The sequence below is a fragment of the Streptomyces sp. NPDC059037 genome, from assembly GCF_042740015.1.
Classification (GTDB): domain Bacteria; phylum Actinomycetota; class Actinomycetes; order Streptomycetales; family Streptomycetaceae; genus Streptomyces.
The window spans coordinates 1-43560 of the sequence record NZ_JBHYIG010000037.1 but is presented as its reverse complement, the minus strand read 5'-3'; the positions used below and the strand labels follow the sequence as shown (position 1 = coordinate 43560).

Annotated in this window: 40 protein-coding genes; 12 read left to right on the top strand and 28 right to left on the bottom strand. The window is 71.4% G+C overall.

The window, feature by feature from the left end:
• Positions 1 to 53: 53 nt before the first annotated feature.
• From der to aroH, 5 genes are all read right to left on the bottom strand, one after another.
• Positions 54 to 1523 carry a ribosome biogenesis GTPase Der gene (gene der / locus ACFWY6_RS11160; RefSeq protein WP_384687914.1) on the bottom strand — a complete coding sequence of 490 codons (1470 nt, stop codon included), beginning with the start codon at positions 1521 to 1523 and terminating at the stop codon, positions 54 to 56.
• Positions 1524 to 1602: 79 nt separating this feature from the next.
• Entirely contained in the window at positions 1603 to 2289 is a 687-nt protein-coding gene (locus ACFWY6_RS11155; protein WP_384687913.1) for a lysophospholipid acyltransferase family protein, read from the bottom strand.
• Positions 2247 to 2942, bottom strand: a complete 696-nt coding sequence (cmk, locus tag ACFWY6_RS11150; RefSeq protein WP_384687912.1) for a (d)CMP kinase — start codon at positions 2940 to 2942, stop codon at positions 2247 to 2249. The genes ACFWY6_RS11155 and cmk overlap by 43 nt, the downstream gene beginning before the upstream one ends.
• 89 nt (positions 2943 to 3031) lie before the next feature.
• The gene (locus ACFWY6_RS11145) at positions 3032 to 4117 is read right to left on the bottom strand and encodes a prephenate dehydrogenase (RefSeq protein ID WP_266868633.1); all 1086 of its coding nucleotides are present in this window, start codon (positions 4115 to 4117) and stop codon (positions 3032 to 3034) included.
• A complete protein-coding gene (gene aroH, locus ACFWY6_RS11140) occupies positions 4114 to 4476 on the bottom strand; it encodes a chorismate mutase (protein ID WP_135335566.1) in 363 nt (120 codons plus the stop codon). Before aroH ends, ACFWY6_RS11145 begins: the two co-directional genes overlap by 4 nt.
• A gap of 235 nt (positions 4477 to 4711) precedes the next feature.
• On the opposite strand from aroH, the gene ACFWY6_RS11135 reads away from it, so the two are divergent.
• The 4 genes from ACFWY6_RS11135 to ACFWY6_RS11120 are packed head-to-tail and all read left to right on the top strand — an operon-like array spanning position 4712 to position 7242.
• The gene (locus tag ACFWY6_RS11135) at positions 4712 to 5392 is read left to right on the top strand and encodes a hypothetical protein (RefSeq protein ID WP_384687911.1); all 681 of its coding nucleotides are present in this window, start codon (positions 4712 to 4714) and stop codon (positions 5390 to 5392) included.
• 44 nt (positions 5393 to 5436) lie between these two features.
• A complete protein-coding gene (locus tag ACFWY6_RS11130) occupies positions 5437 to 6030 on the top strand; it encodes a DUF6529 family protein (protein ID WP_361816111.1) in 594 nt (197 codons plus the stop codon).
• A complete protein-coding gene (locus ACFWY6_RS11125) occupies positions 6027 to 6491 on the top strand; it encodes a Rieske (2Fe-2S) protein (protein ID WP_384687910.1) in 465 nt (154 codons plus the stop codon). Before ACFWY6_RS11130 ends, ACFWY6_RS11125 begins: the two co-directional genes overlap by 4 nt.
• A 22-nt stretch (positions 6492 to 6513) precedes the next feature.
• Positions 6514 to 7242: a DNA polymerase beta superfamily protein gene (locus ACFWY6_RS11120; RefSeq protein WP_384687909.1), complete on the top strand. Its 729-nt coding sequence runs from the start codon at positions 6514 to 6516 to the stop codon at positions 7240 to 7242.
• On the opposite strand, the gene ACFWY6_RS11115 is transcribed toward ACFWY6_RS11120, so the two are convergent.
• From ACFWY6_RS11115 to ACFWY6_RS11065, 11 genes are all read right to left on the bottom strand, one after another.
• Positions 7239 to 8249, bottom strand: coding sequence for an ADP-ribosylglycohydrolase family protein (locus ACFWY6_RS11115; RefSeq protein ID WP_384687908.1), 1011 nt, complete (start codon positions 8247 to 8249; stop codon positions 7239 to 7241). The two genes, ACFWY6_RS11120 and ACFWY6_RS11115, sit on opposite strands and share 4 nt — an antisense overlap.
• Positions 8246 to 8995, bottom strand: coding sequence for an NUDIX domain-containing protein (locus tag ACFWY6_RS11110; RefSeq protein WP_384687907.1), 750 nt, complete (start codon positions 8993 to 8995; stop codon positions 8246 to 8248). Before ACFWY6_RS11110 ends, ACFWY6_RS11115 begins: the two co-directional genes overlap by 4 nt.
• 73 nt (positions 8996 to 9068) lie before the next feature.
• Complete coding sequence (locus ACFWY6_RS11105) at positions 9069 to 10193, bottom strand: pseudouridine synthase (RefSeq protein WP_361816096.1); 1125 nt, start codon at positions 10191 to 10193, stop codon at positions 9069 to 9071.
• A 10-nt stretch (positions 10194 to 10203) separates the two neighbouring features.
• On the bottom strand, positions 10204 to 10845 hold the full coding sequence (gene scpB / locus ACFWY6_RS11100; RefSeq protein ID WP_384687906.1) for an SMC-Scp complex subunit ScpB: 642 nt from the start codon (positions 10843 to 10845) through the stop codon (positions 10204 to 10206).
• Positions 10842 to 11852: a segregation and condensation protein A gene (locus ACFWY6_RS11095; RefSeq protein ID WP_384687905.1), complete on the bottom strand. Its 1011-nt coding sequence runs from the start codon at positions 11850 to 11852 to the stop codon at positions 10842 to 10844. The genes scpB and ACFWY6_RS11095 overlap by 4 nt, the downstream gene beginning before the upstream one ends.
• 17 nt (positions 11853 to 11869) lie before the next feature.
• Positions 11870 to 12427: a hypothetical protein gene (locus ACFWY6_RS11090; RefSeq protein ID WP_384687904.1), complete on the bottom strand. Its 558-nt coding sequence runs from the start codon at positions 12425 to 12427 to the stop codon at positions 11870 to 11872.
• Positions 12412 to 13554 carry a ParA family protein gene (locus ACFWY6_RS11085; RefSeq protein ID WP_135331483.1) on the bottom strand — a complete coding sequence of 381 codons (1143 nt, stop codon included), beginning with the start codon at positions 13552 to 13554 and terminating at the stop codon, positions 12412 to 12414. Before ACFWY6_RS11085 ends, ACFWY6_RS11090 begins: the two co-directional genes overlap by 16 nt.
• Positions 13555 to 13920: 366 nt before the next feature.
• Positions 13921 to 15045 (bottom strand): alanine dehydrogenase, encoded by a 1125-nt coding sequence (gene ald / locus ACFWY6_RS11080; protein ID WP_384687903.1) that lies wholly within the window; start codon positions 15043 to 15045, stop codon positions 13921 to 13923.
• A gap of 136 nt (positions 15046 to 15181) precedes the next feature.
• On the bottom strand, positions 15182 to 17272 hold the full coding sequence (locus ACFWY6_RS11075; RefSeq protein WP_384687902.1) for a tetratricopeptide repeat protein: 2091 nt from the start codon (positions 17270 to 17272) through the stop codon (positions 15182 to 15184).
• Between the two features lie 167 nt (positions 17273 to 17439).
• Positions 17440 to 18066, bottom strand: a complete 627-nt coding sequence (locus tag ACFWY6_RS11070; RefSeq protein ID WP_266868611.1) for an NUDIX hydrolase — start codon at positions 18064 to 18066, stop codon at positions 17440 to 17442.
• A gap of 88 nt (positions 18067 to 18154) precedes the next feature.
• A complete protein-coding gene (locus tag ACFWY6_RS11065; RefSeq protein WP_384687901.1) occupies positions 18155 to 19816 on the bottom strand; it encodes a CTP synthase in 1662 nt (553 codons plus the stop codon).
• Between the two features lie 414 nt (positions 19817 to 20230).
• Between ACFWY6_RS11065 and ACFWY6_RS11060 the strand changes: the two genes are divergently transcribed.
• Complete coding sequence (locus tag ACFWY6_RS11060) at positions 20231 to 22036, top strand: glycoside hydrolase family 15 protein (RefSeq protein WP_384687900.1); 1806 nt, start codon at positions 20231 to 20233, stop codon at positions 22034 to 22036.
• A gap of 295 nt (positions 22037 to 22331) precedes the next feature.
• Here the strand turns inward: ACFWY6_RS11060 and ACFWY6_RS11055 are convergent, their stop codons facing one another.
• Together ACFWY6_RS11055 and ACFWY6_RS11050 are read right to left on the bottom strand one after the other, a co-directional pair.
• Positions 22332 to 22979, bottom strand: a complete 648-nt coding sequence (locus tag ACFWY6_RS11055) for an FAD-dependent oxidoreductase (RefSeq protein ID WP_384687899.1) — start codon at positions 22977 to 22979, stop codon at positions 22332 to 22334.
• Positions 22980 to 23275: 296 nt separating this feature from the next.
• Positions 23276 to 24799 (bottom strand): APC family permease, encoded by a 1524-nt coding sequence (locus ACFWY6_RS11050; RefSeq protein WP_384687898.1) that lies wholly within the window; start codon positions 24797 to 24799, stop codon positions 23276 to 23278.
• Positions 24800 to 24958: 159 nt separating this feature from the next.
• Between ACFWY6_RS11050 and ACFWY6_RS11045 the strand changes: the two genes are divergently transcribed.
• Positions 24959 to 26602 (top strand): PucR family transcriptional regulator, encoded by a 1644-nt coding sequence (locus ACFWY6_RS11045; RefSeq protein WP_384687897.1) that lies wholly within the window; start codon positions 24959 to 24961, stop codon positions 26600 to 26602.
• Between the two features lie 47 nt (positions 26603 to 26649).
• Here the strand turns inward: ACFWY6_RS11045 and ACFWY6_RS11040 are convergent, their stop codons facing one another.
• The 3 genes from ACFWY6_RS11040 to recN all read right to left on the bottom strand — a co-directional run bounded on the left by ACFWY6_RS11040 (position 26650) and on the right by recN (position 30642).
• Complete coding sequence (locus tag ACFWY6_RS11040; RefSeq protein WP_384687896.1) at positions 26650 to 27786, bottom strand: glycosyltransferase family 4 protein; 1137 nt, start codon at positions 27784 to 27786, stop codon at positions 26650 to 26652.
• Positions 27787 to 28116: 330 nt separating this feature from the next.
• Positions 28117 to 28887: a hypothetical protein gene (locus ACFWY6_RS11035; RefSeq protein WP_384687895.1), complete on the bottom strand. Its 771-nt coding sequence runs from the start codon at positions 28885 to 28887 to the stop codon at positions 28117 to 28119.
• A 27-nt stretch (positions 28888 to 28914) separates the two neighbouring features.
• Complete coding sequence (gene recN / locus ACFWY6_RS11030; RefSeq protein ID WP_384687915.1) at positions 28915 to 30642, bottom strand: DNA repair protein RecN; 1728 nt, start codon at positions 30640 to 30642, stop codon at positions 28915 to 28917.
• A 224-nt stretch (positions 30643 to 30866) separates the two neighbouring features.
• Between recN and ACFWY6_RS11025 the strand changes: the two genes are divergently transcribed.
• On the top strand, positions 30867 to 32216 hold the full coding sequence (locus tag ACFWY6_RS11025; protein ID WP_384687894.1) for an FtsX-like permease family protein: 1350 nt from the start codon (positions 30867 to 30869) through the stop codon (positions 32214 to 32216).
• Positions 32217 to 32326: 110 nt separating this feature from the next.
• Here ACFWY6_RS11025 and ACFWY6_RS11020 read toward each other — a convergent pair whose 3' ends face one another.
• Genes ACFWY6_RS11020 through ACFWY6_RS11010 form a run of 3 tightly spaced genes read right to left on the bottom strand, consistent with a single transcriptional unit; the run spans position 32327 to position 34384 of the window.
• Positions 32327 to 33232, bottom strand: coding sequence for an NAD kinase (locus ACFWY6_RS11020; RefSeq protein ID WP_361816508.1), 906 nt, complete (start codon positions 33230 to 33232; stop codon positions 32327 to 32329).
• An 11-nt stretch (positions 33233 to 33243) separates the two neighbouring features.
• Entirely contained in the window at positions 33244 to 34059 is an 816-nt protein-coding gene (locus ACFWY6_RS11015; RefSeq protein WP_384687893.1) for a TlyA family RNA methyltransferase, read from the bottom strand.
• A gap of 7 nt (positions 34060 to 34066) precedes the next feature.
• Complete coding sequence (locus ACFWY6_RS11010) at positions 34067 to 34384, bottom strand: hypothetical protein (RefSeq protein WP_384687892.1); 318 nt, start codon at positions 34382 to 34384, stop codon at positions 34067 to 34069.
• Between the two features lie 42 nt (positions 34385 to 34426).
• Here ACFWY6_RS11010 and ACFWY6_RS11005 point away from each other — a divergent pair, with 42 nt between their 5' ends.
• Positions 34427 to 34774: an SCP2 sterol-binding domain-containing protein gene (locus ACFWY6_RS11005; RefSeq protein WP_384687891.1), complete on the top strand. Its 348-nt coding sequence runs from the start codon at positions 34427 to 34429 to the stop codon at positions 34772 to 34774.
• On the opposite strand, the gene ACFWY6_RS11000 is transcribed toward ACFWY6_RS11005, so the two are convergent.
• The 3 genes from ACFWY6_RS11000 to ACFWY6_RS10990 all read right to left on the bottom strand — a co-directional run bounded on the left by ACFWY6_RS11000 (position 34758) and on the right by ACFWY6_RS10990 (position 37835).
• On the bottom strand, positions 34758 to 35696 hold the full coding sequence (locus tag ACFWY6_RS11000) for an ABC transporter ATP-binding protein (protein ID WP_384687890.1): 939 nt from the start codon (positions 35694 to 35696) through the stop codon (positions 34758 to 34760). The two genes, ACFWY6_RS11005 and ACFWY6_RS11000, sit on opposite strands and share 17 nt — an antisense overlap.
• A gap of 70 nt (positions 35697 to 35766) precedes the next feature.
• Positions 35767 to 36795, bottom strand: a complete 1029-nt coding sequence (locus tag ACFWY6_RS10995; RefSeq protein ID WP_384687889.1) for a FecCD family ABC transporter permease — start codon at positions 36793 to 36795, stop codon at positions 35767 to 35769.
• Entirely contained in the window at positions 36792 to 37835 is a 1044-nt protein-coding gene (locus tag ACFWY6_RS10990; protein WP_384687888.1) for a FecCD family ABC transporter permease, read from the bottom strand. The genes ACFWY6_RS10995 and ACFWY6_RS10990 overlap by 4 nt, the downstream gene beginning before the upstream one ends.
• A gap of 53 nt (positions 37836 to 37888) precedes the next feature.
• Here ACFWY6_RS10990 and ACFWY6_RS10985 point away from each other — a divergent pair, with 53 nt between their 5' ends.
• The 3 genes from ACFWY6_RS10985 to ACFWY6_RS10975 are packed head-to-tail and all read left to right on the top strand — an operon-like array spanning position 37889 to position 40766.
• Positions 37889 to 38923, top strand: a complete 1035-nt coding sequence (locus tag ACFWY6_RS10985) for an ABC transporter substrate-binding protein (protein ID WP_384687887.1) — start codon at positions 37889 to 37891, stop codon at positions 38921 to 38923.
• Positions 38923 to 39933: an ABC transporter substrate-binding protein gene (locus ACFWY6_RS10980; protein WP_384687886.1), complete on the top strand. Its 1011-nt coding sequence runs from the start codon at positions 38923 to 38925 to the stop codon at positions 39931 to 39933. Before ACFWY6_RS10985 ends, ACFWY6_RS10980 begins: the two co-directional genes overlap by 1 nt.
• The gene (locus tag ACFWY6_RS10975) at positions 39933 to 40766 is read left to right on the top strand and encodes a siderophore-interacting protein (RefSeq protein ID WP_384687885.1); all 834 of its coding nucleotides are present in this window, start codon (positions 39933 to 39935) and stop codon (positions 40764 to 40766) included. Before ACFWY6_RS10980 ends, ACFWY6_RS10975 begins: the two co-directional genes overlap by 1 nt.
• A 295-nt stretch (positions 40767 to 41061) precedes the next feature.
• Here the strand turns inward: ACFWY6_RS10975 and ACFWY6_RS10970 are convergent, their stop codons facing one another.
• On the bottom strand, positions 41062 to 42090 hold the full coding sequence (locus ACFWY6_RS10970) for an HAD hydrolase-like protein (protein ID WP_384687884.1): 1029 nt from the start codon (positions 42088 to 42090) through the stop codon (positions 41062 to 41064).
• A 72-nt stretch (positions 42091 to 42162) separates the two neighbouring features.
• Between ACFWY6_RS10970 and ACFWY6_RS10965 the strand changes: the two genes are divergently transcribed.
• Positions 42163 to 43440: a DUF1015 domain-containing protein gene (locus ACFWY6_RS10965; protein WP_384687883.1), complete on the top strand. Its 1278-nt coding sequence runs from the start codon at positions 42163 to 42165 to the stop codon at positions 43438 to 43440.
• Positions 43441 to 43560 lie beyond the last annotated feature (120 nt).

Genomic DNA, 43560 nt, shown 5'->3' with positions numbered 1-43560 from the left:
CCTCAAAGAATCCGAAGAAGGCGGGGCCTCACCCGTTCGTCGCTGCGTGGCTGCTACTTCTTGCGGCCGCGCTTCTCGCGCACCCGCACCGAGATGTGGATCGGCGTGCCCTCGAAGCCGAACTCCTCGCGCAGCCTGCGCTCCACGAAGCGGCGGTAGCCGTGCTCGATGAAGCCGGAGGAGAAGAGGACGAAGCGCGGCGGCTTGGTGCCCGCCTGCGTGCCGAAGAGGATGCGGGGCTGCTTGCCGCCGCGCACCGGGTGCGGGTGGGAGGCCACCAGCTCGCCGAGGAAGGCGTTCAGACGGCCCGTCGGGACGCGCGTCTCCCAGCCTTCAAGGGCCGTCTCGATCGCGGGGACCAGCTTGTCCATGTGGCGGCCGGTCGTCGCCGACACATTCACCCGGGGCGCCCACGCGACCTGCTGGAACTCGGTCTCGATCTCCCGCTCCAGGTAGTAGCGGCGCTCCTCGTCGAGGGTGTCCCACTTGTTGTACGCGAGGACGATGGCGCGGCCCGCCTCGACGGCCATCGTCACGATGCGCTGGTCCTGGATGCTGATCGATTCGCTGGCGTCGATCAGGATGACCGCGACCTCCGCCTTCTCGACGGCGGCGGCGGTGCGCAGGGAGGCGTAGTAGTCGGCGCCCTGCTGCAGGTGGACGCGCTTGCGGATGCCCGCCGTGTCGACGAACTTCCAGACGATCCCGCCGAGTTCGATGAGCTCGTCGACCGGGTCGCGGGTGGTGCCCGCGAGCTCGTTGACGACCACGCGGTCCTCGTTCGCCACCTTGTTGAGCAGCGAGGACTTGCCGACGTTCGGGCGGCCGATGAGCGCGATGCGGCGCGGGCCGCCGATGGCGGCGCCGAAGGTCTGCTCGGGCGCCTCGGGCAGTGCGTCCAGGACGGCGTCCAGCATGTCGCCGGTGCCGCGGCCGTGCAGCGCGGAGACGGGGTACGGCTCGCCGAGGCCGAGGGACCACAGGGCGGTGGCGTCGGCCTCGCCGGACGGGCCGTCGACCTTGTTGGCGCACAGGACGACCGGCTTGCCCGCCTTGCGGAGCAGCCGGACGACGGCCTCGTCCGTGTCGGTGGCGCCGACGGTGGCGTCCACGACGAAGACGACCGCGTCGGCCGCCTCGATCGCGTACTCGGCCTGGGCGGCGACGGACGCGTCGATGCCGAGCACGTCCTGCTCCCAGCCGCCGGTGTCGACGAGCTTGAAGCGGCGGCCCGCCCACTCCGCCTCGTACGTCACACGGTCGCGGGTCACGCCGGGGCGGTCCTCGACGACGGCCTCGCGGCGGCCGATGATGCGGTTGACGAGGGTCGACTTGCCGACATTGGGGCGGCCGATGACGGCGAGGACGGGCAGCGGGCCGTGGCCCGCCGCCTCGATCGCGCCCTCGACGTCCTCGACGTCGAAGCCCTCTTCCGCGGCGAGCTCCATGAACTCCGCGTACTCGGCATCGCCAAGCGCACCGTGCTCGTGCTCCGAGCCATCGGGCTGGATCTGGTCGTTCATGAAGTCCGTACCTCGTCGTTCATCGTGGTGATCGGTGGACCGTCTCTCTCTGGCGACGGGCCACTACTGAAAGTCTCGCTCAGCGCCCGGTCAGGCGCCTGGCGTTCTCCAGGTGGGCGGTGAGCCGCTCCTGGATGCGCACGGTCGCCTCGTCCAGCGCCTTGCGCGTACGCCGTCCGCTGCCGTCGCCCGCTTCGAAGGGGTCCCCGAAGACGACGTCGACCCGGCTGCGCAGCGGTGGCAGCCCCTTTATCAACCGTCCGCGCTTCTCCGTGCTTCCCAGGACCGCGACGGGCACGATCGGCGCTCCGCTGCGTACGGCGAAGTAGGCGAGGCCCGCGCGCAGCGAGGCGAAGTCTCCCTCGCCCCGGGTGCCCTCGGGGAAGATCCCGAGGACGCCGCCGTCCTCCAGGACGCCGAGGGCGCGGGTGATCGCCGTGCGGTCGGCGATCTCACGGTCCACCTTCAGCTGCCCGATGCGGCGCAGGAAGGGGTCGAGGGGGCCGATGAACGCTTCCTTCTTGATGAGGAAGTGCGTGGGCCGCGGGGCCGTGCCCATCACCATCGGACCGTCGACGTTGTGCGAGTGGTTCACGGCCAGGATCGCCGGTCCTGCCGCGGGGACCTTCCAGGCGCCCAGGACGCGGGGCTTCCACAGCCCGTACATGAGGCCGACGCCGATACGGCGGCCGACCTCCGCACCGCGTTCCGATGGAGCCGCACTCACTTCGAGGCCCGCTTCTCCTCGACGAGGGTGACGACGCACTCGATGACCTGCTGGAGCGTGAGCTCGGTGGTGTCGACCTCGACGGCGTCGCCGGCCTTCGCCAGCGGGGACGTCTTGCGGCTGGAGTCGGCCGCGTCCCGCTTGATGAGGGCTTCCTGGGTCGCCTTGACGTCGGCGCCCTTGAGCTCGCCGGAGCGGCGGGCCGCGCGGGCCTCGGGCGAGGCCGTCAGGAAGATCTTCAGGTCGGCGTCGGGCAGGACGGTCGTACCGATGTCACGGCCCTCGACGACGATGCCCTTCTCGGCGGACGCGGCGATGGAGCGCTGCAGGTCCGTGATCCGGGCGCGGACCTCGGGCACGGCGCTGACGGCGCTGACCTTGGAGGTGACCTCAGTCGTGCGGATCGGGCCCGCGACGTCCGTGCCGTCGACCGTGATGGTCGGGGCGGACGGGTCGGTGCCGGAGATGATCTCGGGCTTCTGGGCGGCCGCGGCGATGGCGCCCGGGTCCGTCAGCTCGATGCCGTTGCTCACCATCCACCAGGTGATCGCGCGGTACTGGGCGCCGGTGTCCAGGTAGCTGAGGCCGAGCTGGGCGGCGACGGCCTTGGAGGTGCTCGACTTGCCCGTGCCGGAGGGTCCGTCGATGGCGACGATGACGGCAGCCTGGGTGGCGGTTTCGGCGGTTTCCACGGGGTGCGGGCACCTTTCTCAGGACGCGGGGCAAGGAGGCGGGGCGCAGACACGCCCCGCACAAGGTTACTGGCTCCCGCGAGCGCCTCTTACTGCCGGATGGCCCAGCCCCGTTCCCGCAGTGCCGCGCTCAGCACCGGCACCGCCTTCGGCTCCACCATCAGCTGGACCAGGCCCGCCTGCTGCCCGGTCGCGTGCTCGATGCGTACGTCCTCGATGTTGACCCCGGCGCGGTCCGCGTCGGCGAAGATCCGGGCCAGCTGGCCTGGCTGGTCGTCGATGAGCACGGCGACGATCTCGTACGTGGCCGGCGCCGCCCCGTGCTTGCCCGGCACCCGCACCTGCCCGGCGTTGCCACGCCGCAGCATGCCCTCGACTCCGGCCGCGCCGTCCCGCCGCTTGGACTCGTCCGCCGACTGCAGGGCGCGCAGCGCGGTCACCGTCTCGTCCAGGTCCGTGGCGACCGCCGCGAGGAGGTCGGCCACCGGGCCGGGATTCGCGGACAGGATGTCGATCCACATCCCCGGGTCGGACGCGGCGATGCGCGTGACGTCACGGATGCCCTGCCCGCACAGGCGCACCGCCGTCTCCTCGGCGTCCTCCAGGCGGGCGGCGACCATGCTGGACACGAGGTGCGGCATGTGCGAGACGAGCGCGACCGCGCGGTCGTGCGCCTCGGCGTCCATGACGACCGGCACCGCACGGCAGAGCGCGACCAGTTCGAGGGCGAGGTTGAGGACCTCGGTGTCGGTGTCCCGGGTCGGGGTCAGGACCCACGGCCGCCCCTCGAAGAGGTCGGCGGTGGCGGCCAGGGGGCCACTGCGCTCGCGGCCGGACATGGGGTGCGTACCGATGTACGGGGTGAGGTCGAGGCCGAGCGCCTCCAGCTCACGGCGCGGCCCGCCCTTGACGCTGGCCACGTCGAGGTAGCCGCGCGCGGCCCCGCGCCCCATGACGTCGGCCAGGGTCGCGGCGACATGCGCCGGCGGCACGGCGACGACGCACAGGTCGACGCGGCCCTCGGGCTCCTCGTCCGTGCCCGCGCCGAGCGCGGCCGCCGTGCGGGCCTGCCCGGGGTCGTGGTCGGCGAGGTGCACGGTCACTCCGCGCGAGACGAGCGCCAGCGCTGCGGAGGTGCCGATCAGGCCGGTGCCGATGACGAGGGCGGTTCTCACTGGGCGATGTCCTTGCGAAGGGTGGCAGCGGCGCCGAGGTAGACGTGCGTGATCTCGGAGCGGGGCTTGTCGGTCTCGATGTGCGCGAGGACCCGGACGACGCGGGGCATCGCGCCGTCGATCTCCAGTTCCTGCGCGCAGATCAGCGGGACGTCCACGATGCCCAGCTTGCGCGCGGCGGCGGCCGGGAAGTCGGAGTGCAGATCGGGCGTCGCCGTGAACCAGATGCTGATCAGGTCGTCCTGGGTCAGTCCGTTCCGCTCGAGGATGGCGGTGAGCAGCTCGCTGACCTGCTCGTCCATGTGGTCGGCCGCGTCCCGCTCCAGTTGGACGGCGCCCCGGACCGCTCGTACCGCCACAGTGCTGCTCCTCGCTCGTGTATCTACGACTTGCTGTGCTCACAAGGGTAGTCAGGGCCCCGGGGGACGAGTGCGCGGCGCCCGCCTGCCGAGACGGACGCCACGTGCCAATGTCGCCCTGATCGCCTTCTGTCGCCACTTGGAACGATCCGTGACGGTTCAGCCCTGGACGCAGGGGGCGCGGGTCCGCTTGCATGGAGGAGCCGGCACGGCCCACGCCTCGGGGGAGGCCCGTATGAAGCGCTCGGGACCGCTGTACACGCTTCTCGGGGGGCTGCTGCTCGCCCTGTTCATGCTGTCGCTCAACGCGACGACGGGGACGGGCAATTCGTCGTACGGAGAGGACTCACCCGGTGCCGCGTCACCGGCGCCCTCCAAGAGCGACCCCTCCAAGAGCCCGACCGACGATCCTTCGAAGGAGCCGTCGAAGAAACCGTCGAAGAAGCCGCCGGTCAAGGCCGAGTACGCGGGCCGTACGGACGACGACACCTCGGCCGTCTCCATCTCGATCCGTGACGGCAAGGCCATCGCGTACTTCTGCGACGGACGGAACACGGAGTCCTGGCTCAAGGGCAATGTCGAGGACGACGGCTCGATGCGGCTGACCGGCAAGCACGGCGCGAAGCTGGACGGCACCCTGCGCGACGACGACAAGGTCCGCGGCACGGTCGACATCGACAAGAAGACATGGGATTTCACCGCGGACCGGGCGAAGAAGCCTTCCGGCCTGTACCGCGCGACCACCGAGGTGCGCGGCGCCGAGGTCGACGGCGGCTGGATCGTGCTGCCCGACGGCAGCCAGGTCGGCATCCTCAAGCGCGACGGCAAGCCCGCGCCCGCCCCGCGCCTGGACCCGGAGACCGGCGCCGTGCCCTTCGACGGCGGGCGCCTCACCGCCCGCCCCGTCGTGCCCTGACCCGTCCGCACCCCGACCCCGCCGCGCCCGACCAGGGAGCCACCATGAGCGTCGATCCGAACGCCGCGACCCAGGGCGGCTTCGGCCCGCCCCCCGCGACGGGCGACCACCGCCGCCCGCACCCCGCCCGCTATCTCGTGCCCGCCCTGGTCGCCGCGGCGGTCGCGGTCGGCCTCGGTGTGTACGGCAAGACGCACGACCCGGAGGGCACGGCCTTCAACCTCGCCGGATTCAGCAGCACCAGCGCGGTCAAGGCCTGGCTGGGCACGACGGCGTTCGCCTTCGCGCTCGTCCAGGTCGCCTCGGCGTTCATGGTGTACGGCCGTCTCCCGGGCCCGTCCTGGTCGGCGGCGCTGCACCGCTGGTCGGGCCGGATCGCGTTCCTGGTGTCGGTGCCCGTGGCGGTGCACTGCCTCTACGCGCTCGGCTATCAGACGTACTCGACACGCGTGATGTGGCACTCGCTGCTCGGTTGCTTCTTCTTCGGCGCCTTCAGTGCCAAGATGCTGCTGCTCCGCTCGGAGAAGCTGCCCGGCTGGCTGCTTCCGGTGATCGGAGGCCTGGTCTTCACGGTCCTCACGGTGATCTGGCTGACGTCGGCGCTGTGGTTCTTCCGTACGTTCGGAGTGACGACATGAGCGGTACGCCCCCTACCCGGCGCACGGTCCTCGCCACCGGCGGCGCGGTCGCGCTGGCCGCCGGATGCAGCAAGTACGGCGACGAGGGCGCGGAGCCGGAGCAGCCGCCCGAGACCGAGTCCTCCGCCGCACCGTCCTCCTCCGGCGGCGAGAAGTCCCAGAAGCCGCCCGCGGCCGACGAGTTGGCCAAGACGTCGGACATCCCGGTCGGCGGAGGCAAGGTCTTCAAGGACGAGAAGGTCGTCGTGACACAGCCCGAGAAGGGCGACTTCAAGGGCTTCTCCGCGGTCTGCACGCACTCCGGCTGCACGGTCAGCGAGGTCACGGACGGCACGATCAACTGCGCGTGCCACGGCAGCAAGTACCGCGTGGCGGACGCCTCGGTGGCGGAAGGCCCCGCGCCACGCCCGCTCCCCGCGCAGAAGATCACGGTCACCGGAAATTCGATCACGCTCGGCTGACCGTCGCCCGTACGCTCACCCCATGCAGCGCCTGAGCGACCTGGACCTCGTGCGCGACCACACCGTCTACTCGTGCGTGATGGGTTCGCGCGCCTTCGGCCTGGCCACGGACGGCAGCGACACCGACCGCAGGGGCGTCTTCCTGGCGCCCACGCCGCTCTTCTGGCACTTCGAGAAGCCGCCGACGCATGCCGACGGACCAGCGGATGAGCAGTTCAGCTGGGAGCTTGAGCGCTTCTGCGAGCTCGCGCTGCGCGCCAACCCGAACATCCTGGAGTGCCTGCACTCCCCGCTCGTCGAGCACCTCACGGACACCGGCCGCGAACTCCTCGCACTGCGCGGGGCGTTCCTGTCCCGGCACGTCCACGCGAGCTTCGCGGGCTACGCGCTCGGCCAGCGCAAAAAGCTCGACGCGGACGTACGCCTGCACGGCGCGCCCCGCTCGAAGCACGCCATGCGCCCCCAGTACCGAAAGCCTGGGGGGGACCCCCGCCTGCGTCTCCTCACCAGCTGCCGCGACCTGCTGCGGACCGGCGACCTCGTCATCGACGTGGGCGAGCAGCGCGAACCCCTCCTCGCGGTCAAACGCGGCGAGGTCACCTGGGCGGACGTCGAGGCGTGGATGAACCGTCTTACGGCGGAGGCGGACGCGGCCGCCGCCCGCACGCCGCTGCCGCCGGAGCCGGACCGACGCAGGGTCGAGGACTTCCTGTTCCGGGTGCGCCGCGCGTCGGCGGCAGCTGCGGCTTAGGCCTCCCCGTCCCAGAGCGCCCCGAGTTCGAGCAGCTCCGTCCGGTACTCGATCCGCTCGGCCCACTCGGCGGGCCAGGCGTCCGCCCCGAGATGGGCGCCCGCGAAGGCACCGGCCAGGCAGGCGATGGAGTCGGAGTCCCCTGAGGTGCAGGCCGCCCTGCGCAGGGCGGTGAGGGGCTCGTCGGGGAACATCAGGAAGCAGAGCAGGCCGGTGGCGAGCGCCTCTTCGGCGATCCAGCCCGCGCCGGTGGCCAGGCAGGGGTCGGTCTCCGGGTTGGCGTCCTTGAGCGCCGCCGCGAGCCGTTCGAGTATCGCGAGGCACTCGTCCCAGCCGCGCGCGATGAAGTGCTCGGGGGTCGGGTCCTGGGAGCGGGTCCACAGGTCGCCGAGCCAGTCCTCGCTGTACCGGGTGCGGTTGTCGATGGCGTACGACCGGAGCAGGCCGACCAGGCCCATCGGTTCCGTGCCCGCGGCGAGCAGCTTCACCGCGTACGCCGTGAGATCGCTGGCCGCCAGGGCCGTGGGGTGGCCGTGGGTGAGCGCCGACTGGGTCTGTGCGGCGCCGGCCCGCATCTCCTCGCTCAGCCACGGCATGAGCCCGAGCGGCGCGACCCGCATATTGGCGCCGCAGCCCTTGGAGTGCAGCTGGCTGGCGTCCCGCCAGGGCCGCTGCTCGTCGGCGAGCAGCTCGCAGGCGGTGACGCAGGTGTTGCCGGGGGCGCGGTTGTTGTCCGGCGAGAAGTTCCAGGCGACGAACTCCCGGCGGGTGAGGTGCGCGAACCGCTCGGGCCCGCAGAGCCCTCGCGCGGACGCGGCCTTGAGCGCACGGCCCAGCGCGAGCGTCATCTGCGTGTCGTCCGTGACGAACGCGGGCTTCGGCAGCTCCATCTCCCGCCAGGGCCCGCACTTGGCGAGGATCGAGGGTACGTCGTTGAACTCGGTCGGGAACCCGAGCGCGTCCCCGAGGGCGAGCCCGATCAGGGATCCGGTGGCGGCGCGCTTCATGATGTCTTTCCTTCCGAGAGATCCGAGGCACTGGTCGAGGGGCGGAGAAGGGGCGGGTGCAGCTCGGTGGCGCCGCCCGCGCGGTAGAGGGCTGCGGGCTTTCCGCGCCCGCCGGTCAGGCGCGCGGCCCCGGGGATCGCTGCGACGAAGCCGGGCGTGCCGAGCACCTTGCGCCGGAAGTTGGCCGGGTCGAGCCCGACGCCCCACACCGTCTCGTAGACCTGCCGCAGCTCGCCGAGCGTGAACTCGGGCGGGCAGAAGGCCGTGGCGAGGCCGGTGTACTCCAACTTGGCGCGGACGCGGTCATGGGCGTCGGCGAGGATCCGCTCGTGATCGAAGGCGAGCGGCCCGTACGCGGAGCCGTAGGGCAGCCAGGCGGCTCGGGCGGCGTCGCTGCCGCCGCGCACCTCGGGCGGATCGGGCACGAGCGCCGCGAACGCCACCGAGACGACCCGCATCCGAGGGTCGCGGTCCGGTTCGCTGTAGGTGCGCAGCTGCTCCAGGTGGAGCCCGGCGGTGTCCGTGAGGCCGGTCTCCTCGGCGAGCTCACGGCCCGCCGCGGTCTCGGCCGACTCCTCGGGGAGCACGAACCCGCCGGGCAGCGCCCAGCGTCCCGCGTACGGCTCCTGGCCCCGCTCGATGAGCAGCACGTGCAGCAGGCCCGCGCGGACGGTGAACACGGCGAGGTCGACGGTGACGGCGAACGGCTCGAAGGCGTACTTGTCGTAGGTCCCGGACACAGGCATGCCCGCCCACCCCCTTAATAGTCATGAAGACTATAAAGAGAGTGGACGGGCAGTCACAACCCCTGAGCGCTGTCTACAGGTCGACTTCCTGCATCAGCATGCCGACCTCGGTGTTCGAGAGCCTGCGCAGCCACCCCGACTTCTGGTCGCCGAGGGTGATCGGCCCGAAGGCCACCCGCACCAGCTTGTCGACCGGGAACCCGGCCTCGGCCAGCATGCGCCGCACGATGTGCTTGCGGCCCTCGTGCAGGGTCACCTCGACCAGGTAGTTCTTGCCGGTCTGCTCGACGACGCGGAAGTGGTCCGCACGCGCGTACCCGTCCTCCAGCTCGATGCCGTCCTTGAGCTGCTTGCCCAGGTCGCGCGGGATCGGGCCGACGATGTGCGCGAGGTAGACCTTCTTCACGCCGTACTTCGGGTGCGTGAGGCGGTGCGCCAGCTCACCGTGGTTGGTGAGCAGGATGACGCCCTCGGTCTCGGTGTCGAGCCGACCCACGTGGAACAGCCGCGTCTCACGGTTGTTCGTGTAGTCACCCAGGCACTGGCGGCCTTCGCTGTCCTCCATGGTGGAGACGACGCCGGCGGGCTTGTTCAGGGCGAAGAACTGGTACGACTGGGTCGCCACCGTCAGGCCGTCGACCTTGATCTCGTCCTTCTCCGGGTCGACCCGCATGCCCTGCTCGAGCACGATCTCGCCGTTGACCTCGACACGGGCCTGCTCGACCAGCTCCTCACAGGCACGGCGCGAGCCGTAGCCCGCGCGGGCGAGGATCTTCTGCAGCCGCTCGCCCTCCTGCTCGGCGCCCGGGAAGGTCTTGGGCAGGTTGGTCTTCGGCTTGCCCGCGTACCGCTCGCGGTTGCGCTCCTCGGCCCGCGCGTCGTACTCACGGGAGGTGGCCGGAGCCCAACGACCCCGTGCGCTGCCCTGGCCCTGCTTGGGGCCGCCCTTGGCGCCGCCGCGCGCCGAGGCGCCACGGCCCGACTTCGGGCCGTCCTGCGTGCCGCCGGTGCCTACGTCGTAGCGCCGCTCCTCCGGACGCGGCTTCTTCGGACGGCCGCTGCCGCCCTGCTTGTCGTCGCGGCTGTTACCGGCACCCCGGTAATTGCCGCGGCCACCGCTGCTGCCTCGGCCGCCGCTGTTGCCACCACGGCTCCCGCCGTTGTTTCCGCTGCTGTTCCTGCCGCTGCTGCTTCGCATCAAATTTCCGTTAGTCGTCTGCGTCCTCGTAACCCGGCGCATCAGGAGCATCCGGGTCGAACGACGGGACACCTTCCTGCGTCTCGGCCTCGATCGCGTCCGCCTCGGGGAGGAAGGGCGCGAGCTCCGGGAGCTCGTCAAGGCCACGCAGGCCCATCCGCTCCAGAAAGTAGTTCGTCGTCCTGTACAGGATCGCACCTGTTTCGGGTTCCGCGCCCGCCTCGTCCACCAGACCCCTCTGGAGAAGGGTGCGCATCACGCCGTCACAGTTCACTCCGCGCACGGCGGAGACCCGGGAACGGCTGACCGGCTGGCGGTACGCGACGACCGCGAGGGTCTCCAGAGCCGCCTGGGTGAGCCGGGCCTGCTGCCCGTCGAGCACGAAGCGTTCGACCGCCGCCGCGTACTCGGGACGCGTGTAGAACCGCCAGCCGCCCGCCACGAGCCGCAGCTCGAAGCCCCGCTGCTGCACGGTGTACTCGTCGGCCAGCTCGCGCAGCGCGTCGGCGATCTGCCGCCGGGGCCGGTCGAGGACCTTGGCGAGGTGCTCCTCGGTGGCCGGTTCGTCGACGACCATGAGGACGGCCTCCAGGGCGGGCCGCAGCTCCAGATCGGCGACGGCGCCGGCCAGGTCTCCCGCGGGACTGCTCATGCGGTCTGCTCCTCGCTCGTCTCGCCCGGCAGCTCCGGGGCCCGGTCGAATTCGTCGGTCACCGCCGGCTGCCCGTCGCCGTCGCCGCCGGTCCACCGCACCATCAGCTCGCCCAGGGCGTCCTCCTGGTCCAGGGCCACGGCCTTCTCGCGGTACAGCTCGAGCAGCGCCAGGAAGCGGGCGACCACGGTGAGGGTGTCCCCCGCGTCCTCGACCAGCACCTGGAAGCTGACCTCGCCGCGCTCCCGCAGCCGGGCCACGACCACCCCCGCCTGCTCCTGCACGGAGACCAGCGGGGCATGGATGTGGTCGACGTACACCTGAGGCTTCGCCCGCGGCTGCATCGCCTTCACGGCGAGCCGGGCGAACCCCTCGGCGCCGATGCTGATGACGACCTCGGGCAGCAGCTCGGCATGGTGCGGCTCAAGCCCCACGGTCCGCGGGTAGCGCCGCGCCTCCTCCTCAAGACGCCCGCTGAAGATGTCCGCGATCTGTTTGTACGCGCGGTACTGAAGGAGCCGCGCGAAGAGCAGGTCCCGCGCTTCGAGCAGCGCGAGATCCGCCTCGTCCTCGACCTCGGCAGTGGGCAGCAGCCGGGCCGCCTTGAGGTCGAGCAGGGTCGCGGCGACCACCAGGAACTCGGTGGTCTGGTCGAGATCCCAGTCGGGTCCCATGGCCCGGATGTGCGCCATGAACTCGTCGGTCACCTTGGACAGCGCGACTTCGGTGACATCGAGCTTGTGCTTCGAGATGAGCTGAAGCAGCAGATCGAAGGGCCCTTCGAAGTTCGCGAGCCGAACCTTGAACCGCCCGTCGTCAGGCTCGGCCGGGGGCGCGTCCGAGTCGTCCCCGTTGTGGGCAGGCGTTCCGCACGGCGGAACGGGTGGGCACAACCCACCACGGTCCGCGGCTTCAGAACCGGCCTCAGGCGAAGAAGGCTCCGCTCCGGGGCCACGCCCCAGGGCACGGCGCCGGGCAGGCGGTGCGGAATCGTCGTTCAGGGGCATCGGCGGGAAGGCTACCCCTACCGCCCACGCAGCCGTCGTACGAGAATGCTCGCGTCCCCGCGGGACTCGAGATCGGCGAGGACGACAGCCACCGCCTCGCGGACGATCCGCCCGCGGTCGACCGCGAGACCGTGCTCGCCCCGGAGCACGAGCCGGGCGTGCTCAAGATCCATGAGCTCCTCGGCGGACACGTACACGGTGATCTTCTCGTCGTGCCGCTCACGCCCGCTCGGCCGCCGGTTGGCGGCACGGGCACGCCGCCGCGCCTGCGCGGTGGAGGCGGAGCCTGCGGACCGGCCGCCGCCCTTCTCGCCCTCGGCGGACGCCGTGCGGCTACGGGATTCCCCGGCCCCCGACTCCGCGTCGGCGGCGCCGTGTTCGGCGGACTCACCGCCGTCCGCGTCGCCCGCGCCCCCGGGGGAGTCACCGGCGGCGGTCTCGTCGCTCTCCCCCGCGGGCGCCGGCACCCGCGGCTCGCCATTGGTCTGGCGTCGCGGAGACGACGACTGCAGCGCCATCCCCCCGGTCGTACGGAACAGTTCGTCGGCCCCCGGCAGACTCACTCGGCGTGACACCGGGCGAGCACCTCCCTGGCGAGCTGACGGTAGGCGGCGGCGCCGACGGAGTTCGAGGCGTACGTGGTGATCGGCTCACCGGCGACCGTGGTCTCCGGGAAGCGGACCGTGCGCCCGATGACCGTGTGGTAGACGTGATCGTCGAAGGCCTCGACCACCCGCGCGAGCACCTCACGGCTGTGCACCGTGCGGGAGTCGTACATGGTGGCGAGGATGCCGTCGAGCTCCAGGTCGGGGTTGAGCCGCTCCTGGACCTTCTCGATGGTCTCCGTCAGGAGGGCCACACCGCGCAGCGCGAAGAACTCGCACTCGAGCGGCACGATCACCTTGTGAGCCGCCGTCAGGGCGTTCACGGTGAGCAGGCCGAGCGAGGGCTGACAGTCGATCACGATGTAGTCGTAGTCCTGCATCAGCGGCTTCAACGCCCGCTGCAGCGTGGACTCTCGGGCGACCTCGCTGACCAACTGCACTTCGGCGGCGGACAGGTCGATGTTGCTGGGCAGCAGGTCCATGTTCGGGACCGCGGTCTTCAGGAGCACCTCGTCGGCCGACATGCCCCGCTCCATGAGCAGGTTGTAGACCGTCAGGTCCAGCTCCATCGGGTTCACCCCGAGGCCCACCGAGAGGGCGCCCTGCGGGTCGAAGTCGACGAGCAGGACCCGGCGTCCGTACTCCGCGAGCGCGGCACCCAGGTTGATGGTCGACGTCGTCTTGCCCACGCCGCCCTTCTGGTTGCACATCGCGATGATCTTCGCGGGGCCGTGATCGGTCAGCGGGCCCGGGATCGGGAAGTACGGCAGCGGGCGTCCCGTGGGGCCGATGCGCTCACGGCGCTGACGGGCCGCGTCCGGGGCCAGCGTGGCCGCGTACTCGGGATCGGGCTCGTACTCGGCGTCAGGGTCGTAGAAGTGCCCCTGGGGCAGTTCCTCGTAGTCGGCGAGTTGGGTGTGGGTGGTGTTCTCGCCACTCCGGTCGCCGGCCATGGCGTTCACGTGATGGCCATCCATGCTCTGGGGTGCAGACGATGTCGGTTGCGTCGGCTGCGGTTTCTGGCGGGCTTCGAAGGTGCGGACAGCGACGGAGCCGACAGCCTCGAGCCCCACGGGTCCTTGGCCCCGCGCAGACATTCCTGGTTGACCACCCCCGGGAGCAAATGTCGACTCATTCACAAGTCGTCTTACCTCCTTGGTGACCAGGAAATTTCTCGATAGGTCAGCGTGACACCATGCCGACGGTTGGCGACTCTATGGCGTGTCACCGGTCCGCAGCAACACAATCCGCCGGACCCGGCCCGATGTGTCGGCAATCGAACGCCCCCATGTCAAGGGCGCGTGGGGTGCCATTGGCACATTTCCGGGGTGGGCGAATCGGTTAAAGGGTTACGTTCAAGGCGAGTTGACCATGTCCACGGACATACGCATACGACCGGACCCCTCTCAAGGTCCGGCCGCAGGCGTGAGATTGACGACTTTCGTTGACGAAAGTGGTCAGGATCAGCCGAGGAGCGTCTCCAGCTCGACGTGCTCGAGGCCGTGCGACTCGGCGACCTCCTTGTAAATCACCTTGCCGTCATGGGTGTTGAGACCCAGGGCGAGCGCGTGGTCACGGCGCAGCGCCTCGACCCAGCCGCGGTTCGCGAGCTCGACGATGTACGGCAGCGTGGCGTTGGTCAGCGCGTACGTCGAGGTGTTGGGCACCGCGCCGGGCATGTTGGCGACGCAGTAGAACACCGAGTTGTGGACCGGGAAGGTCGGCTCGGCGTGCGTGGTCGCGTGCGAGTCCTCGAAGCAGCCGCCCTGGTCGATCGCGATGTCGACAAGGACACTTCCCGGCTTCATCCGCGAGACGAGCTCGTTGGTGACGAGCTTCGGGGCCTTGGCGCCCGGGATGAGGACGGCGCCGATGACGAGGTCGGCGTCGAGGCAGGCCTTCTCGAGCTCGAAGGCGTTGGAGACGACGGTCTGGATCTTCGTGCCGAAGATCTTGTCCGCCTCCTTGAGCTTGTTGATGTCCTTGTCGAGCAGGGTCACGTGGAAGCCCATGCCGATGGCGATCTGCGCGGCGTTCCAGCCGGAGACGCCACCGCCGATGACGACGGCCTTGCCGGCCGCCACACCCGGGACACCGCCGGGCAGGACACCGCGGCCGCCCTGGGCGGCCATCAGGTGGTACGCGCCGACCTGCGGGGCCAGGCGGCCCGCGACCTCGGACATCGGGGCGAGCAGCGGGAGCGCGCGGCCCGCGGTCTCCACCGTCTCGTACGCGATGGCGGTCGTGCCGGACTCCAGGAGCGCGTCCGTGCACTCCTTGGAGGCGGCCAGGTGCAGGTAGGTGAAGAGCGTCTGGTCCTTGCGGAGGCGGTGGTACTCCTCGGCGATGGGCTCCTTGACCTTCAGCAGGAGGTCGGCGGTGGCCCAGACCTCGTCGGCGGTGTCCAGGATCTGGGCGCCGGCCGAGACGAACTCGTCGTCCGTGATGGAGGAGCCGACACCGGCGTTGCGCTCGATGACGACCTGGTGGCCATGGCGCACCAGCTCGTGCACACCGGCGGGGGTGATGGCCACCCGGAACTCGTTGTTCTTGACCTCGCGGGGGATGCCGACCTTCACGTGGATCACGGTCCTCTTGGCTCAGGGATTTTTCGGGCAATGAACTACGTACCGATACACAAGAGGGCGCATCGGAAGACACCACGGAAGTACGCGGCGGAGCCAGTCTAATGAAGGACTTCTCGCTGTCTAGCCTTTCAATGCATCAATCTTCTGCGGAAGCGCTACGGATTTCGTAGGCGGAACCCGCCGGTCCGTCCTTCGATGCAAGCCCTGTGACCTCCTCGAGCTCTGTTCCCAGCATGCGCTTGGCGGCGGCGCGGTGCAGCCGGGCGGCCGCCGGGTCGCCGAGACGCTCCAGGGTGTCGGCCAGCCTGAGCTGCAGCGCGGCCTGGAGACGTACGTCGCCGGCCTGCCGCGCCCACTCGACCGCCTCCTGGCAGGTGTGCAGCGACTCCTCGGGCCGCCCCGCGTACTCCTGCACCCGCGCCAGCTCGCTCAACGCCCTTGCCTGGCCCGCCACATCGCCGCACTTGCGGTACCCGGTGACGGCCGAGCTCCAGTTGCGCAGCGCCTCTCCGTAGCGCCCCGCATAGGTGTGCGCCGTGCCGATGCGGCCGTAGAGCCGGGCCGCGTCGGCACGCTCGTCCCGGCCGAGGCGCTGGGCGAGGGCCCGGCCGAACCAGTCCGACGCCCGCGACCAGTCCCCCAGCTCCTGGTACGCGCCACCTACGGATTCCATTGCGCGGCCGGTCGCGTACGGGTCATTTGCTCTGCGTCCGGCATCCAAAGCCGACCGATATCGCACCAACGCCTCTTGTGTACGTCCCGTGCGCGCATCCAGATCCGCGAGATTGAGCAGCGCGGCCGCCTGCTCGCGGGGCAGATCCCTGCGCTCGGCGACATCCAGGACCAGCTGATGGATGCCGTACAGCTCGGGAGCCGCGTCCTCCGTGCCGCGGTGCGCGACCAGCGCCCGCGTCAGGGCCGCCATCAGGCGCCGGGCGAGGGTGTCGAGCTCCCCGTCGGCGACCGCGAGGCGGGCGGCGGCGAGCAGCGCGGGCTGCCGGATGCGCAGCCACTCGGCGGCGGCCGCCCGGTGCGGGAAGCGCAGGGCGCGCGGCAGCCCCGCGAGCTTCTTGCGGGCCGCCGAGCCGTCCGGTTCGGTGATCGCCCGGCAGGACTGCAGGAGGCGTACGGTCCGCTCCAGCATCCTGGCCCGCGCGAGCTGCACCTCGGCGGGGCGGTCCTGGCTCTCGGTGAGGGAGCGCAGGAGCGGCGTCAGGCAGCCGGGCACCTCGTACTGCGGCAGCGGCGACTCCACGGCCCTGACCAGGCCGAGCTTCACGAAGTCGTCCAGGGTGGTGCGGGCGGCGGAGACCGAGCAGCCGGCCAGGGCGGACGCCGTGTGCGGGTCGACGTGGCCCGCGGGGGCGAGGGAGAGGAAGCGCAGTATCCGCGCGGCGGGGCCCGGCAGCGAGGCGTACGAGTGCTGGAAGACGCGGGCAAGGGCGGACCCCTCGTCGGGGCGGTCGTGCACCTGCTTGGCCAGGTCGGCGAGGGCCGCCTTGGGCCGCACGGAGAGCCAGCCGCCGGCCAGGACGAGGGCCGCGGGATGCGCGGCGCACGCCTCGACCAGGCTCTCCGCGGAGCGCGGGTCCACGGTGACCCGCACCTGGCCCGCGGCGCGGGAGAGCAGCTCGACGCCGGCGGCGGTGTCCAGGCCGCCGAGCGTGCAGGGCCGCACGTCCGGGATTCCGGTGAGCGGGCCCTCGGAGACGGCGACGGCCAGGCAGTCGGGCGCGTCCGGGATCAACGGGTCGACCTGCTCGGCATCGGCCGCTCCGTCGAGCAGCAGCAGACACCGGCGGCCGGCCAGGGCCTCGCGGAGCACCTCGGTCAGCTCGTCCTCGTCGGCACCCGGCGGTGCGGGCACCTCCAGGACGTCGAGCAGCTCCCGCGCGGAGCGCTCGGTGGGCACGCGCGTGCCGTCGGGTTCCGTGAGGTGGGCGCGGAGGATGCCGTCCGGGTAGTTGTCGGCGACCTGCCGGGCGAGCTCCTCCGCGAGGGAGGTGCGGCCCGAGCCCGGGCGTCCCGCGATGAGCAGCACACGCGCGCGTGGCGCCTTGCGGCCCGAGATGGTGTCGAGTCCCGCGCGGTCGATGTCGGCGCGGAGCTCCTTCAACTCCCGGCGCCGGCCGGTGAATCGGCCTTCCCCGGAAGTCCGGGCCGACGCGGGCCGCGGCACCGCGCCGCCCGCCGCCGAACCGTCCGTGTCGACCGCCTGATCCGTCACGGGCCATGCTCCGTCCGCCTGCGCGCGAACCCGCCGGGACTCCGGTCGGGACGCTTCCAGAGCCTAGTTCAGGCCCTGCCGCGTCCCCCGTCACGCGGCGCACACAGTCGCCCGATCGGATCAGCCGATCGTCACACCGGAGCCTGAAGCCGCCCCCTGATGTGTGCTCAGGCCTCGAAGGGACGCGCGGGCCAAGGCGCCTCGGCCGGGCGCAGCGCGTCCACGCCGTCGCCGTTCAGCGCGGCGGTGAGCGAAAGGGCGCCCACGACGAGGCAGTTGTTGTGCAGTTCGCCGGCGAGCACGCCGCGTACGAGCTCTTCGAGCGGTACGCGCGCCAGCTCCATGTCCGCCTCCTCCTCGGAGACTTCGAAGCGCTCGCCCTCGGCCTCGGAGAGATCGCGGGCGAGGAAGATGCGCACGGCCTCGTCACAGCCGCCGGGCGTGGTGTAGACGTCGGTGAGGACCCGCCAGTCCTCGGCCTTGACGTGCGCCTCTTCGTAGAGCTCGCGCTGGGCGGCGTGCAGCGGGTTCTCGCCGGGGATGTCGAGCAGTCCCGCCGGGATCTCCCAGAGCTTCTGGCGGACCGGGTGGCGGTACTGGCGCAGGACCAGGACGCGGCCCGCGTCGTCGAGCGCGAGCACGGCGACCGAGCCGGGGTGCACCTGGTAGTCGCGGCGGACGACGGTCCCGTCGGGCATGACCACGTCGTCGGTGCGGACGGAGGTCTTGTTGCCGACAAACGGGGTCTCCGTCGCCGTGACCTGCCACTCCTCGGCGGTGTCCTTGATCGTCATGTCGCCCTGTCCTCCCACACGCACACAAACAGAAACCGGGGCACGCACCTCGAAAGACGCGTACCCCGGCAACCGTACAACCCTTGTGTTACTTGCCCTTCTTGGCCGCCGTCTGGCGCTCCACGGCCGCCTTCACCAGACCGGCGAAGAGCGGGTGCGGACGCGTCGGGCGCGAGCGCAGCTCCGGGTGGGCCTGCGTGGCGACCAGGTAGGGGTGGACGTCGCGCGGGTACTCGACGTACTCGACGAGCTTGCCGTCCGGGGAGGTGCCGGAGAACTGCAGGCCGGCCTTCTTCTCCAGCTCGCCGCGGTAGGCGTTGTTCACCTCGTAGCGGTGGCGGTGGCGCTCCTCGACGTACTCCTTGCCGTCGTACACCTCACGCGCGATCGAGCCCTCGGCGAGCTTGGCCGGGTACATGCCCAGGCGCATCGTGCCGCCCATGTCGCCCTCGCCCGCGACGATGTCGAGCTGCTCGGCCATGGTCGAGATGACCGGGTGGGAGGTCGCGGCGTCGAACTCGGTGGAGTTGGCGTCGGGGATGTCCGCGAGGTTGCGGGCGGCCTCGATGACGATGCACTGCAGGCCGAGGCAGATGCCGAGCAGCGGCACCTTGTTCTCGCGGGCGTACTGGATCGCGCCGACCTTGCCGGAGACACCACGGTCGCCGAAGCCGCCGGGGATCAGGATCGCGTCGCAGTCGGCGAGCTGCTTCTTGGCGCCCGCCGGGGTCTTGCAGTCGTCCGAGGTGACCCACTTGACCTTGACGCGGGCCTTGTTGGCGAAGCCGCCGGCGCGCATGGCCTCGGTGATGGAGAGGTACGCGTCGGGCAGGTCGATGTACTTGCCGACCAGCGCGATGGTGACCTCGTGGTCCGGGTTGTGCACCCGGTCCAGGAGGTCCTCCCACTGGGTCCAGTTCACATCGCGGAACGGGAGGTCCAGCTTGCGGACGACGTAGGCGTCAAGGCCCTCGGTGTGCAGGACCTTCGGGATGTCGTAGATCGACTTGGCGTCGATGGCCGCGACCACCGCGTCCTCGTCGACGTCGCACATCAGCGAGATCTTGCGCTTGATGGACAGCGGCACCTCGCGGTCGGCGCGCAGCACGATGGCGTCCGGCTGGATGCCGATGTTGCGCAGGGCGGCGACGGAGTGCTGGGTCGGCTTGGTCTTCAGCTCGCCGGAGGGGCCGATGTAGGGCAGCAGCGAGATGTGCACGACGAAGACGTTGTCGCGGCCGACCTCGTGGCGGACCTGGCGGACGGTCTCCAGGAAGGGCAGGGACTCGATGTCGCCGACCGTGCCGCCGACCTCGGTGATGACGACGTCCACGTCGTCCGTGGCCATGCGGCGGATGCGGTGCTTGATCTCGTTGGTGATGTGCGGGATGACCTGCACGGTGTCGCCCAGGTACTCGCCGCGCCGCTCCTTGGCGATGACCTGCGAGTAGACCTGGCCGGTGGTGACGTTGGCCGAGCCGTCGAGGTCGACGTCGAGGAAGCGCTCGTAGTGGCCGATGTCCAGGTCGGTCTCGGCGCCGTCGTTGGTGACGAACACCTCGCCGTGCTGGAAGGGGTTCATCGTGCCCGGGTCGACGTTCAGGTACGGGTCGAGCTTCTGCATGGTGACGCGCAGGCCACGAGCCTTGAGGAGCGCACCCAGGCTGGAGGCAGTCAGACCCTTGCCGAGGGAAGAGGCGACACCCCCGGTGACGAAGATGTGCTTGGTCGTCGTGGATTTGGGCTGCATAGCCAAAGGGGGGCTCCCGTGGTCGCGGTCTGGAGGATGCGTGCCGGCGCTCTCACCAGGGATTCGGGGAGGTGCCGTCGCTGCGGTTCGGGGGTTCTAGGACCACCGGCTCACGGGCTACCAGGGTATCAGCGACGGGACGAGGCTGCTTCCGGCCACGCTCCGGCACTCTCTTCACAGCCGCCTCACCTGGCGCTCACCCGTTCGGCGCAGCCGCGTTGTCCGGACCGGCGCGCAGATCACCGGGGTGCGTCGTATCCTGCTCGGACACTTGCTGCCGAGCCGTCCGACCAACGGCATCACCCCCGCCCGTTCTCCAGGAACAAGAGGCTCGCGCAGTTCGTTTTACAGCGAACTCTGACCGTAGAGCGAGCGCCCCGCGAGGGCGACGTGGCCGTTTGACTGGAGATGCACGTGGCCGGGCGCATCGAGGACTACGCACTCATCGGAGACATGCAGACCGCCGCACTGGTCTGCCGGGACGGCACGGTCGACTGGCTGTGCCTGCCCCGCTTCGACTCCCACGCCGTCTTCGCCGGCCTGCTGGGCACGGAGGAACACGGATTCTGGCGCCTTGGGCCCGCGCACAGCCCGGACGCGCCACCGCCGACGGCGGCGCGGCGCACCTACCGCGGCGACTCGCTGGTCCTGGAGTCCGAGTGGGACACCCCGCGCGGCACGGTCCGCGTGACCGATTTCATGCCGCCGCGCGACACCGACGCGCCGCAGCTGGTGCGGATCGTCGAGGGCGTCAGCGGCCGGGTGCCGATGCGCTCCGCGCTGCGCATGCGGTTCAGTTACGGGCGTGTGGTGCCCTGGGTGCACAAGGTCGACGGGCGCACGGTGGCCGTCGCCGGGCCCGATTCGGTGTGGCTCGACACCCCGGCCGAGACCTTCGGCAAGGACCTCACGACGTACTCGGACTTCACGGTCGCGCCGGGTGACCGGATCGCGTTCACCATCTCGTGGCAGCCCTCGCACAAGCAGCCGCCCGCGCTGCCCGATCCCGAGGGTGCCCTCACGGCGACCGAGGACTTCTGGCGCGAGTGGGTCGAGCACTGCACGTACCACGGGCCCTACCGCGAGGCCGTGGTCCGCTCGCTGATCACGCTCAAGGCCCTGACGTACGCGCCGACCGGCGGCATCGTCGCCGCGCCCACCACCTCGCTGCCCGAGGACATCGGGGGCTCCCGCAACTGGGACTACCGCTACACGTGGCTGCGCGACGCGGCGATCACGCTCTCCTCGCTCCTGCGCACCGGCTACCGCGAGGAGGCCCGCGCCTGGCGCGAGTGGCTGCTGCGCGCGGTGGCGGGCGACCCCGAGAACCTGCAGATCATGTACGGCATCGCGGGCGAGCGTGAGCTGGGCGAGGCCGAGCTGGACTGGCTTCCCGGATACGAGGGCTCGACACCGGTCCGGGCCGGCAACGGCGCCGCGCACCAGCTTCAGCTCGATGTGTACGGCGAGGTCACCGAGGCCCTGCACCTGGCGCACATGACGGGCCTGGCCCGCAACGACTACGCCTCGCTGCTCCAGCTCAAGCTGATCCGCTACCTGGAGAGGCACTGGAACGAGCCGGACGAGGGCATCTGGGAGGTGCGCGGACCGCGCCGCCACTTCGTGCACTCCAAGGTGATGTGCTGGGTCGCCGTCGACCGCACGATCAAGCTCATCGAGTCCGGCGACGCGGACGGTCCGCTGGAGAAGTGGCGCGAGCTGCGCGACGACATCCACCGTGACGTCTGCGAGAAGGGCTACGACAAGGAGCGGAACACGTTCACGCAGTCGTACGGCTCCAAGGAGCTTGACGCCTCGCTGCTGCTGATCCCGCAGATGGGCTTCCTGCCGCCCGACGACAAGCGCGTCATCGGCACGATCGAGGCGATCCAGCGTGAGCTCTCGACGTCGGACGGCTTCATCCTGCGCTATCCGACCTCGGGCGACGACGCGGGCGTGGACGGCCTTGAGGGTGACGAAGGCGCCTTCCTGGCCTGCTCGTTCTGGTTGGCGGACGACCTGGCGATGATCGGCCGGGTCGACGAGGCCCGCAAGCTCTTCGAGAAGCTGCTCGCGCTCCGGAACGACCTGGGGCTGCTCGCCGAGGAGTGGGATCCGCGGCAGCAGCGCCAGGTCGGCAACTTCCCGCAGGCCTTCAGCCACGTGCCGCTGATCGACACGGCACTGCGGCTGACGGCCTCGGGGGCGTACGGGGGTTAGGCCCTGAGCCCTGGGTGAGCTTCCCGATCACCTCCCGGGCGGCGCGCTCCCCTTCGGTCGCGCCGCGTTGCGCTCTACGGATGTGCGTTCCCATAGGCTCACGTTCGGGGAGCGCACAGCCCACACGGCCCCGCCCTCACGTGTTGCTGCTCTGCCTTCGGGCAGCGGTCAGGGCTTGACCGTCGTGGAGGTTCACGGACCCGAGCGAGAAGCCGCTTGCGCAGGCGAGACGGCGGAGTCACGAAGCCCTGGAAGTCGTGGAAGTACGGCTCTGCTCCAGGGGTTGCGGCGCAGCTCAGCGAGTGTGCGCCACGCAGGAAGAGGACGACACCCGCACCCGACCGGGGCGGGTGAAGTCCCCTGCGGTCGCCCAGAGGTCGGCGTCGGTGAAGCAGTCGCCCGCGCTGACGCCGGGCCAGGGGCCGGTGCCGCGCCAGGGGCGGCTTGAGAACTGCATGTTGAGCTTGGTGCAGTGGCCCATCCGGGCGTCCCGCAGCAGATTCGTCATGCGGGTGTCCAACCCGGCCTTGGTCAGGTCGAGTCGTTGGAGCACCGGCAGCGGGAGGCACAGGATCGTGTGGTCGGCGGTTGCGGTGCGGACGGCGCCCGCTTCGGTGTACGTGAGGGTCTGGGTGCCGTCGGCGTTGGCGCGTACGGCGGTCAGGGCGCAGCCGGGGCGCAGCGTCCCGTCGGGCAGGAAGTCGGCGATGGCGTGCGGGAGTTGGTCGTTGCCGCCGGTGATGTGGTAGCGCTCGTTGGACAGGCCCCAGATGTTGAAGTGTCCCGGATTGGTCTGGTAGCCCATCAGCAGGACGAGGGCGAGCGCGGACTGGTCGGTGGTGTCGGCGCCGTACTCGACGTGGTAGGCGACGTCGAACGAGCGGCCGAGCGGGGAGCCGTGCCCGCCCGGGACACGCGATGCGATCCATTCGTGGATCGACATGTTGTCGAGGGCGGTGGAGGGTGAGGGCCGCGGTGAGGCCCGAGATCCCGGCTCCCACGATGGCTGTGCGGGGTGCGCCCTTGCCGGTCGTGGCGGCCGTGGCGCGGGGAGCGGCCGACAGAGCGGCGGTCCCGACGGCGAGGCCCGCGGCGCTTTTGAGGACGGTTCTTCGGCCGGGCCGTGCGGCGGCGCCCCGGAGTTCGGCGACGGGTACTCCGAGGCGCTGGGCCTCGCCGTGCTCGGCGGCAAGGCGTTTCAAGGCGTGCATCGGGTTCGTACGCGACACGGGGATCTCCTCAGACGGTGGCGGACGTCGTGGACTCGGTGTCTTCGGTGCGTTCGGCCGCGTCCTCCAGGACGATCCGGCCGATGATCTCGTAGCGGGCGGGCTGCTTCGCCCGCAGATACAGGCCGAGCCCCAGGCCCCCGAAGAAGACGAGGCCGACGATCCAGGGGATGGCCTTGAAGAAGAGGGAGTCGGCGGCCGAGCCCGCCGCGGTGTCCATGTTGATCACAAGCAGGACGACCACGGCGATCATGCCGATGCCGCCGAGCAGCGGGGCCAGGAAGGTCCTGAACCAGTGCCGGTCCTCCGGGTGGTTCTTGCGGAAGTAGCCGATGACGGCGAACGAGCAGAGGGTCTGCACGATGAGGATCGCCATCGTGCCGAGGATCGCGAGCAGGGTGTACAGGTGGATGTACGGGTCCTGGCCGGTGAGCCAGAAGGCGGCGACCAGGGCGACGGCGATCGCCGACTGGACGTAGGAGGCGATGTACGGGGAGCCGTGCGTGGGGTGCGTACGGCCGAGGCCGCGGTGCAGGAACCCCTCGCGCCCGACCGCGTACAGATAGCGCGAAGCGCACTGGTGGAAGGCCATGCCGCAGGCGAACGAGCCGGTGATCAGGAGCCATTGGAAGGTGTCGACGGCCCAGGCCCCGATGAAGGAGTGCGCCGGGTCGAAGAACAGGTCGAGCGGGCTCGTGGACTGCGAGACCTTCACCGAACCGCTCAGGCCGTTGCCCGCGATGGTCATCCAGGAGACGTAGATGTAGAAGAGCCCGACGCCGACGACCGAGATGAGCGTGGCGCGCGGGATGACCTTCTTGGGGTTGCGGGACTCCTCTCCGTACATGGCGGTGGACTCGAAGCCGACCCAGGACCAGAAGGCGAAGAAGAGGCCGAGGCCCGCGGATGTGCCGGTGAAGGCGTTCTTCGGGTTGATCGGCTCGACGGGGATGCCGTCGGGGCCGCCGCCGTGGATCAGTACGGCGGTGGCGACGGCGAAGAGGACCGCGATCTCGGCGATCAGCATCACGCCGAGCGCCTTCGCGGTGAGGTTGATGTCGAAGTACGACAGGACGGCGGTGACGGCGAGCATCGCGGCCGCGTACAGGATCCACGGCAGATCGGCGCCGAGCTGATCATGGACGGTGGTCTTGGCGAAGTAGGCGAAGACGCCGACGATCGACGCCTCGAAGACGACGTACGCGAGGACGGCGAGCATCCCGGACGCCATGCCCGCGATCCGGCCCAGGCCGTGCGAGATATAGCCGTAGAAGGCGCCGGCCGCGGTGATCCGCTTGGCCATGGCGACGTATCCGACGGAGAACACCGTCAGGACGAGGGTCGCGAAGAGATAGCCCGCGGGCGCGCCGGTGCCGTTGCCCGCGCCGACGGCGATGGGCAGGTTTCCGGTCATGGCCGTGATGGGCGCCGCGGTGGCGACGGCCATGAAGACGACGCCGACGAGACCGACGGAGTTCGCCTTGAGGCGGTGGACCTCGGGTGTGCTGGATTGCTCTGGCATCTGCTCTGGCATGGCGGGCACCTTGCCGTGGAGTGACGTACGCCACAAGCGACAGGGGGTCGTGCAATTGGCGTGCGGGGGCGACGAGTTGTCGGGCCCGGGGCACTTTCGGCCATTGCCGTAACCGGCCGGAGATGTTCCCGGAACGTGTGCGCAGGTAGCGTCCGCCCCATGGAAAGTCAGGGCACGCAGGGCACTCAGGGCGGAATCACCGTGCAGCGGGCCCTGGAGCTTCCGGGGCTGCGCGGCGGACTGCCGGAAGTGGTCGCGGGAGCGGAACGGCTGCAGCGCACCGTGCGCTGGGTGCACGCCGGCGAGGTGCCGAACATCGCCTCACTGCTCAAGGGCGGCGAGCTGCTCCTGACGACCGGCCTCGGCCTCGGCGCACGCCCCGCCGAGCAGCGCGCCTTCGTACGCAAGCTCGCCGAGCGGGGCATCGCGGCGCTCGTCGTCGAGCTGGGCCCGCGCTTCACCCGGCTGCCCGCGGCGATCGTGGAGACGGCGCGCGCGGCGGGCCTCCCCCTGGTGCAGCTGCACCGCGAGGTGCCCTTCGTGACCGTCACCGAAGAGGTGCACACGGAGATCGTCAACGGCCACTACGCACTGCTCCAGCGGGCCGAGGAGGTCCACCGGCGCTGCACGGAAGCGCTGCTCGGCGGCGGCGGTGTGCCGCAGGTCCTCGGCGTCCTCGCGGACTTCAGCGGCAATCCGGTGTTCCTGGAGACGGCGGACGGGCAGCTCCTGTACGCCGCCGGGGCGGGCACGGAGTGTGCCGATCCGCTCCAGGTGTGGGAGGGCCTGCGGGGCCGCACCGTCGACCGGGACGGACCGCCCGCGGGCGCAGTGCTCGTCGACGTGCCGGGCGGCGGACCCGGCACCGGCTCGGTGCGCGCCCGGCTCGTACTGCTCGCCGTGGAGTCCGTGCTGCTGCCGGTGCACCGGATCGCGGCGGAGCGGGCGGCGGGCTCCCTCGCGGTGGTCCTGATGCAGGCGAGGCAGGAGGAGGAGCTCGCGGCACGCGGCCGCGGCGACTTCCTGACCGATCTCGCGGAGGGGCGCATCACGGCCGACGACGCGCCCGCCCAGGCGCGGGTGCTCGGCTTCAAGCCCGGCGAGAGCCCGCTGCTCCCGGTCGTGATGCGGCTCGCGGACGGGCTGCCGCCGGGCGGCGGCTGGGCCGTCCTCGCGCGCGCGGTCGCGGAGGAGCTGGCGGCGGTGGGCGTTCCGGTGCTGCTCGGCGTGCGCCCGGTCGAGGGCCGCGTGCCGCTGCTCCTGGGGCTCCGTACGGAGTCCGAGCGCACCCCGGTGGCCGACCGGGTCGCGGCGGCGCTGCGGGCCGGCGTCGAGCGTGCGGGGATGCAGCGGGCCGGGGCCCAGCCGCCGGTCGTGGTGGTCGGGGTCGCGGGCGGCTGGGCGGCGGCGTCGGCGGGCCTGCGGCACGCGGCGGAGACGGCGACGGCGGCCCAGGGCCTCATCGACCGCCCCTGGTACGACGCGCGCCGCCTGGACATCGACCTCCTCCTGTGGCGCCTGCACAACTACGACGACTCGGCCCTGGCAGCCTTCGTGGACCGCGCGATCGGCCCCCTGCGCACCCACGACCGGCGCTCGAAGCCGCCGCTGCTGCCCACCCTGCAGACGTACCTGGCGCATGCCGGGCGCAAGGCGGAGACGGCGCGCGAACTGCACCTGAACCGGCAGACGCTGTACAACCGCCTCGCCAGGATCAGCGAGCTCCTGGGGACGGACCTGGACGACCCGCAGACGGTGCTCGCGCTGAGCCTGGCGCTGCGGGCGCGGCGGCATGTGCCGTAGGGGTCCGCGCGCCGGACTGTGGCTCAGCCGCCCGCGGCATCGCACCGCTACATGGCCCGCGGCTGCGTCAACTCGTCGTAGACGCTGAGGACTTGGGTGACCGTCTCGTCCTCGGTCGGCCAGGTCGCCGCCTGGGCGGTGCCCTTGTCCTTGAGCCGCTCCCGGTGCTCGGGGTCCGCGAGGAGGCGCGCGACGGCCGTGGCGAGGGCCGCCGCGTCGCCGTAGGGCACGAGTTCGGCGGCGTCACCGACGAGTTCGGGCACGCCGCCCACCGCGGTCGCGACCAGCGGCACGCGCGCGTGCAGGGCTTCCTGGGCCAGCACGGAGCGGGACTCCCAGCTGCTGGGCAGCACCACGAGATCGGCGGCGGCGAGCAGCTCGGGCACGTCGTCACGCCGCCCCACGAGCCGCGCCGGAAGACCCTCGCCCTCGATACGGCGCTTCAGCTCAGCCCGCTCGGGCCCTTCACCGGCGATGACGAGCAGCGGCAGCGGGTCGAGGTGGCGCCACGCGCGCGAGGCGTCGAGCAGCACGTCGAAGCCGCGGTGGCGTTCCAGCGTGCCGACCGCCACGATCAACGGCCGGTCCACGGCACCGAGTTCGGCACGCGCCTTGTGGCGCAGACCGTCCGGCTCCTCGTCGTCACGGGCGGCCGCGCGCGGCGTGGGGAGCGTGACGGGGGCGAGCCGGGCATCCCGCGCGCCCCTGCGGCGGGCGCGGTCGACGAGGTCGGACGAGGTGCCGAGGACCACGGCCGCGGCCTTGGCGACGCGACGCTCCAGGGCGCGAAGGACATGGGCGCGCGCGCCTTCCGCATGCGCGCGGGTGTGCCAGGTGACGACGAGCGGGATACGGCGGCCGGTGAGCGCGAGCGCGGCGCGCAGAGCGGCGTGCAGCCCGTGCGCGTGCACGAGGTCGGCGTCGGTGCAGGCCACACGGAGGGAGGCGACGGATGCCGGGTCGCTGCGGCGGGGCACGTGGACGTGCCGGGCGCCGGTGCCCGTCAGGTCGTACGCGGTGGCCGCATCGGAAGGGGCGCACACCGTGACCCGCACGCCCCGCGCGGCGAGGCCCGCGGCGAGCGACCTGACGTGGGCGCTGCTGCCCGCGCTTCCGCCGCCCAGCACTTGCACGGTGTGCAGCGGCGTCTGGCCGTGCGGTGAGTGGCTGCTCACGTGGCTCACGTAGCCGGGGCTCCTGAGTCGGCGTCGGGGGGCTGCGCCAAGGATGCCAGTCCGTACGGACGTTCCGGCACCGCCGAAAGGTCACTTCCGCACGGAGGCAGGCAACTCCCTGAAGCGGATCACTCGCATGGGTGAGGACGAAGGGGTTTCAGCGCCGCGGATGCCCTGCGGCCCCAGGCATCTTCGCAGCGGGGCCTCGATGGACGGAAGGCTTTCGGGCGGCTCGGCGTGGCCCGGTTGTCGTTGGGGGGGCGGCGTGCCGCGGGGCAGGCGGGAGTGTCGTGGGGGGGGCGGCGTGCCGCGGGGCAGGCGGGAGTTCGAAGACAGGACCTAGGCCCCGGCGGCCGCGCCGGCCTTCTCTCCGTACGCCGCCGCGGCGACGAGGCCCGCCGCGTGCGCCACCAGGCCCGCGCGGCCGTTGCCCGCGACGATGGCGGTGCCCAGGGCCGCACCCAGGGCGTGCGCTCCGGCGTCACCGATCATGGCGCGCTCCCCCAGGTCCTCCGGGAGCACGGCCGCGGCGGCCCCCATGGTGGCAGCGGCGAGAACCCCGGCGGTGCCCTTGCGCAGCAGTCCCGGCGCCCCCAGGGCGAGCACCGCTCCGGCGGCGCGTCCGGGGCGTACGTCCACGAGGTTGACGAAATGGGCGGTGCCCGCGATGACGACCCCCGCGAGCAGCTTGTCCACCGGCCGCTCCTTGAGCAGCGCGCCCGCGGCGAGACCGGCCGCGGAGATCCCGAACAACTTCACGGCCCCGCTGGTGACTTCACCGCCGCGCAATGCCGACAGGTGCGCGCGGAACCCTCGGCGCGGATCACCCGCCCCCGCCATGTCGTCGTACACCCCGCAGGCACCCGCGGCGAGCACGGCCAGTGCGGTGGCGGCGCGGGGCCTGCCCGCCAGGGCGACACCCCCGGCCGCGGCCCCCAGGGCGGCAGCGGGCCCGGCGTACAACTCCACTGCCCGCCCCGCGTAGTTCTTCCGCTGCCAGTGGTCGGGGCCGCCGGGAGCGCGGGAACGCAGCGCGGCGGTGGCGGCGCGGGTGACGGCGGCGGCGGTGAGGAGGGCGGTGATGCGTCGGGCGGGCTTGCGGTCGATCATGCGGGTCAGGGTACGGGGGCACCCCCCTTACCCGTCCCCCCGAGCCGTGGCCAGCAACTCCTCCGCATGGGCCCGCGCGGTCTCCGAGTCCTCCTGCCCCGCCAGCATCCGGGACAGCTCCCGCACCCGGTCCTCGCCCTCCAGGACCAGGACCCCGGAGCGGGTGACGCTCCCGTCGTTGGTCTTCTCGACCAGCAGCTGCCGATCGGCGAACGCCGCCACCTGCGGCAGATGCGTGACGACCACGACCTGCGCCGACTTGGCGAGCCTGGCGAGGCGCCGCCCGATCTCGACCGCGGCCTTGCCGCCGACGCCCGCGTCGACCTCGTCGAAGAGGTACGTGGGAACGGGATCCGTGCCCGCGAAGACGACCTCGACGGCCAGCATCACGCGTGACAGCTCACCGCCGGACGCTCCCTTGGCGATCGGCCGTGGCGGAGCGCCCGGATGCGGGGCCAGGAGGAGTTCCACCTCGTCGACGCCCGTCGGGCCGTACGCGACGAGACGTCCGTCGACCGGCACACCGTCCGCGCCCTCGGGCACCTCCGTGGCGGTGATGTCGATCGTCACGCGCGCGTGCGGCATCGCGAGGGAGGCGAGCTCTTCAGTGACGGCCGCCGCGAACCGCGAAGCCGCCTCCTGACGGGCGTCGGTCAACGCCTGCGCGAGTCCCGCCAGTTCGCCCCGGAGCGCGTCCCGCTCGGCGGTCAGCTCCTCCAGACGGTCGTCGTCACCCTCGAGTTCGGTGAGCCGCGCGGCCCCCGCCTCGGCCCAGGCAAGGACGGCGTCGATGTCGGCGCCGTACTTCCGGGTCAGCTGGGTCAGCGCGGCACGCCGCTCCTCCACCGCCGCGAGCCGCAGCGGATCGGCGTCGAGGTCATCGGCGTAACCGGCAAGTTCGCCCGCCACGTCGCCCAGCAGAATCCCGATCTCGCCGATCCGCTCGGCGAGCGCGGCGAGGGCGGCGTCGTGGGAACGCACCGCCTCCAGGGCCCGGTGCGCGCCCGCCACCAGCGTCGTGGCGTCGACGCCTTCCGGGTCCTCGGGGTTGCCCGCGAGCGCGGCGTGGGCGGCCGTGGCCGCGGACGCGAGCGCCTCGGCGTGGCCGAGCCGCTCGGCCTCCGCGGCCAGTTCGACGTCCTCGCCCGCCCGCGGCTCGACGCCCGCGACCTCGTCGAGGCCGAAGCGCAGCAGATCCGCCTCCTGGGCGCGTTCCCGCGCGCGCGTGGTGATCTCGTCGACCTCGGTCGTGACGGCTCGCAGCCTGCGGTACGCCGCCGTGTACTTGGCCAGCGGCACGGTGACCGCGTCGCCCGCGTACCGGTCGAGCGCGCCGCGCTGCCGGGCCGGCTTGAGCAGCCCCTGCTGATCCGTCTGACCGTGCACCGCGACGAGGTCGTCCGCCAGTTCGGACAGCAGACCCACCGGCACCGAACGGCCGCCGAGGTGCGCCCGTGAGCGCCCCTCCGCCGAGACCGTACGGCTGATCAGCAGCGCGCCCTCGTCGAGTTCGGCCCCCGCCTCCTCCGCGCGCACGGCCGCCGATGCGCCGTCGGGCACGGTGATCCGGCCCTCGACGATCGCCGCCTTGGCGCCGATCCGCACCAAGGCGGGATCCGCGCGCCCGCCGAGCAGCAGGCCGAGGCTCGTGACCACCATCGTCTTGCCCGCACCGGTCTCACCGGTCACGGCGGTGAAACCCGGTGACAGCTCGACGACCGCGTCGTCGATGACTCCGAGCGACCGTATCCGCATCTCCTCCAACACGGACACGACCTTACGAGGTCAGAGCCCGGGTGTGCGACGGCCCCTGGCCACCTTCCGCGAAGGCGCAGGTGGCAAAGGCGGACCGAACGGACGCTGTCACCCGCAGGGGGTGGGGATTTAGGGGTGGGGATTTAGGGGTGGGGATTACCCCACCGTGATCTTCCTGCTTGCCTCAGGGTGCCCGGTGGCCCCAGCACCCCACCATGATCTGTATGAGAACGGGACTCGCACTGGCGGCGCTGCGCGCGCACCGCCCGGCCTTCGTGGGCACGGCGGTGGCCGCGCTCTTCGCGGCGACCGTGGTGAGCGCATCGACGATGATGCTCGGCACCACCGGCACGGAGGGGCTCTCCGCGCGGGCCCGCGCTCAGATCGCCGAGAACGGCGTCGGCGACATGGCCGTCGTACTCCTCATCGGTTCGATCTACATGTCGATATTCGTGGTCGCGTCGACGATGGGCACGGCCGTGGCGCAACAGCACCGCGAGCTGGCCATGGTGCGCTCCATCGGTGCCAGACCCCGGCAGGTCCGCCGCGCGGTGGCCGCTCAGGCCCTCGCCGCGTCGATCCCCGCGGCCCTCGCCGGCTTCGTCCTGGGCGGCTTCGTCGCCCGCTGGTGGCACGCGGGCATGGTCGAGCACGGGCTGCTCCCCGCGGAGGCTGCCTTCCGCTTCAGCTGGGTCGCCCTGCCGGTGTGCCTCGGCGTGGCCGTGGTGACGACGACGCTCGCCGCGCTCCTTTCGGCCCTGCGGTTCTCGCTGCTGCGCCCGGCCCGCGCCCTGAGCGAGGCGGCGACCGGGCGGCGCGGTCTCGGCGTGCTGCGGGCGCCGCTCGGCGTGACAGCGGTCGCGGGGGCGTGTGTCGTCGCGGTGCTCCTGTCCCGGCAGCCGGCGGACGAGGCGGGCGAGGGCGCGTTCCTCGTCCTGATCCTCTTCTGCGTCGGCGCCGGACTGCTCGGCCCGCGCATCATCGGGCCCGCGGCCTGGCTGGTCTCGGCGCTGGTCGGCCGGTTCGGCCCCAGCGCGCGCCTCGCCATGCTCAACGTCCGCTCGCAGCCCCGCCGTTTCTCCGCCGCGGTGGTGCCGCTCGTCCTGGTCGTGGGCTTCGGCCTCACCAAGATCGGCATGCACACCACGGCCCGGCACCACACGGGCTCGGCGGGCAGCACGGGCGAGGTCTGGCTCGACTATGTGGGCACGGGTCTGTACGCGGGCTTCGCCGCGATCGCCGCGGCGAACACCCTCGCCATGATCTCCTTCGAGCGCCGCCGCGACGTCGCACTGCTGCGGGTGGTCGGCAGCCAGCGAGCCCAGGTGCGCGCCATGGCGGCCTGGGAGGCCGCGGTCGTGGCGGGCACCGCGCTGCTGCTGGGCACCGCCGTCGCGCTGGGCACGCTGGCGCCGATCCTCAGCACGGCGTTCGGCTCGGCGATGCCCTACCTTCCGTGGGGCGTGCCTACGGGGATAGCGGCGGGCACCCTGCTCCTGACGCTGCTGGCGACGGGCCTTCCGGTGCGTGCGGTGATGCGGAGGCGCGCTATATCCGTGATCGGCTCGGCGTAACCGCAGAAGGGCCGACCCCGTTCGGGGCCGCGCCCCGTAAGGGGCGCGGGGACCTGCGCGACCAGCCCCCACCGACCCGCAGCCAAACGAACCGCACCCCCGTCGGAGCGCTAGTGAGGAGCCCCGCGCCACCCCGAAACCGGCAGCGCAAACTTCGCCACAAGCCGGTCCGTGAACGACGCGTGGTGCAACCGCGCAAGCCGCACCGGCACCCCTCCCCTGCGCACCTCGACCCGCGCCCCCGCGGGCAGTTCCACGGTCCGCCGCCCGTCGCACCACAGCACCCCGTGCGGCGTGTGCTGCTGGACCTCGACGGCGAGCACCGAGTCCGGCGAGGTCACCAGCGGCTTGGCGAACAGGGCGTGCGCGCTGATCGGCACCATGAGGAGCGCCTCCACCTCCGGCCACACCACGGGCCCGCCCGCCGAGAACGCGTACGCGGTGGACCCCGTCGGGGTGGCACACACAATGCCGTCGCAGCCGAAGCCGGTGACCGGACGGCCGTCGATCTCGAGCACGACCTCGAGCATCCGCTCGGCCGACATCTTCTGCACGGCGGCCTCGTTGAGCGCCCAGTCGCGGTGCACGACATCGCCGTTGCTGTGCACGACGACGTCGATGGTCATCCGCTCCTCGACCTCGTACGCCTTGGTGACGACCCGGTCGACCACCTTGTCGAGGTCGTCGCGCTCGGCCTCGGCGAGAAAGCCGACCCGGCCCAGGTTCACGCCGAGCATCGGCACCCCGGAGGCGCGCGCGAACTCGGCGCCGCGCAGCAGCGTTCCGTCACCGCCGAGCACGACGATCAGCTCACAGTCGTCGATGCACTCGGCCGTGGCCTCCTTGACCGTCTCGACATCGGGCGGCAGCGGCAGATCGGCCGCCTCCGCCTCAAGGACCCGTACGCCCAGGCCGCTGCGCAGCAGTCCCTGGACGACGAGTTCGGCACTGCGGATGGCCGCGGGCCGCCCGGTGTGCGCGAGCAGGAAAACAGTACGAGCTCGGGTCTGGGTCACTCGGGTCTGAGTCAACGGGGCCCCTCCGCCACGGCACGGTCAACGTCCGCCGGGTCCAGTTCGGGCGCCCCGGCACGCAGCCACAGAAAGTACTCGACATTTCCGGAAGGGCCGGGCAGCGGGCTCGCAGTCACGCCACGTACGCCGAGCCCGAGCCCCCACGCCTGCCGCGCCACCGTCCGCACCGCGTCGGCCCGCAGCTCCGTGCTGCGCACCACACCGCCGCTGCCAAGGCGCTCCTTGCCGACCTCGAACTGCGGCTTGACCATGAGGACCAGGTCGGCGTCGGGGGCGGCGCACCGCACGAGCGCGGGCAGCACGAGCCCGAGCGGGATGAAGGAGAGGTCGCCGACGACCAGGTCGACGGGGACGCCGTCGATGAGGTCCAGCGTCAACTCACGTACGTTCGTACGGTCCTTGACAGTGACCCGGTCGTCGCTCTGCAGCGACCAGGCGAGCTGTCCGTACCCGACGTCCACGGCGACGACACCGGAGGCACCGGCGCGCAGCAGCACATCGGTGAAGCCGCCGGTGGAAGCGCCCGCGTCCAGCGCGCGCCGCCCCTCGACGACAAGCCCCTGCGGCCCGAACGCGGCGAGCGCGCCCGCCAGCTTGTGGCCGCCGCGCGAGACGTAGTCGGGGTCGCTCTCGTCGGCCGCGACCACGATGGCTGCGGCGGTCTCCACCTGCGTCGCGGGCTTCGTCGCGGTGTTCTTGTCGACGGTCACCCGCCCTGCGGCGATCAGCTGGCTTGCGTGCTCGCGCGAGCGCGCCAGCTTGCGACGGACCAGTTCGGCGTCGAGGCGGCGGCGTGCCACTCCTGCCACGTTCTGTTCAGCTCCTGTTGTACGAGGGTGTGTACGGCGGTGTGTGCGGGGACGAAGGCGAGGGCGCCGGCGGCCCGGGGCGTGCGTCGAGCGCGGTCAGCGCGTCACGCAGTCCCCGGTGCACATCCTCGTACACCTCGATGTGGCCGTCCGTGGCGAGGTGGTCGGCATCGCCGAGGCGCTGGAGCAGGGCGTCCACCTCGGCGTCGCCGGTCGGCGCGCGCTCCACGCCGAGCGGCGCGGGGCCCGCGGGGTCGTACGCCTCCTCCGCCTCCACCAGCTGAGGCTCGGCCTCGGGCCCGGGGCCCGGCAACGAGTCGTTCATGCCACGACGCTACCGCGAAGCGCTGGGGTACCGTCGATCACGATGGCGACGATCGAAGAGTGCCGCGCGGCACTGGACAAACTCTCGGACAACCTGGCGGGCGCGGAAGGCGGCGTGCGCAGTGCGGCAGCGCTCAACCGCTCGCTGAGCTGCCGCATCACCGACCTCGACGTCTCGTTCACGGGCCGTCTCGAGAACGGCCGGATCACGGTGCTCGACACCTACCCCGGCGCGCCCAGGGAGAAGGCCGAGATCCGGCTCGCCATGTCCGGCGACGATCTGGTGGCGATGGTGAACGGCGAGCTGAACTTCGCGAAGGCCTGGGCCTCCGGCCGGGTCAAGCTGGAGGCAGGCCTGCGCGATCTGCTCCGCCTCAGGACGTTGCTTTAGCCCCGACCTCAGCCCCGACTTCAGCCCCGACCTCAGCCCCGGCTTCAGCCCCGACGCCCGCCGTCTTCACGGGCTTCTTGCGGCCTCGCCGCGCGGCCGGCACCACCAGCGGCGTCCCCGACTCCGGGTCGTCGATGATCTGGCAGTCCATCCCGAAGGTGTCCCGCACAAGCTCCGCCGTGACGATGTCGGACGGCGCGCCCTCGGCGACGACCTCGCCGTCGCGCAGGGCGATGAGGTGAGTGGCGTACCGGGCCGCGTGGTTGAGGTCGTGCAGGACGGCGACGAGGGTGCGCCCCTGCTCCTCGTGGAGTTCGGCGCACAGGTCGAGTACGTCGATCTGGTGCTGGATGTCGAGGTACGTCGTCGGCTCGTCGAGCAGCAGCAGCGGGGTCTGCTGGGCGAGCGCCATGGCGATCCAGACGCGCTGGCGCTGCCCGCCGGACAGTTCGTCGACATAGCGATCGGCCAGTTCGGCGACGCCGGTCGAGGCCATCGACTCGCCCACGATCCGCTCGTCGTCCGCCGACCACTGCCGAAGCAGGCCCTGGTGCGGATAGCGGCCGCGGGCCACCAGGTCGCCCACCGTGATCCCGTCGGGCGCGATCGACGACTGCGGCAGCAGGCCCAGGGTGCGCGCCACCTTCTTCGCGGGCATCGACTGGATGACGTTCCCGTCGAGCAGGACGCGGCCGGCCGACGGCTTGAGCATCCGCGACAGGGCGCGCAGCAGGGTGGACTTGCCGCAGGCGTTCGGGCCGACGATCACCGTGAAGGAGTTGTCGGGTATCTCGACGGACAACTTCTCGGCGATGACGCGCTGGTCGTAGCCAAGGGTCACGTCGTCCGCGATGAGCCGGTTCACTGCGGCACGCTCCTGCCTGTCGGTGCTTTCAGAGTTGGTGGTCTTCCCGGTGTTCATGCGCGCGCCCCACTGTTGATCTGCGCCCCGCTGTTGATCTGCGCCCCGCTGTTGATCTGCGCCCCGCCGCTCATATCCGCCCCGCCTTGCGCTCGATGACGAGCAGCCAGAGCAGATAGACGCCGCCGAGCACACCGGTGACCACACCCACGGGCAGCTGATCGGCGCCGAACGCCCGCTGCGAGGCCCAGTCCGCGACGATCAGCAGGGTCGCGCCCATGCACAGGGACGGGATGAGGTTCGGTCCCGGCGAGCGGGTGAGCCGCCTGGCCAGCTGCGGCGCGGTGAGCGCCACAAAGCTGACGGGTCCCGCGGCGGCGGTCGCCGCCGCGGTGAGCAGCACGGCCGAGCCCATCAGCACGAGGCGGGTGCGCTCGACGGGCACGCCGAGCGCGTATCCGACGTCGTCGCCCATCTCCAGCATCCGCAGCGGTCGCGCGTACGTCATGACGAGCGGCACCAGGATCGCGCACAGCACGAGCAGCGGCCAGACCTGCTCCCAGTCCCGGCCGTTGAGGGAGCCGGTCATCCAGACGACGGCGCGCGCGGCGTCGACGATGTCGGCCTTGGTGAGCAGATAGCCGTTGACGGCGGTGACGAAGGCGGAGACGCCGATGCCGACCAGGACGAACCGGAAGCCGTGCACGCCCCGCTTCCAGGCAAGGAGGTAGATCGCCGTGCCCGTCACCAGACCGCCGACGAGCGCACCGCCCGCGACCTGCACCGCGCTGCCCTGGAAGAGGACGATCATGATGAGCGCCCCGGCGGTGGACCCCTGCCCGAGGCCGAGGATGTCCGGACTGCCCAGCGGATTGCGCGAGATGGACTGGAAGATGGCGCCGCCGAGTCCGAGCGCGGCCCCCACGAGGAGTCCGACCAGGACGCGGGGCAGCCGCAGGTCGTTGATGATGAACTCCTGCCCGGCGTCGCCGTTGCCGAGCAGGGTGCGGATGACGTCGGCGGTGGGGATGTCGAAGTCGCCGGTGCCGATCAGGACGACGCTCGCGGCGAGCGCGGCCACGATGAGCAGGGCGACGACCACGGCCGTGCGGACGTCGAGACGGAAGCTGAGCCCGCCCCGGGTGCGTATCGCCTTCACAGCTGAGCCAGCCTCCGCCGTCGTACGAGAATGATGAAGACCGGGGCGCCGATCAACGCGGTGATGATGCCGACCTGCAGCTCGGCGGGGCGCGCGACGATGCGTCCGACGACGTCGGCGCCGAGCAGCAGGACCGGGGAGAGGACCGCCGCGTACGGCAGGATCCAGCGCATGTCGGGCCCGGTGAAGGAGCGCACGACGTGCGGCACCATCAGGCCGACGAACATGATGGGCCCGACTGCCGCGGTCGCCGCCCCGCACAGCAGGGTCGCGGCGGCCATGGACAGGGCGCGGGTGCGGTTGAGATGGGCGCCGAGCGCGCGGGCGGTGTCGTCGCCCATGGCCATGGCGTTCAGCGGCCGGGCGAGGCCGAGCGCGAGCACGCTGCCGATCACGAAGAAGGCGAGGACCTGCAGGATGGTCTCGTTCTTGGCCGACGCCAGGGAGCCGACCGTCCAGAAGCGCATCTTGTTGAGCGCCGCGTTGTCCATGATCATCACGGCCTGCAGATAGCCGTAGAGGGCGGCGCTGAGCGCGGTTCCGGCGAGCGCGAGGCGCACCGGCGTCGCGTTGCGGGTGCCGCCGAGCGCGTAGACGAGGGCGCCGACCGCGGCCGCGCCGAAGAACGCGAACCACACATAGCCGCTCAGCGATGTGACGCCGAAGAAGCTGATGGCGGTGACGACGGCGGCCGATGCGCCGAGGTTGATGCCGAGCAGTCCGGGATCGGCCAGCGGATTGCGGGTGAGCGCCTGCAGGACGGCGCCGGAGAGGCCGAGGGCCACACCGACGAGCAGTCCGAGCAGCGTGCGCGACAGCCGCTCCGCGACGACGACATCGTCGTACGTCCCGGTGTCCTGGAAGAGACCGTGCCAGACATGGTCCAGGGGCATCGACTTGGCACCGACCGCGATGCTCGCCACGGCGACGAGCGCGAGCACACCGACCGAGACGAGGAGCCCGGCGCTGCGTATCGCGCGGCGGTTGGGTGGCGCGGGAGCGGTCTCCGCGCCGGCTTCGGGGGGACTGTCGACCAACACCAGGTTAGGTTAGCCTACCCTCGCACTCGACTTCGACGGGAGAAGCGTCAGCCATGCATGCCCGCCGCCCGATACCTCCCGCTCCGACCCGCCGTGGTGTGCTCGGCGGGGTCGGAGCCCTAGGCCTCGGCGGACTTCTTTCGGCATGCGGCGGCGGCTCGGACGATGGCGCGAAAGCATCGGGCGACGGCTGGAGCTTCAAGGACGACCGCGGCACGACCGCGAAGGCCGGCAAGACCCCGCGCCGCATCGTCGCCTACATCGGCGCGGCCGCCGCGCTGCGCGACTTCGGCATCGAGTGCACCGGCGTCTTCGGTCCGACGAAGCTGAGGAACGGCGAACCCGATGTGCAGGCCGCCGACATCGATGTCGACAAGGTGACGATCCTCGGCAACGCCTGGGGCGAGTTCAGCATCGAGAAGTACGCCAAGCTCCGGCCGGAGCTGCTCGTGAGCACCATGAACGTGACGCCGACTCTCTGGTACGTCCCCGAGGAATCCGCCAAGAAGATCACCTCGCTCGCCCCGACCGTCGGCATCCTCACCGGCAAGACCTCGCTGACGAAGGCGATCGGCCGCTTCGCCGCACTCGCCGAATCACTGGGCGCCGACCTCGAGGCGGAGAAGGTCACCGCCGCCAAGAAGCGTTTCGAGGCGGCGTCGGAGACCCTGCGCAAGTCCGCGAAGGCGGCGAAGGCGCGCGGCGGCATCAAGGTCTTGGCGATCTCGGCGCAGCCCGACCTGCTCTACGTGGGCAACCCCGCCGACTTCACCGATCTGCGCCACTACGCCGACCTGGGCATCGAGTTCGTCACCCCGGACAAGACGGCCAAGGGCGGCTTCTTCCAGGAGCTTGCCTGGGAGAACGCCGACACGTACAAAGCCGATCTGATCCTCGTCGACAAGCGGACGGGCAACCTCAAGCCCGCCGAGCTCAAGAAGTCCAAACCGACCTGGGCCAAACTCCCCGCCGTCAAGGCGGACCAGGTCATCACGTGGTCCAACGAGGCCCAGTTCAGTCACGCCGGCTACGCACCGCTCATCGAGCAGCTCGCGGCAGCCGTCGACAAGTCGAAGAAGGCCGTCTGATGAACACCCACCGCACCCTCTCTCGCCGCGGCCTGCTCACCGCCGGCGGCGCCATCGGCGTCAGCGCCCTGCTCACGGCCTGCGGGAGCGAGAAGAAGCCCGAGAAAGACTCCGGCTCCAAGGCCTGGAGCTTCAAGGACGACCGCGGCAGAACCGCCAAGGTGAACCACACCCCGAAGAACATCGTCGCCTACGTCAGCACGGCCGCCGCGCTGTACGACTACGGCGTCGAGTGCACCGGCATCTTCGGCCCGTCCAAGCCGGTGGACGGCAAGCCCAACCCCCAGGCGGGCGATCTCGATGTCGACAAACTGACGAGCCTCGGCGAGTCCTTCAACCAGTTCAACATCGAGAAGTACGCGGGCCTCAAGCCCGACGTCCTGATCAGCAACATGTTCCCGCCGCCCGCGCTCTGGTTCGTGCCCGCGGACAGCACCAAGAAGATCGAGGCGCTCGCGCCCACCGTCGGCATCAAGGGCGCCCGCACCTCCCTGCTCGAACCTCTGAAGCGCTACACCGAGCTCGCCGAGTCGCTCGGCGCCGACCTCCAGACGGAGAAGGTACGGGCCGCCAAGGCCCGCTTCGACAAGGCCGAAAGCCGACTGCGCAAGGCGGCGAAGGCCAAGCCCGGCCTGAAGGTCCTCGCGATGACCGGCGACGCCGACCAGTTCTACGTCGCCGTGCCCGACTCCTACTGCGACCTCAACTACTTCAAGGACCTCGACGTCGAGTTCGTCGAGGGCAAGAAGAGCGATGAATGGGGCTTCTGGGAGTTCCTCAGCTGGGAGAACGCCGACAAGTACCACGCCGATCTCATCATGATGGACAACCGCTCGAGCGCCCTGCCGCCCAAGGAGCTCGCGAAGAAGCCCACCTGGGAGCTGCTCCCCGCCGTCAAGGCCGGCCAGACCACGCCCTGGTCGATGGAGGAGCGCTACAGCTACGCGGGCTTCGCCCCCGTGCTCGAACGACTCGCCGCCGCCATCGAGAAGTCGAAGAGGCTCACCTGATGACCGACTCCCCGTACCACTTCTTCGACATGCACGTGCTGCGGACCGAGTACGTCACGCCCGCCATGATCCGCGTGGCACTCGGCGGCGACGGCCTGGCACGGATGGCCTCGGCCGGCCGCGACCAGCGCATCAAGGTGTTCCTGCCGCATCCGGGGCAGGACGCCCCGGTCATGCCGGACACGACCGAGGGCGACGCGGCCAACTGGTACGCCGACTGGCTCGCCCTCGACCCCGACGTACGCGGCATCATGCGCACGTACACCACGCGTGAACTGCGCCGCGACCCCGATGAGCTGATCGTCGACTTCGCGGTGCACGGCCCGGCTCCCTCGCCTTCGGACGGACCGGCCACCAGCTGGGCACGGAAGGCGGTCCCCGGCTCCCGGATCGGCGTACTCGCCCCGATCGAGGAGGAGAACGGCGCCTACGACTTCAGGCTGCCGCAGGACACCGACTGGGTCCTGCTGACCGCCGACGAGTCGGCGCTCCCGGCGGTGGCGAGCATCCTCGAAACACTCCCGCCCGGCACTCCGACGCGCGTCTGGATCGAGGTCCACGACCCGGCGGACCGGCAGGACCTGTCCACCAAGGCCGACGCGGAAATCACCTGGCTCACGGAGACCGGCGCCACACCGTCGGCGATCCGCACCGCGGAGCTCCCATCGGGCACCCCGTACGCCTGGATCACGGGCGAGTCCGCAACGGTCAAGGCCACCCGCCGCCACCTGGTCACCGACCGCGGCTTCGACCGCAAGCGCGTGTCGTTCTCGGGCTACTGGCGCAGAGGCACGACCACCGACGAACTCATAGACCGCAACGAGACGGCCTGACCCTCATCGTCCGCCGAGGGCCCTGCACCTGCCTCTGCCCTTGCCGGCAGAGGCAGGGCCTTCGGTCCATTGCGTGCGGGGGCGGGGGCGGGGGGGCCTTCGGTCCACGGGGAACCGAGCACCGGCGCCCGCATCCACCCGGGCAGAGAGCACGGTCCTTCGACCCACCGGGCCAGCCAAACGCCAGGTCCCGCCTCCGCCCGGGCAGAGGCACGGCCCCCTCAGCCCACCAGCCCAGCCAAACGCCAGGCTCCACATCCACCCCGCCCCCGGCCTCCAACTAACTCCAGACCCGCTACACCCCCAACCGCGACAACGCCTTCCCGCCGTCCAGCGCGCACACCCCATCCCCCGCATCCGTCCACGCCGCGCCACACAGCGCCCGCAGCCCATCAAGCACGTCACCCTCGCCGTCAAGCACCAGCTCGGACCCCCGCGCCGAAGCGGTCCACCCGCCGCAGCCGAACGCGCCCTCCGCCGAGGTCACTTCGGGCTGCCCGGTCAGGATGCCGCGCAGATCCGCGTCCACATACGTCGGCCGGTGCTCGGGCGGGGCCGCGAGCAACCGGGCGCCGTCCGTCACTCCGGTCAGGACCAGCAGCGAGTCCACCCCGCCGTTGAACGCTCCTTCGATGTCCGTGTCGAGCCGGTCCCCCACGACCAACGGCCGCTCGGCCCCGGTCCGCAGAATCGTCTCGCGATGCATCGGAGGCAGCGGCTTGCCCGCCACCTGCGGCTCGGCGCCCGTCGCGATGCGGACCACCTCGACCGCCGCTCCATTGCCGGGCGCGATGCCCCGCGCACTCGGAATCGTCAGGTCCGTATTGGACGCGAACCACGGCACCCCGCGCGCGATCGCGTAACAGGCCTCGGCGAACCGCCCCCACGCCAGGTCCGGCCCCCCGTACCCTTGCACGACCGCCACCGGCTCATCGTCGGCCGACTCCACCGGCTCGAGCCCCCGCTCCCGCAGCGCGACCCGCAGCCCTTCCCCGCCGATCACCAACACCCGCGCCCCCGCCGGGACCTGCTCGCTCACGAGCCGCGCGGCCGCCTGCGCCGACGTGATCACATCCGACGCCCCGGTCGGAATGCCCAGCTCCGTCAGATGCCCGGCAACCGCGTCCGGCGTGCGCAGCGCGTTGTTCGTCACGTACGCGAGATGCATCCCGCCCGCCCGCGCCGCAGCCAGCGACTCGACGGCGTGCACGATCGCCTGCCCTCCCGCGTACACCACCCCGTCCAGGTCGAGCAGCGCCGTGTCATACGCCTCGCTCAGCACATTCCGGCTGCCGTCGGGCCGCGTCCTGACGGTCTGGCTCATTACACATCGCTCCTCGGTCGATCCCACTCCCCCGATCATCGCTTATGCCACTGACACACATACGATGCTGCAATGAACACAGCGGGTGACACGGACGACCACGGCCTCGACCTGATCCCGTTCCGAGGCGTGCGGTACGTCCCTGAACGGGTCGGCAGCCTGGCCGCCGTGACGTCTCCTCCGTACGACGTGGTCGTACGGCCCGACGGCCTGCTCCACCTGGAGTCCGCCGACCCGCACAACATCGTCCGGCTGATCCTCCCGCAGGCCACCACGCCCGCCGCCCGCAACGACCAGGCCGCGGACACCCTGCGGTCCTGGCTCGCCGAGGGCATCCTCGCGCCCGACCCGGTGCCCAGCCTCTACGTCTACGAGCAGCGCGACGGCGACATCCTGCAGCGCGGCGTCATCGGCGCCCTGCGCCTCTCGGAGGCGGCGGACGGCATCGTCCTGCCCCACGAGGGCGTCATGTCCCATGTCGTCGAGGACCGCGCGGCCCTGATGCGCGCGACGAGCGCCAACCTCGAACCGCTGCTGCTGACCTACCGCTCCGACGGCAACGCCACGGGCGCGCCGGCGCTCATCGAGCGCACCGTACTGAACAAGCCTCTCTTGTCGACGACCACGGAGGACGGCTTCAGCCATCGCCTGTGGGCGGTCACGGACCCCGCCGAGCTCGCCGAGATCCAGACAGATCTCGCCCGCCACCAGGCCCTGATCGCGGACGGACACCACCGCTGGGCGACCAACCTGCGACTGCGCTCAGAGCACCCGTCCCCCAGCCCGTGGGACTACGGCCTTGTCCTCCTGGTGGACACCGCGCGCTACCCCCTGCGGGTCCGCGCCATCCACCGCTACCTGCACCAACTCCCGGTCCCGGACGCCCTGGCGGCCCTCACGGACACCTTCCGCGTCCGCACCGTCGAGGGTGCCCTGCCCCGCGCGCTCGACGCCTTGGCCGATGCCGCCACCGAAGGCAACGCCTTCCTCCTCGCTGGCGACGGCCGCTACCACCTCGTCGACCGCCCCTCCCCCGACCTCCTCGCGCGTACGATCCGCGCCGACCGCCCCGAGGCCTGGCGCACCCTCGACGCGACGGTCCTGCACTCCACGCTCCTCGACCACATCTGGCAGATCCCCGACGCCCCTGAGTACATCGCCTACATCCACGACACCGAAGCGACCGTGGAGAAGGCGGAGCGCGACGGCGGCACGGCGATCCTGATGCACCCGGTCCGCGAAGATGTCGTCCGCGACCTGGCCCGCCAAGGGGTCACGATGCCCCGCAAGTCGACATCCTTCGGCCCCAAGCCCGCATCGGGCCTGGTCCTCCGCAGCCTCGACGTCTGAACCTCCCCCAGCACGCGGATACGACGACGGGCGGGACCCCTGCTGGGGGTCGCCGCCCGCCCGGGGCAGGTGGAGAGGCGTCCGCCAGTGGGGGCCCCCGCCCACAGCCACAGGCCCCAC

What these genes read in the sequence shown, in the direction of transcription:
- ACFWY6_RS10975 (WP_384687885.1), top strand. Translation starts at nt 39,933, where the DNA reads ATGACCGACTCCCCGTACCACTTCTTCGACATGCACGTGCTGCGGACC.
- ACFWY6_RS11045 (WP_384687897.1), top strand. Translation starts at nt 24,959, where the DNA reads ATGGAAAGTCAGGGCACGCAGGGCACTCAGGGCGGAATCACCGTGCAG.
- ACFWY6_RS11085 (WP_135331483.1), bottom strand. Translation starts at nt 13,554, where the DNA reads ATGTCTGCGCGGGGCCAAGGACCCGTGGGGCTCGAGGCTGTCGGCTCC.
- ACFWY6_RS10970 (WP_384687884.1), bottom strand. Translation starts at nt 42,090, where the DNA reads ATGAGCCAGACCGTCAGGACGCGGCCCGACGGCAGCCGGAATGTGCTG.
- ACFWY6_RS10980 (WP_384687886.1), top strand. Translation starts at nt 38,923, where the DNA reads ATGAACACCCACCGCACCCTCTCTCGCCGCGGCCTGCTCACCGCCGGC.
- ACFWY6_RS11035 (WP_384687895.1), bottom strand. Translation starts at nt 28,887, where the DNA reads ATGATCGACCGCAAGCCCGCCCGACGCATCACCGCCCTCCTCACCGCC.
- ACFWY6_RS11135 (WP_384687911.1), top strand. Translation starts at nt 4,712, where the DNA reads ATGAAGCGCTCGGGACCGCTGTACACGCTTCTCGGGGGGCTGCTGCTC.
- ACFWY6_RS11125 (WP_384687910.1), top strand. Translation starts at nt 6,027, where the DNA reads ATGAGCGGTACGCCCCCTACCCGGCGCACGGTCCTCGCCACCGGCGGC.
- der (WP_384687914.1), bottom strand. Translation starts at nt 1,523, where the DNA reads ATGAACGACCAGATCCAGCCCGATGGCTCGGAGCACGAGCACGGTGCG.
- ACFWY6_RS11095 (WP_384687905.1), bottom strand. Translation starts at nt 11,852, where the DNA reads ATGCCCCTGAACGACGATTCCGCACCGCCTGCCCGGCGCCGTGCCCTG.
- ACFWY6_RS11130 (WP_361816111.1), top strand. Translation starts at nt 5,437, where the DNA reads ATGAGCGTCGATCCGAACGCCGCGACCCAGGGCGGCTTCGGCCCGCCC.
- ACFWY6_RS11000 (WP_384687890.1), bottom strand. Translation starts at nt 35,696, where the DNA reads ATGAACACCGGGAAGACCACCAACTCTGAAAGCACCGACAGGCAGGAG.
- ACFWY6_RS11105 (WP_361816096.1), bottom strand. Translation starts at nt 10,193, where the DNA reads ATGCGAAGCAGCAGCGGCAGGAACAGCAGCGGAAACAACGGCGGGAGC.
- ACFWY6_RS11010 (WP_384687892.1), bottom strand. Translation starts at nt 34,384, where the DNA reads ATGAACGACTCGTTGCCGGGCCCCGGGCCCGAGGCCGAGCCTCAGCTG.
- ACFWY6_RS11115 (WP_384687908.1), bottom strand. Translation starts at nt 8,249, where the DNA reads ATGAAGCGCGCCGCCACCGGATCCCTGATCGGGCTCGCCCTCGGGGAC.
- ACFWY6_RS10965 (WP_384687883.1), top strand. Translation starts at nt 42,163, where the DNA reads ATGAACACAGCGGGTGACACGGACGACCACGGCCTCGACCTGATCCCG.
- ACFWY6_RS11005 (WP_384687891.1), top strand. Translation starts at nt 34,427, where the DNA reads ATGGCGACGATCGAAGAGTGCCGCGCGGCACTGGACAAACTCTCGGAC.
- ACFWY6_RS11065 (WP_384687901.1), bottom strand. Translation starts at nt 19,816, where the DNA reads ATGCAGCCCAAATCCACGACGACCAAGCACATCTTCGTCACCGGGGGT.
- ACFWY6_RS11070 (WP_266868611.1), bottom strand. Translation starts at nt 18,066, where the DNA reads ATGACGATCAAGGACACCGCCGAGGAGTGGCAGGTCACGGCGACGGAG.
- ACFWY6_RS10985 (WP_384687887.1), top strand. Translation starts at nt 37,889, where the DNA reads ATGCATGCCCGCCGCCCGATACCTCCCGCTCCGACCCGCCGTGGTGTG.
- recN (WP_384687915.1), bottom strand. Translation starts at nt 30,642, where the DNA reads ATGCGGATACGGTCGCTCGGAGTCATCGACGACGCGGTCGTCGAGCTG.
- ACFWY6_RS11110 (WP_384687907.1), bottom strand. Translation starts at nt 8,995, where the DNA reads ATGCCTGTGTCCGGGACCTACGACAAGTACGCCTTCGAGCCGTTCGCC.
- ACFWY6_RS11025 (WP_384687894.1), top strand. Translation starts at nt 30,867, where the DNA reads ATGAGAACGGGACTCGCACTGGCGGCGCTGCGCGCGCACCGCCCGGCC.
- ACFWY6_RS11055 (WP_384687899.1), bottom strand. Translation starts at nt 22,979, where the DNA reads ATGTCGATCCACGAATGGATCGCATCGCGTGTCCCGGGCGGGCACGGC.
- ACFWY6_RS11120 (WP_384687909.1), top strand. Translation starts at nt 6,514, where the DNA reads ATGCAGCGCCTGAGCGACCTGGACCTCGTGCGCGACCACACCGTCTAC.
- ACFWY6_RS11050 (WP_384687898.1), bottom strand. Translation starts at nt 24,799, where the DNA reads ATGCCAGAGCAGATGCCAGAGCAATCCAGCACACCCGAGGTCCACCGC.
- scpB (WP_384687906.1), bottom strand. Translation starts at nt 10,845, where the DNA reads ATGAGCAGTCCCGCGGGAGACCTGGCCGGCGCCGTCGCCGATCTGGAG.